56 protein-coding genes, 1 pseudogene and 1 riboswitch (1 of these 58 cut by a window edge) are annotated in these 54,955 nt (G+C 71.8%); of the genes and pseudogenes, 20 read left to right on the plus strand and 37 right to left on the minus strand.

Annotated elements, in window-relative coordinates; translation table 11 throughout:
• The 14 genes from AB0C16_RS24180 to pyrR form a co-directional block, all read right to left on the minus strand.
• Positions 1–399: S-adenosylmethionine synthetase N-terminal domain-containing protein (locus AB0C16_RS24180; protein ID WP_357686170.1), on the minus strand; the 399-nt coding region annotated here is incomplete at its 3' end.
• A gap of 125 nt (positions 400–524) precedes the next feature.
• Complete coding sequence (locus AB0C16_RS24185; protein ID WP_357686171.1) at positions 525–893, minus strand: hypothetical protein; 369 nt, start codon at positions 891–893, stop codon at positions 525–527.
• Between the two features lie 80 nt (positions 894–973).
• The gene (gene coaBC / locus AB0C16_RS24190; protein ID WP_357686172.1) at positions 974–2,179 is read right to left on the minus strand and encodes a bifunctional phosphopantothenoylcysteine decarboxylase/phosphopantothenate--cysteine ligase CoaBC; all 1,206 of its coding nucleotides are present in this window, start codon (positions 2,177–2,179) and stop codon (positions 974–976) included.
• 8 nt (positions 2,180–2,187) lie between these two features.
• Positions 2,188–2,457 (minus strand): DNA-directed RNA polymerase subunit omega, encoded by a 270-nt coding sequence (gene rpoZ / locus AB0C16_RS24195; RefSeq protein WP_101783051.1) that lies wholly within the window; start codon positions 2,455–2,457, stop codon positions 2,188–2,190.
• 5 nt (positions 2,458–2,462) lie between these two features.
• Positions 2,463–3,035 (minus strand): guanylate kinase, encoded by a 573-nt coding sequence (gene gmk, locus AB0C16_RS24200; RefSeq protein WP_357686386.1) that lies wholly within the window; start codon positions 3,033–3,035, stop codon positions 2,463–2,465.
• A 139-nt stretch (positions 3,036–3,174) separates the two neighbouring features.
• Positions 3,175–3,498 carry an integration host factor, actinobacterial type gene (gene mihF / locus AB0C16_RS24205; RefSeq protein WP_020541698.1) on the minus strand — a complete coding sequence of 108 codons (324 nt, stop codon included), beginning with the start codon at positions 3,496–3,498 and terminating at the stop codon, positions 3,175–3,177.
• 348 nt (positions 3,499–3,846) lie between these two features.
• Positions 3,847–4,548, minus strand: a complete 702-nt coding sequence (gene pyrF, locus AB0C16_RS24210) for an orotidine-5'-phosphate decarboxylase (protein ID WP_357686173.1) — start codon at positions 4,546–4,548, stop codon at positions 3,847–3,849.
• On the minus strand, positions 4,545–5,522 hold the full coding sequence (locus tag AB0C16_RS24215; protein WP_357686174.1) for a dihydroorotate dehydrogenase: 978 nt from the start codon (positions 5,520–5,522) through the stop codon (positions 4,545–4,547). Before AB0C16_RS24215 ends, pyrF begins: the two co-directional genes overlap by 4 nt.
• A gap of 13 nt (positions 5,523–5,535) precedes the next feature.
• Complete coding sequence (locus tag AB0C16_RS24220; RefSeq protein ID WP_357686175.1) at positions 5,536–6,387, minus strand: dihydroorotate dehydrogenase electron transfer subunit; 852 nt, start codon at positions 6,385–6,387, stop codon at positions 5,536–5,538.
• 37 nt (positions 6,388–6,424) lie between these two features.
• Positions 6,425–9,712 carry a carbamoyl-phosphate synthase large subunit gene (gene carB / locus AB0C16_RS24225; RefSeq protein ID WP_357686176.1) on the minus strand — a complete coding sequence of 1,096 codons (3,288 nt, stop codon included), beginning with the start codon at positions 9,710–9,712 and terminating at the stop codon, positions 6,425–6,427.
• On the minus strand, positions 9,699–10,805 hold the full coding sequence (gene carA / locus AB0C16_RS24230) for a glutamine-hydrolyzing carbamoyl-phosphate synthase small subunit (protein WP_357686177.1): 1,107 nt from the start codon (positions 10,803–10,805) through the stop codon (positions 9,699–9,701). The genes carB and carA overlap by 14 nt, the downstream gene beginning before the upstream one ends.
• Positions 10,802–12,130 (minus strand): dihydroorotase, encoded by a 1,329-nt coding sequence (locus tag AB0C16_RS24235; protein ID WP_357686178.1) that lies wholly within the window; start codon positions 12,128–12,130, stop codon positions 10,802–10,804. The genes carA and AB0C16_RS24235 overlap by 4 nt, the downstream gene beginning before the upstream one ends.
• A complete protein-coding gene (locus AB0C16_RS24240) occupies positions 12,127–13,047 on the minus strand; it encodes an aspartate carbamoyltransferase catalytic subunit (protein ID WP_357686179.1) in 921 nt (306 codons plus the stop codon). The genes AB0C16_RS24235 and AB0C16_RS24240 overlap by 4 nt, the downstream gene beginning before the upstream one ends.
• A complete protein-coding gene (gene pyrR / locus AB0C16_RS24245; RefSeq protein WP_357686180.1) occupies positions 13,044–13,589 on the minus strand; it encodes a bifunctional pyr operon transcriptional regulator/uracil phosphoribosyltransferase PyrR in 546 nt (181 codons plus the stop codon). Before pyrR ends, AB0C16_RS24240 begins: the two co-directional genes overlap by 4 nt.
• A gap of 199 nt (positions 13,590–13,788) precedes the next feature.
• On the opposite strand from pyrR, the gene AB0C16_RS24250 reads away from it, so the two are divergent.
• The 6 genes from AB0C16_RS24250 to AB0C16_RS24275 all read left to right on the plus strand — a co-directional run bounded on the left by AB0C16_RS24250 (position 13,789) and on the right by AB0C16_RS24275 (position 19,534).
• Entirely contained in the window at positions 13,789–14,037 is a 249-nt protein-coding gene (locus AB0C16_RS24250; protein WP_357686181.1) for a DUF3040 domain-containing protein, read from the plus strand.
• Between the two features lie 183 nt (positions 14,038–14,220).
• Positions 14,221–15,465: an arginine deiminase gene (locus AB0C16_RS24255; RefSeq protein WP_357686182.1), complete on the plus strand. Its 1,245-nt coding sequence runs from the start codon at positions 14,221–14,223 to the stop codon at positions 15,463–15,465.
• Positions 15,466–15,494: 29 nt separating this feature from the next.
• Positions 15,495–16,430: a carbamate kinase gene (arcC, locus tag AB0C16_RS24260; protein ID WP_357686183.1), complete on the plus strand. Its 936-nt coding sequence runs from the start codon at positions 15,495–15,497 to the stop codon at positions 16,428–16,430.
• Positions 16,431–16,432: 2 nt separating this feature from the next.
• The gene (locus AB0C16_RS24265; protein WP_357686184.1) at positions 16,433–17,872 is read left to right on the plus strand and encodes an amino acid permease; all 1,440 of its coding nucleotides are present in this window, start codon (positions 16,433–16,435) and stop codon (positions 17,870–17,872) included.
• Entirely contained in the window at positions 17,869–18,735 is an 867-nt protein-coding gene (locus AB0C16_RS24270) for a universal stress protein (protein WP_357686185.1), read from the plus strand. Before AB0C16_RS24265 ends, AB0C16_RS24270 begins: the two co-directional genes overlap by 4 nt.
• Before the next feature lie 304 nt (positions 18,736–19,039).
• Positions 19,040–19,534: a transcriptional regulator gene (locus AB0C16_RS24275; RefSeq protein ID WP_049574916.1), complete on the plus strand. Its 495-nt coding sequence runs from the start codon at positions 19,040–19,042 to the stop codon at positions 19,532–19,534.
• 137 nt (positions 19,535–19,671) lie between these two features.
• Here AB0C16_RS24275 and AB0C16_RS24280 read toward each other — a convergent pair whose 3' ends face one another.
• From AB0C16_RS24280 to AB0C16_RS24290, 3 genes are all read right to left on the minus strand, one after another.
• Positions 19,672–20,118 carry an SAV_6107 family HEPN domain-containing protein gene (locus AB0C16_RS24280; protein WP_357686186.1) on the minus strand — a complete coding sequence of 149 codons (447 nt, stop codon included), beginning with the start codon at positions 20,116–20,118 and terminating at the stop codon, positions 19,672–19,674.
• 429 nt (positions 20,119–20,547) lie between these two features.
• A complete protein-coding gene (locus AB0C16_RS24285; RefSeq protein ID WP_357686187.1) occupies positions 20,548–20,742 on the minus strand; it encodes a (4Fe-4S)-binding protein in 195 nt (64 codons plus the stop codon).
• A 6-nt stretch (positions 20,743–20,748) separates the two neighbouring features.
• Entirely contained in the window at positions 20,749–21,948 is a 1,200-nt protein-coding gene (locus AB0C16_RS24290) for a cytochrome P450 (RefSeq protein WP_357686188.1), read from the minus strand.
• A 95-nt stretch (positions 21,949–22,043) separates the two neighbouring features.
• On the opposite strand from AB0C16_RS24290, the gene AB0C16_RS24295 reads away from it, so the two are divergent.
• A complete protein-coding gene (locus AB0C16_RS24295; RefSeq protein ID WP_357686189.1) occupies positions 22,044–22,664 on the plus strand; it encodes a helix-turn-helix domain-containing protein in 621 nt (206 codons plus the stop codon).
• On the opposite strand, the gene AB0C16_RS24300 is transcribed toward AB0C16_RS24295, so the two are convergent.
• Complete coding sequence (locus AB0C16_RS24300) at positions 22,665–23,534, minus strand: peptidoglycan-binding protein (protein WP_357686190.1); 870 nt, start codon at positions 23,532–23,534, stop codon at positions 22,665–22,667.
• A gap of 120 nt (positions 23,535–23,654) precedes the next feature.
• Between AB0C16_RS24300 and AB0C16_RS24305 the strand changes: the two genes are divergently transcribed.
• Entirely contained in the window at positions 23,655–24,131 is a 477-nt protein-coding gene (locus AB0C16_RS24305; RefSeq protein ID WP_357686191.1) for a YbaK/EbsC family protein, read from the plus strand.
• A 10-nt stretch (positions 24,132–24,141) separates the two neighbouring features.
• The gene (locus AB0C16_RS24310; protein WP_357686192.1) at positions 24,142–24,768 is read left to right on the plus strand and encodes a GNAT family N-acetyltransferase; all 627 of its coding nucleotides are present in this window, start codon (positions 24,142–24,144) and stop codon (positions 24,766–24,768) included.
• 224 nt (positions 24,769–24,992) lie between these two features.
• On the opposite strand, the gene metF is transcribed toward AB0C16_RS24310, so the two are convergent.
• The gene (gene metF, locus AB0C16_RS24315) at positions 24,993–25,916 is read right to left on the minus strand and encodes a methylenetetrahydrofolate reductase [NAD(P)H] (RefSeq protein ID WP_357686193.1); all 924 of its coding nucleotides are present in this window, start codon (positions 25,914–25,916) and stop codon (positions 24,993–24,995) included.
• 91 nt (positions 25,917–26,007) lie between these two features.
• Here metF and AB0C16_RS24320 point away from each other — a divergent pair, with 91 nt between their 5' ends.
• Complete coding sequence (locus AB0C16_RS24320; protein ID WP_357686194.1) at positions 26,008–27,075, plus strand: polyprenyl synthetase family protein; 1,068 nt, start codon at positions 26,008–26,010, stop codon at positions 27,073–27,075.
• 22 nt (positions 27,076–27,097) lie between these two features.
• On the opposite strand, the gene thiE is transcribed toward AB0C16_RS24320, so the two are convergent.
• From thiE to AB0C16_RS24335, 3 genes are read right to left on the minus strand one after another with little or no spacing between them, the layout of a single operon-like run.
• Entirely contained in the window at positions 27,098–27,733 is a 636-nt protein-coding gene (gene thiE, locus AB0C16_RS24325; RefSeq protein WP_357686195.1) for a thiamine phosphate synthase, read from the minus strand.
• Entirely contained in the window at positions 27,711–28,085 is a 375-nt protein-coding gene (locus AB0C16_RS24330) for an Rv2175c family DNA-binding protein (RefSeq protein ID WP_357686196.1), read from the minus strand. The genes thiE and AB0C16_RS24330 overlap by 23 nt, the downstream gene beginning before the upstream one ends.
• A gap of 30 nt (positions 28,086–28,115) precedes the next feature.
• Positions 28,116–29,285: an FAD-dependent oxidoreductase gene (locus tag AB0C16_RS24335; protein ID WP_357686197.1), complete on the minus strand. Its 1,170-nt coding sequence runs from the start codon at positions 29,283–29,285 to the stop codon at positions 28,116–28,118.
• A 52-nt stretch (positions 29,286–29,337) separates the two neighbouring features.
• A riboswitch (TPP riboswitch) is annotated at positions 29,338–29,454 on the plus strand.
• On the opposite strand from AB0C16_RS24335, the gene thiO reads away from it, so the two are divergent.
• The 4 genes from thiO to pknB all read left to right on the plus strand — a co-directional run bounded on the left by thiO (position 29,444) and on the right by pknB (position 33,576).
• Complete coding sequence (gene thiO / locus AB0C16_RS24340) at positions 29,444–30,628, plus strand: glycine oxidase ThiO (RefSeq protein WP_357686198.1); 1,185 nt, start codon at positions 29,444–29,446, stop codon at positions 30,626–30,628. It overlaps the preceding riboswitch by 11 nt.
• On the plus strand, positions 30,625–30,825 hold the full coding sequence (gene thiS / locus AB0C16_RS24345) for a sulfur carrier protein ThiS (protein ID WP_357686199.1): 201 nt from the start codon (positions 30,625–30,627) through the stop codon (positions 30,823–30,825). The genes thiO and thiS overlap by 4 nt, the downstream gene beginning before the upstream one ends.
• 40 nt (positions 30,826–30,865) lie before the next feature.
• Positions 30,866–31,573 carry a thiazole synthase gene (locus AB0C16_RS24350; protein ID WP_357686387.1) on the plus strand — a complete coding sequence of 236 codons (708 nt, stop codon included), beginning with the start codon at positions 30,866–30,868 and terminating at the stop codon, positions 31,571–31,573.
• A gap of 86 nt (positions 31,574–31,659) precedes the next feature.
• Complete coding sequence (pknB, locus tag AB0C16_RS24355; protein WP_357686200.1) at positions 31,660–33,576, plus strand: Stk1 family PASTA domain-containing Ser/Thr kinase; 1,917 nt, start codon at positions 31,660–31,662, stop codon at positions 33,574–33,576.
• Between the two features lie 20 nt (positions 33,577–33,596).
• Here the strand turns inward: pknB and alc are convergent, their stop codons facing one another.
• From alc to uraD, 9 genes and pseudogenes are all read right to left on the minus strand, one after another.
• Entirely contained in the window at positions 33,597–34,541 is a 945-nt protein-coding gene (gene alc, locus AB0C16_RS24360) for an allantoicase (RefSeq protein ID WP_357686201.1), read from the minus strand.
• Positions 34,542–35,852, minus strand: coding sequence for an allantoinase AllB (allB, locus tag AB0C16_RS24365; protein ID WP_357686202.1), 1,311 nt, complete (start codon positions 35,850–35,852; stop codon positions 34,542–34,544).
• Positions 35,849–37,069 (minus strand): glycerate kinase, encoded by a 1,221-nt coding sequence (locus tag AB0C16_RS24370; RefSeq protein ID WP_357686203.1) that lies wholly within the window; start codon positions 37,067–37,069, stop codon positions 35,849–35,851. The genes allB and AB0C16_RS24370 overlap by 4 nt, the downstream gene beginning before the upstream one ends.
• 82 nt (positions 37,070–37,151) lie before the next feature.
• Complete coding sequence (locus AB0C16_RS24375; protein ID WP_357686204.1) at positions 37,152–38,711, minus strand: 8-oxoguanine deaminase; 1,560 nt, start codon at positions 38,709–38,711, stop codon at positions 37,152–37,154.
• Positions 38,708–39,171, minus strand: a pseudogene (locus AB0C16_RS24380) ((2Fe-2S)-binding protein). Before AB0C16_RS24380 ends, AB0C16_RS24375 begins: the two are co-directional and overlap by 4 nt.
• On the minus strand, positions 39,171–40,031 hold the full coding sequence (locus AB0C16_RS24385; protein ID WP_357686205.1) for an FAD binding domain-containing protein: 861 nt from the start codon (positions 40,029–40,031) through the stop codon (positions 39,171–39,173). Before AB0C16_RS24385 ends, AB0C16_RS24380 begins: the two are co-directional and overlap by 1 nt.
• Before the next feature lie 2 nt (positions 40,032–40,033).
• Positions 40,034–40,900, minus strand: a complete 867-nt coding sequence (pucL, locus tag AB0C16_RS24390) for a factor-independent urate hydroxylase (protein ID WP_357686206.1) — start codon at positions 40,898–40,900, stop codon at positions 40,034–40,036.
• Positions 40,901–41,200, minus strand: coding sequence for a hydroxyisourate hydrolase (uraH, locus tag AB0C16_RS24395; protein WP_357686207.1), 300 nt, complete (start codon positions 41,198–41,200; stop codon positions 40,901–40,903).
• Positions 41,197–41,706 (minus strand): 2-oxo-4-hydroxy-4-carboxy-5-ureidoimidazoline decarboxylase, encoded by a 510-nt coding sequence (gene uraD, locus AB0C16_RS24400; protein ID WP_357686208.1) that lies wholly within the window; start codon positions 41,704–41,706, stop codon positions 41,197–41,199. Before uraD ends, uraH begins: the two co-directional genes overlap by 4 nt.
• Positions 41,707–41,871: 165 nt before the next feature.
• On the opposite strand from uraD, the gene AB0C16_RS24405 reads away from it, so the two are divergent.
• On the plus strand, positions 41,872–42,711 hold the full coding sequence (locus AB0C16_RS24405; RefSeq protein WP_357686209.1) for a deoxyribonuclease IV: 840 nt from the start codon (positions 41,872–41,874) through the stop codon (positions 42,709–42,711).
• A gap of 544 nt (positions 42,712–43,255) precedes the next feature.
• Here the strand turns inward: AB0C16_RS24405 and AB0C16_RS24410 are convergent.
• The 3 genes from AB0C16_RS24410 to AB0C16_RS24420 form a co-directional block, all read right to left on the minus strand.
• A complete protein-coding gene (locus AB0C16_RS24410; RefSeq protein ID WP_357686210.1) occupies positions 43,256–43,996 on the minus strand; it encodes a LytTR family DNA-binding domain-containing protein in 741 nt (246 codons plus the stop codon).
• A gap of 66 nt (positions 43,997–44,062) precedes the next feature.
• Positions 44,063–45,217, minus strand: coding sequence for a histidine kinase (locus AB0C16_RS24415; protein ID WP_357686211.1), 1,155 nt, complete (start codon positions 45,215–45,217; stop codon positions 44,063–44,065).
• A gap of 44 nt (positions 45,218–45,261) precedes the next feature.
• A complete protein-coding gene (locus tag AB0C16_RS24420; protein ID WP_357686212.1) occupies positions 45,262–45,858 on the minus strand; it encodes a molybdopterin-dependent oxidoreductase in 597 nt (198 codons plus the stop codon).
• Positions 45,859–46,097: 239 nt separating this feature from the next.
• Between AB0C16_RS24420 and aroF the strand changes: the two genes are divergently transcribed.
• Positions 46,098–47,129 carry a 3-deoxy-7-phosphoheptulonate synthase gene (gene aroF / locus AB0C16_RS24425; protein ID WP_357686213.1) on the plus strand — a complete coding sequence of 344 codons (1,032 nt, stop codon included), beginning with the start codon at positions 46,098–46,100 and terminating at the stop codon, positions 47,127–47,129.
• Positions 47,130–47,176: 47 nt separating this feature from the next.
• On the opposite strand, the gene thiI is transcribed toward aroF, so the two are convergent.
• Entirely contained in the window at positions 47,177–48,376 is a 1,200-nt protein-coding gene (thiI, locus tag AB0C16_RS24430) for a tRNA uracil 4-sulfurtransferase ThiI (RefSeq protein ID WP_357686214.1), read from the minus strand.
• Between the two features lie 229 nt (positions 48,377–48,605).
• Here thiI and AB0C16_RS24435 point away from each other — a divergent pair, with 229 nt between their 5' ends.
• The gene (locus tag AB0C16_RS24435) at positions 48,606–49,538 is read left to right on the plus strand and encodes an MHYT domain-containing protein (RefSeq protein ID WP_357686215.1); all 933 of its coding nucleotides are present in this window, start codon (positions 48,606–48,608) and stop codon (positions 49,536–49,538) included.
• Positions 49,539–49,591: 53 nt separating this feature from the next.
• Entirely contained in the window at positions 49,592–50,413 is an 822-nt protein-coding gene (locus AB0C16_RS24440; RefSeq protein ID WP_357686216.1) for an MHYT domain-containing protein, read from the plus strand.
• 136 nt (positions 50,414–50,549) lie between these two features.
• Here the strand turns inward: AB0C16_RS24440 and AB0C16_RS24445 are convergent, their stop codons facing one another.
• Complete coding sequence (locus AB0C16_RS24445) at positions 50,550–51,575, minus strand: 6-phosphofructokinase (RefSeq protein WP_357686217.1); 1,026 nt, start codon at positions 51,573–51,575, stop codon at positions 50,550–50,552.
• A 116-nt stretch (positions 51,576–51,691) separates the two neighbouring features.
• On the opposite strand from AB0C16_RS24445, the gene AB0C16_RS24450 reads away from it, so the two are divergent.
• Positions 51,692–53,152, plus strand: coding sequence for a glycerol kinase (locus AB0C16_RS24450; RefSeq protein ID WP_357686218.1), 1,461 nt, complete (start codon positions 51,692–51,694; stop codon positions 53,150–53,152).
• A gap of 55 nt (positions 53,153–53,207) precedes the next feature.
• The gene (locus AB0C16_RS24455) at positions 53,208–53,939 is read left to right on the plus strand and encodes a Clp protease N-terminal domain-containing protein (protein WP_357686219.1); all 732 of its coding nucleotides are present in this window, start codon (positions 53,208–53,210) and stop codon (positions 53,937–53,939) included.
• Between the two features lie 7 nt (positions 53,940–53,946).
• Here the strand turns inward: AB0C16_RS24455 and AB0C16_RS24460 are convergent, their stop codons facing one another.
• Positions 53,947–54,955, minus strand: the 3' portion of a protein-coding gene (locus tag AB0C16_RS24460) for a N,N-dimethylformamidase beta subunit family domain-containing protein (protein ID WP_357686220.1). 365 nt of this gene lie beyond the right edge of the window; only the last 1,009 of its 1,374 coding nucleotides appear in the window; its start codon lies off the right edge, out of view — the gene reads right to left on this strand; its stop codon occupies positions 53,947–53,949.

Raw genomic sequence — 54,955 nt, forward strand, 5'->3', positions numbered from 1 at the left:
CATCAGCCCCTGGTCACCGGCGCCCTGCCGGTCCAGCTCGTCGCCGTCGCCGTCGACGCGGTGCTCGTAGGCGTCGTCGACCCCCTGGGCGATGTCGGGCGACTGCGCCCCGATGGACACCGACACGCCACACGAGGCGCCGTCGAAACCCTTGTGGGAGGCGTCGTAACCGATCTCCAGGATCTTCTCCCGGATGACACCCGGAATGTCGACGTAGGTCTCGGTCGTCACCTCGCCTGCGACGTGGACCTGGCCGGTAGTGATCATCGTCTCGACGGCGACCCGGCTCTTGGGATCGTCTTTGAGCATGGTGTCGAGAATCGCGTCACTGATCTGGTCGGCAATCTTGTCCGGGTGGCCCTCGGTGACCGACTCGGAGGTGAACAGGCGACGTGACAACTCAGTGGCTCCTCATGCAGCGGCTGCTGACGGATTGCGGCTCCGGCGGTCGGACAGGCCAGGGCCTCCCGAAGTCTAGCCCTACCCGGCGCCCTGTCGCGAAACTGGCCGAATCACGGCGTGCCTCACAGGTCGGGCAGCGGATCGGGCGGCAACGTCTCAGGTGCGAAGATCTCGGCGTCGGCCGCGGCGACCACCGCGGCGTACTCCTCGTCGAACTCGAACGCCAGCGATCCCAGCTCGATGACCGGCCCCGGCGCCTGCAGGATCGGCCCGAGGCGGGTATGGCGCGGGAAGATCGCGTAGATCGCGACCGGACGGTCTCTCTGGAGCATCTTGGTGGCCAGCACCGAGATGGACCGGCCGGTGACGACGATCAGGAAGTCGGCGGCTCCCCGAGGCCCCACCGACAACGCCGGAAAGACGTAGCTGATCTCTTCGTGATCGCCCAGCAGTGTCTTGCAACGGTCTCTGACAGCGGAACTCACCGGCATTCCGTCCCCCTTCGCGCCAAGTATCCGCAGGCGTACGGGGGCGTTGCAACACGTGATGTGGTAACGGACGTGTACGAACGTCAGGCGAGGCGGGCGGCCACCAGGTCCCAGACGGCGTCGGCCACATCGTCCTTGGGGCCGCGCTTCACCTGAACCGCGTCGCCGTCGGCGGCGAGCACGGTGGCGGCGTTGTCGGGGGTGCCGAACGCGAGGCCGGGGCCCACCTGGTTGACGACGAGCAGGTCGCAGCCCTTGCGGGCGAGTTTGGCCCGGCCGTTGGCCAGCACGTCGTCGGTCTCGGCGGCGAATCCGACGATCACCCGCGGGTGCCCGGCGCCCTCGGCCCGGGCGGCCCTGCGCTGCTCGCCCAGCTCGGCCAGAATGTCGGGGTTCTTCGTCAGCCGGATGGCCTCGGGCTCGCCGTCGGTCTTCTTGATCTTCGAGTCGTGCCGCGTGGCGGGCCGGAAGTCGGCGACGGCGGCGGCCATGACCACCACGTCGGCGCCGGCGGCGGCGGCCAGCACCGCCTCCCGCAGCTCGGCCGTGGACTCGGCCCGGACCACGGTGGCTCCGGCGGGGTCGGGCAGCGTGACGTTGGCGGCGACCAGGGTGACCTCGGCTCCGCGCGCGACGGCGGTGCGGGCCAGGGAGTAGCCCTGCAGCCCGGAGGAGCGGTTGCCGATGTAGCGGACGGGGTCGATGGCCTCGCGGGTGCCGCCCGCGGAGACGACGATCTTGCGGCCGGTCAGGTCGTGTGGGGCCCCGCGCAGCACGCGCAGGCAGACCTGGAAGATCTCGGCGGGGTCGGGCAGCCGGCCCGGACCGGTGTCGGCGCCGGTGAGCCGGCCGACGGCGGGGTCGATCACCAGGGCGCCGCGTTCGCGCAGCGTCGCGACGTTGGCGCGGGTCGCGGGGTGCTGCCACATCTCGGTGTGCATCGCGGGGGCGAACACCACCGGGCACCGCGCGGTCAGCAGCGTGTTGGTGAGCAGGTCACCGGCCAGCCCGTGGGCCGCCTTGGCCAGCGTGTCGGCGGTCGCGGGCGCCACCACCACGAGGTCGGCGTTCTGGCCGATCCGCACATGGGGCACCTCGTGCACGTCGTCCCAGACGTCGGTCGCCACCGGATTGCCCGACAGGGCCGCCCAGGTGGGCTCGCCCACGAACCTCAGGGCCGCACGGGTCGGGACGACCCGGACCTGATGCCCCGACTCGGTGAACAGGCGCAGGAGCTCACACGCCTTGTAGGCGGCGATGCCCCCGGTGACGCCAAGGACGACCTTCATCGAAACGGTCAGACCGCGCCTTCGATGGGCTCGGCGTTGAGCAGCCCCTCGGACACCTCGCGCAGCGCGATCGAGAGCGGCTTCTCCTGGGCGTGCGTCTCGACCAGCGGCCCGACGTATTCGAGCAGGCCCTCGCCGAGCTGGGAGTAGTAGGCGTTGATCTGGCGGGCCCGCTTGGCACCCATGATCACCAGGGAGTATTTGCTGTCGACGATGTCGAGCAGCGCGTCGATCGGCGGGTTGGTGATCCCCTCAGCGACCGGGGCAATGCCTGCCACGATTGTCAGACCTCTCGGTTGGTGGTTGTCGTGACCCCCAGAGGGTCAGTCATCAAGGCTATCAGCCGGTGGCACACGTCTTTCACATCCGTGTTGACCAGGGTGAGATCGAACTCCTTCTCGGCCGCCATCTCGATCCGGCCGGCCTCCAGGCGGCGGGCGATGACGTCCTCGGGCTCGGTGCCCCGGCCGCGCAGCCGCTTCTCCAGCTCCTGCCAGCTCGGCGGGGCCAGGAACACCAGCAGGGCCTCGGGCATGCTGCGCCGCACCTGCCGGGCGCCCTCGAGGTCGATCTCCAGCAGCGTGGGCACCCCGGCGGCGAGCCTGTCCAGCACGGCGTGCCGGGGCGTGCCGTACCGGTTGCCGGCGAACTCCGCCCACTCGAGCAGCTCACCCGACTCGACCAGCCGGTCGAACTCCTCACCGTCGACGAAGAAGTAGTGGACCCCGTGCACCTCGCCGGGCCGGGGCCGCCTGGTGGTCACCGAGACCGACAGCCACACCTCGGGGTGTGCCCGCCGGAGCTCGGCGACGACCGTGGACTTGCCTACGCCGGACGGCCCCGACAGGACCGTCAGCCGTCTGTCTCGCGAGGGGAGGAAGTCGCCGACCTGCGCTCCTGATCCGACTGCCTCATGGGCCCTTGCACTGCCGGACCTGGACCTGTCGGTCACTTCCTACCCCCCGTTGAACCCGCGTGTTCGTGTGGAACCGAGATTAGCTCTCGTTGCCACCGAACTCGCGCTCGAGGGAGGCCCTCTGGTTCGCGCCGAGACCCCGCACGCGGCGGGACTCGGCGATGGCGAGCCGCTCCATGAGCTGCTTGGCGCGGACCTTGCCCACGCCGGGGAGCGACTCCAACAAGGCCGACACCTTCATCTTGCCGATGACGTCGTCGGTCTGCCCATCCTTGAGCACCTCAGCCAGAGAAACCGCGCCATGCTTGAGCCGGTTCTTGACCTCGGCACGCTCTTTACGGGCCTTGGCAGCCTTCTCCAGGGCTGCGGCGCGCTGCTCAGGGGTCAGGGGAGGAAGAGCCACGCCGGGTCACCTCGAATTTCTGTCGATGTACTCGGACGGGAAGGGAAACTAGCTGGTCATCGCCCCCTAAGCAACGTCAAGAGCGGTTTCTCTCGCGACAAAATCTACTTCGTCGCTCTCCGTATAGGTAAAACTACGGCCTGCTGATCAAAACGCCCTCACTTCCCGCTTCGCTCCGGGCGATCCGAAGCCGCGCCGAAGTGGACGAAGATCACATGCCGGCCGCGCGTCCCTGTCCGAAACCGCCCGCCGACCTGTGTCCCAAACCCCGGCCCGGCACGCTCGCACGTCGCGTTATCGCCCGGGTTGTGACATCATTCGATCTTGTACGGCGAGCGGGACGCGCCGTCAGGAAGGCGTTCCCGTGCGCCTGAGAGCGGCGGCCATGGCGGCGGCCGCGGCTCCGGGGTCGGGCGAGGCGGTGATGGGGCGGCCGATCACCAGCAGGTCGGCGCCGTCGGCGAGGGCCTGTTCGGGAGTGGCGACCCGGGCCTGGTCCTGAGCGTCGGCGCCGGCGGGACGCACTCCCGGCGTGATGAGGCTGATGCCCGGGCCGACCTCCGAGCGCACCGCCGCGACCTCGTTGGGGCTGCAGACCAGGGCCGTCGCGCCCGCGTCGACCGACATGGCGGCCAGGCGGCGCACCGCGTCGTCGGCGGGGCCGATCAGGCCGATGGCGGCCAGGTCGTCCTCGCTGAGGGAGGTCAGCACCGTGACGGCGGCGATCTGCGTGTGGGGGGCGGCGTCCACGGCCGCCCTGATCATCGCGGGCCCGCCGGTGGCGTGCACGGTGAGGATGGCCGGCCGCAGCCGGGAGACGGCCCGGGCCGCGCCGGCCACCGTGTTGGGGATGTCGTGCAGCTTGAGGTCGAGGAAGACGCTGACGCCGCTGGCTCCCCGCACGGAGGCGATCACGTCGGGGCCGTAGCGCAGATAGAGCTCCAGGCCCACCTTCACGGTGCTGACGTGGGGTGTCACCAGAGCGGCCCACCTGGCGGCGGTCTCCAGGTCGGGAGCGTCGAGGGCGACGGCGATGGGTGCGGGGGTCACGGGGAGCTCTCCTCGGTGTCGACGAGCAGGTGCCGGGGGGCGCCGCCCGGTGGACGGTGGGCCAGGCCGACGGCGTCGGCCAGCCGCTGGAAGCCGCGGGCCCGCAGGAGGTCCTCGAGCTCGCGCTCGATCCGCAGGCACGCGTAGGGGTCGTGGAACAGTGCGGTGCCCACCCCGACCGCGCAGGCGCCCGCCAGGATGAGCTGGAAGGCGTCTCTGCCGGTCAGCACGCCGCCGACGCCGATCAGCGGCACTCCGGGGAGCGCCGCGTGCACCTGCCACACACACCGTACGGCCAGCGGCAGGATGGCCGGGCCGGACAGTCCGCCGGTCACGGCGGCCAGCGACGGCCGCAGCGTCTCGGTGTCGATGGCCATGCCGAGCGGATTGTTGATCATCGACAGGGCGTCGGCGCCCGCGTCGGCGCAGGCGCGGGCGACGGCGACGATGTCGGCCACGTCGGGCGCGAGCTTGGCGACGACCGGCACGTCGTAGCGCATGATGGACCGCACGGCGGCGATGACCTCGGCGGCGGCGCTGCCCTCGCGGGCGAAGACCCGGCCGCGGTCCTCCATGTTGGGGCACGAGAGGTTGACCTCGAGCGCGGTCACCCCGGGCGCGTCGGCGAGCCTGCGGGCCAGCTCCGAGTATTCGGCGACGGTGCCGCCGCCGATCGAGACGATGGTCCGGATGCCGCGCTGTGCCAGCCAGGGCAGCTCGCGTTCGAGGAAGGCGTCGATGCCGGGCCCCTGGAGACCGACGGCGTTGAGCATGCCGGACGGGGTCTCGGCCATGCGCGGCGTCGGGCGCCCGGCGCGCGGGGCCATGGTGATGGACCGGGTGGCCAGCGCCCCCAGCCGGTGGAGGTCGAAGAACTGGGCGAGCTCGCGGCCGGAGGCGGCGCATCCGGCCGCGGTGGTGATCGGGTTCGCCAGCTCCACGTGCGCCAGGAACGTACGCATATCTACTGACATGTCACGTCACCACTCAGCCCGCATGGCGAGCACCGCCCCCGGGAGCGCCGAGGGCGTCGAACGGGATCGTTCCCACGTCCTCGAACCGCACCCGCTCCCCCCGGAACACCGGGCCCTCGGCGCAGGCGCGCAGCATCCTGGTCACCCCGTCGTCTCCGATGACCGGCAGCACGCACGTCATGCACACCCCGATGCCGCACGCCATCGACTCCTCCACCGCCACCTGCACCGGGATGTCGAACTCGATCGCCACGGCGGTGACCGCCCGCAGGGTCTCCATCGGCCCGCACGCGTAGACGACGTCGGCGCGGGTGTCGGCGATCACCGACGGCAGCGCGTCCGTCACCTTGCCGCGCAGCCCCAGCGAGCCGTCCTCGGTGGTGAGCGTGGTGGTGGCGGCCATCCGCCGGGCCCGCATCGCGCCGAACACCCGGTCGGCCCCGGCCCCGCCGAGCACGAAGTCGACCCGGCAACCCCGCTCCATCAGGGCGTCGGCCACCGGGAACAGCACCGCCGAGCCGTACTCGGAGCCGACCAGCACGCAGTGGACCGGATCGCGCGGCAGCGGGAAGGGCCGCCCGAGGGGCCCGACCAGGTCGAGGGTGTCGCGGGCCCGGCGCTCGGCGAGCCAGGCGGTGCCGGGCCCGCGCACGGTGAAGACGAGCTCCACCGTGCCGCCGTAGTCGGACTTGACGTCGTGGACGGTGAGGGCCCGGCGGGTCACCATCGACGTGTGCGCCCCGCCGACCGCGACGGACACGAAGTGACCGGGGCGGTAGCGCTCGGCGATGCCGGGCGCCACCACCGTCAGCGCATGGTAGGCGTCGACCCGGCGCGTCGTCAGCACCGTGCCCGTCACCTGCACCGGTGTGCCGGCCAGTCTCCTTCACCTCCCGTGGGAGCTATCCCCGAAGCGCCTGCGCGTGCTCCTGGAGGGACCGTACGCCGACATCGCCCCGCACGATGGCCTGGATGCCCGCGGCCGCCGCCGCCAGCCCCGCGACCGTGGTGATGCACGGGATGCCGCGCAGCACCGCGGCGGTGCGGATGTCGTAACCGTCGAGCCGCGGGCCGGACTGCCCCGGGCTGCCGAACGGCGTGTTGACGATCAGGTCGACCTCGCCGTCCAGGATGGCTTGCACACTCGTCGGCTCACCTCCGGGTCCGGGTCCCTCGCTGTGCTTGCGCACGATCTTGGCATGGACACCGTTGCGGCGCAGCACCTCGGCCGTGCCCTCGGTGGCCAGGATCTCGAAACCGAGGTCCGCCAGCGCCCGCACCGGGAAGATCATCGCACGCTTGTCGCGGTTGGCCACGGACACGAACGCGCGTCCCTTGGTGGGCAGCTCGCCGTAGGCCGCCGCCTGGGACTTGGCGAAGGCGATGCCGAAGAACTCGTCGATGCCCATGACCTCGCCGGTGGAGCGCATCTCGGGCCCGAGCACGATGTCGACGCCGCGGAACCGGTTGAACGGCAGCACCGCCTCCTTGACCGCGATCGACGCCTCCAGCGGCAGCGTGCCCCCGTCGCCGGACGCGGGCAGCATGCCCTCCTCGCGCAACGAGGCGATCGAGCTGCCCAGCATCACGCGGGCCGCCGCCTTGGCCAGCGGCACGCCGGTCGCCTTGGACACGAACGGCACGGTGCGGCTGGCCCGCGGGTTGGCCTCCAGCACGTAGAGGACGCCGGCCGACATCGCGTACTGGACGTTCAGCAGGCCGCGCACGCCGACGCCGCGGGCGATGGCCTCGGTGGCGGCGCGGATGCGCTTGATGTCGTGGCCGCCGAGCGTGATGGGCGGCAGCGCGCACGCCGAGTCGCCGGAGTGGATGCCGGCCTCCTCGATGTGCTCCATGACGCCGCCCAGGTAGAGCTCGGAGCCGTCGTAGAGGGCGTCGACGTCGATCTCCACGGCCTCGTCGAGGAACTTGTCGACCAGCACCGGATGGCCGCCCTCCTGGGCCGTCATGTAGCGGGTCAGGGTCTCGTCGTCGTAGACGATGGCCATGCCGGCCCCGCCCAGCACGTAGGAGGGGCGCACCAGCACCGGGTAGCCGATCTCCTCGGCCACCTGCAGCGCCTCGGCGACCGTGGTCGCGGTGCCGTGCTTGGGCGCCGGCAGCCCGGCCTCGGCCAGCACGCGGCCGAAGGCGCCGCGCTCCTCGGCCAGGTGGATGGACTCGGGCGAGGTGCCCACCACCGGCACGCCCGCGTCCTTCAGCGCCTGGGCCAGCCCGAGCGGCGTCTGCCCGCCCAGCTGCACGACGACGCCCGCGACGGGCCCCGTCTGCTGCTCGGCGTGCACCACCTCCAGGACGTCCTCCAGCGTGAGCGGCTCGAAGTAGAGCCGGTCGGAGGTGTCGTAGTCGGTGGAGACCGTCTCGGGGTTGCAGTTGACCATGACGGTCTCGAACCCGGCCCTGGACAGCTCGAACGAGGCGTGCACGCACGCGTAGTCGAACTCGATGCCCTGCCCGATCCGGTTGGGCCCGGAGCCGAGGATGATCACCTTCGGCCGGTCGCCGAAGGGGACCTCGCTCTCCTCGTCGTAGGCCGAGTAGAGGTAGGGCGTCTGGGCGGCGAACTCGGCGGCGCAGGTGTCGACGGTGTTGTAGACCGGGCGCAGCCCCAGCGCGTGGCGCAGGTCGCGGACGCGGGCCTCGTCGATGCCGCGGATCTCGCCGATCTGCGCGTCGCTGAAGCCGTGGCGCTTGGCCCGCTGGAGCACCTCGGCGGTCAGCTCGGGGGCCCCGGCCAGCGTCTGGGCCTCCTCGTCGAGCAGGAGGAGCTGGTCGAGGAACCACGGGTCGATGCTGGTGGCCTCGAACAGCTCGCGCGTGGTGGCTCCCGCCCTGATGGCCTGCTGCATCGTGCGCAGCCGCCCGTCGTGAGGGGTGCGGCAGGCGTCCAGCGACTCCTGCCTGCCGGGGACCTCGCCCGCCCAGGTGAACGACGAGTCCTTCTTCTCCAGCGACCGCAGCGCCTTCTGCAGCGCCTCCGTGAAGGAGCGGCCGATGGCCATGGCCTCGCCCACCGACTTCATGTGGGTGGTCAGGGTCTGGTCGGCGCCCTTGAACTTCTCGAACGCGAACCGCGGCACCTTGACCACGATGTAGTCGAGGGTCGGCTCGAAGGACGCTGGCGTCTCGCGGGTGATGTCGTTGGGGATCTCGTCGAGGGTGTAGCCGATGGCCAGCTTGGCGGCGATCTTGGCGATCGGGAAGCCCGTCGCCTTGGACGCCAGGGCCGACGACCGCGACACCCGGGGGTTCATCTCGATGACGATCATGCGGCCGGTCCGCGGGTCGACCGCGAACTGGATGTTGCACCCGCCCGTGTCGACGCCGACCTCGCGGATGACGGCGATCGCGACGTCGCGCATGTTCTGGTATTCGCGGTCGGTCAGGGTCAGCGCGGGGGCGACGGTGACGCTGTCGCCGGTGTGGACGCCCATCGGGTCGATGTTCTCGATGGAGCAGACGATGACCACGTTGTCGACCTTGTCGCGCATGACCTCGAGTTCGTACTCCTTCCAGCCGAGGATGGACTCCTCCAGGAGCACCTCGGTGGTCGGCGAGGCGTCGAGCCCGGCGCCGGCGATGCGCCGCAGGCCGGACTCGTCGTAGGCGAACCCGGAGCCCACGCCGCCCATCGTGAACGAGGGCCGCACGACCAGCGGGTAGCCCAGCTCGCCGGCGGCGGCCAGGCACTCGGCCATGGTGTGGCAGACGACCGAGCGGGCCGACTCGGCGTTGAGCCCGTGCTCGCGGGCGACCTTGGCGACGATCTCCTTGAACCGCTCGCGGTTCTCGCCCGCCTGGATGGCGTCGAAGTCGGCGCCGATCAGCTCGACCTCGTAGCGCTCCAGCACGCCCGACTCGTGCAGCGCGACCGCGGTGTTGAGCGCGGTCTGGCCGCCCAGCGTCGGCAGCAGCGCGTGGGGCCGCTCCCTGGCGATGATCTTCTCGACGAACTCGGGGGTGATCGGCTCGACGTAGGTGGCGTCGGCGAACTCGGGATCGGTCATGATCGTCGCCGGGTTGCTGTTGACCAGGATCACCCGGAAGCCCTCGTCGCGCAGCACGCGGCAGGCCTGGGTGCCGGAGTAGTCGAACTCGCACGCCTGCCCGATCACGATCGGCCCGGAGCCGATCACCAGGACGGACCTGATGTCCTCACGCTTGGGCACGGGCCATGACCTCACAGAACTCGTCGAAGAGGTGAGCCGCGTCGTGGGGGCCCGCGGCGGCCTCAGGGTGATACTGAACACTGAACGCAGGCTGCTCCAGCAGCCGCAGGCCCTCCACGCAGCGGTCGTTGAGGTTGACGTGGCTCACCTCGGCCCGGCCGAAGGGCGTGTCGAACGGCCCGCCGAGCGGCGCCTCGACCGCGAACCCGTGGTTGTGCGCCGAGATCTCCACCTTCCCGGTGCGTACGTCCTGGACCGGCTGGTTGACCCCGCGGTGGCCATAGCGCAGCTTGTAGGTGGACAGGCCGAGCGCGCGGCCGAAGAGCTGGTTGCCGAAGCAGATGCCGAAGAACGGCACCCGCGCCTCCAGCACGCCCCGCAGCGCCGAGACGTCGGCCGTGGCCGGGTCACCCGGCCCGTTGGAGAAGAACACGCCGTCGGGCCCGACCGCCATGATCTCGTCGTGGATCGCGGTGGCGGGCAGCACGTGCACCTCGCAGCCGCGCTCGGCCATCCGGTGCGGCGTCATGCCCTTGATGCCGAGGTCGACGGCCGCCACCGTGAACCGCTTGGCGCCGATGGCCGGCACCACGTAGGGCTCGGTGGTGGCCACCTCGGCGGCCAGGTCGGAACCCTCCATGCGGGGCGCCCGGCGGACGCGCTCGACCAGGTCCTCGACCGGCTCCGAGGGGGCGGTGAAGATGCCCGCGCGCATGGCGCCGCGCTCGCGCAGGTGGCGGGTGAGGGCGCGGGTGCCGGGGATGGCGATGCCGACGACGCCCTGCTCCCTGAGGTGGTCGCCGAGCGAGCCGGTGGCCCGCCAGCTGGAGACCACGCGGGACGGCTCGCGCACGACGTATCCGGCGACCCAGACGCGGCCCGACTCGGGGTCCTCGTCGTTGACGCCGGTGTTGCCGATGTGCGGGGCGGTCATCGCGACGATCTGGCGATGGTAGGACGGGTCGGTGAGGGTCTCCTGGTAGCCGGTCATGCCGGTGTTGAAGACCATCTCGCCGAATGTCTCGCCCTCCGCGCCGTAAGGGGTCCCGCGGAAGACCCGCCCGTCTTCCAGCACGAGCAGCGCGTGGGTCACGTGAGCTTCCCTTCGAGAACGGTGGCCCTGCCGCGCAGGAACGTCGCCAGCACGCGGCCCGGCAGCGTCATCCCCTCGAAGGGGGTGTTGCGGCTCTTGGAGGCGAAGGCCGCCGGGTCCACCAGGGTGCGGGCGCCCGGATCGTAGAGGGTGAGGTTGGCCGGTGCGCCGACCTCGATCGGCCGGCCGTGGCCCGCCAGGCGGCCGATCCGCGCGGGCACGACCGACATGCGCTGGGCGACGCCCGCCCAGTCGAGCAGCCCGGTGTCCACCATGGCCTCCTGCACCACGCTGAGCGCGGTCTCCAGGCCCACCATGCCCATGGCGGCGGCCGACCACTCGGTCTCCTTGTCCTCGACCGGGTGGGGCGCGTGGTCGGTGGCGACGATGTCGATCGTGCCGTCGGCCAGGGCCGCGCGCACCGCCTCGACGTCGGCGCGGGTGCGCAGCGGCGGGTTGACCTTGTAGATCGGGTTGTAGGCGCCGACCGGCGAGTGCTCGACGAGGTCGTCGGTGAGCAGCAGGTGGTGCGGGGTGACCTCGGCGGTGATGTTCCAGCCCTTGGACTTGGCCCAGCGGATGATCTCCACCGAGCCGGCCGTGGAGACGTGGCAGATGTGCAGCCGGGAGCCGACGTGCGCGGCGAGCAGGCAGTCGCGGGCGATGATCGCCTCCTCGGCGACCGCGGGCCAGCCGGTCAGGCCGAGCCTGCCGGAGACGACGCCTTCGTTCATCTGCGCGCCCTCGGTGAGCCGGGGCTCCTGGGCGTGCTGGGCGACGACGCCGTCGAACGCCTTGACGTACTCCAGGGCGCGGCGCATGAGCACCGCGTCGTCGACGCACCTGCCGTCGTCGGAGAAGACCCGGACCCGGGCGGCGGAGTCGGCCATCGCGCCGAGCTCGGCGAGCTGCCTGCCCTCCAGGCCGACGGTGACCGCGCCGACCGGCTGCACGTCGCAGTGGCCGAACTCGAGGCCGAGCCGCCAGACCTGCTCGACCACGCCGGCGGTGTCGGCGACGGGCGAGGTGTTGGCCATGGCGTGCACGGCGGTGTAGCCGCCGCGGGCGGCGGACTGGGTGCCGGTCTGCACGGTCTCGGCGTCCTCGCGGCCCGGCTCGCGCAGGTGGGTGTGGAGGTCGACGAGGCCGGGCAGGGCGATCGCGCCGCCGCCGGCGACCGCCTGGCCGCCGGGCGGCTGCGGGCCGATCTCCGCGATCACGCCGTTCTCGACACGCAGGTCGGTGGGCTCCCCGCCGAGGATCCTGACGTCACGGATGATCAACGTGGCTCCTTCGCCGCCGGTGCGTTCGGTGTGCTCGCTCACTGTGCGATCTCTCCCCCGAGGAGCAGGTACAGGACGGCCATGCGGATGGTCACGCCGTTGGCGACCTGCTCGACGATGGTCGAGCGCGAGGAGTCGGCCACCTCGGCGGCGATCTCCATGCCGCGGTTCATCGGGCCGGGGTGCATCACGATGGCGTCGTCGGGCATCCGCGCGAAGCGGTCGCGGTCGAGGCCGTAGCGGCGCGAGTATTCGCGCTCGCTCGGGAAGAAGGCGGCGTTCATCCGCTCCTTCTGCACCCGCAGCATCATCACCACGTCGGACTTGGGCAGCACCGCGTCGAGGTCGTAGGACACCTCGCACGGCCAGCTGCCGACCGTGACGGGCAGCAGCGTGGGCGGCGCCACCAGCGTGACCTCGGCGCCGAGCGTGTGCAGCAGCAGCACGTTGGAGCGGGCGACCCGGCTGTGCAGCACGTCGCCGACGATCGTGACCTTGCGCCCGTCGAGCCCGCCCAGGCGGCGGCGCATCGAGAAGGCGTCGAGCAGCGCCTGGGTGGGGTGCTCGTGGGTGCCGTCTCCGGCGTTGACGACGCTGCCGTGCACCCAGTTGGCGAGCCGGTAGGGGGCGCCGGAGGCGCTGTGGCGGATGACGACCGCGTCGGCGCCCATGGCCTCCAGCGTCAGCGCGGTGTCTTTGAGCGACTCTCCTTTGGAGACGCTGGAGCCTTTGGCGGAGAAGTTGATCACGTCGGCGGAGAGCCGTTTGGCCGCCGCCTCGAAGGAGATGCGGGTGCGGGTGGAGTCCTCGAAGAACAGGTTGACCACCGTGCGGCCGCGCAGCGTGGGCAGCTTCTTGATGGAACGTTCCGAGACCCTCGCCAGCTCCTCGGCGGTGTCGAGGATGAGCAGGGCGTCGTCTCTGGTGAGATCTCCCGCGGAGATGAGGTGGCGGTTCACTTGGCGCCCTCCTTCATCAGCAGCACGGCGTCGCGCCCGTCGATCTCCTCGAGGTAGACCTTGACCTTCTCGCTCTTGGCGGTCGGGAGGTTCTTGCCGACGTAGTCGGCGCGGATGGGCAGCTCGCGGTGGCCCCGGTCGACCAGCGTGGCGAGCTGCACCGCGGTCGGGCGGCCGAGGTCGTTGAGCGCGTCGAGCGCGGCGCGCACGGTGCGGCCGGAGTAGAGGACGTCGTCGACCAGCACCACGGTCCTGTCGTCGATGCCGTCGGACGGCAGCTCGGTGCGGCCGAGCGGGCGGGCGGGCCGGAGCCGGAGATCGTCACGGTACATCGTGATGTCGATCGAGCCGACGGGGATCTTGACCCCTTCGAAGCGCTCTATGCGGTCGCCGAGCCGGCGGGCCAGCGTGACGCCGCGGGTGGGGATGCCGAGGAGGACGACTCCGTCGGCGCCCTTCGTGCGCTCGAGGATCTCGTGCGCGATGCGGGTCAGTGCCCGATGGATGTCCGGGCCTTCGAGAACGGCCCTGGATTCGGACATGGGGAAGCTCACCACCTTTCCCGCCTCACAGGACGGGTCTTAAAGGATTTGGTCGGGACACACAGTACCAGGGGCTACCAGCCAGAACGGGACAGGCACCCACGCGGTCCCGGCGCCCCGGCCGGCGGTGTACCACATTTGGCAAAGGGTGATTAAAAGGTATAAAACCTCTCACAAGGCTCGTTAGGGAGGTTCAACCATGGCGCTGTCGGCACGCGAGCAGCAGGCCCTGGACGCCATCGCGCGCCGGCTCAGGGCCGAGGAGCCGGCACTGGCCGAGAGCCTGACCGAGCTGGCCACGGGCCGGACGTCCGTGGAGCGCGGCCCGTCGAAGCCGGAGGGCTGGCCCATCGCGCTGATCGCGATCAGCCTGGCGGTGCTCTCGCTGGCCCTGCTGTACGCGCTCTCGGGCTCTCCCGAACCCATGGCCATGCCCGCGATCAGGTAATTTCCCGGCGGATCTCGTGTCAGCCCCGCGCCCCTAGGGCAGGTCACCGGCAGCCCCACGAAGCGTGCGGCTCGAGCGGGCGGATCGCGCCGGAGGCATGCATGGGGGATCCACGACCAGCCGAGGGCACCGCCATCCCCTGCACGGCGTGACATTTGCCGGTTCTGAGGGGATATACGAGTGATGACATTCCATGTCGCCTCCGAGGTGGGCACCCTTCGCCGGGTGCTCCTGCACGAGCCAGACCTCGCGCTCAAGCGGCTCACCCCGACCAACACCGACACATTCCTCTTCGACGACGTGCTGTGGGTGCAGCGGGCGATCGAGGAGCACGAGGAGTTCCAGCAGGTGCTGCGCGCGCGCGGCGTCGAGGTCCACCTGCTGGCCGACCTCCTGCGCGAGACCGTCGACATCCCCGAGGCGCGCAAACACATCCTGGACGCGAGCATCGACGAGCGCTTCATGGGGCCGCTGGCCGTCGACGACATCCGCAACACGCTCGACGCGATGGACTCGGCCACCCTGCAGATGTACCTGACCGGCGGCATCACCAAGCGCGAGCTGATCGCCGCCGGCTGCGATCCCAAGTCGGTCGCCTACCACACGCTCGACGACGACGACTTCGTGCTGCCGCCGCTGCCCAACCACCTGTTCACCCGCGACACCTCCTGCTGGGTGTACGACGGCGTGTCGATCAACGCGATGCGGAAGAAGGCCCGGATGCGCGAGACGGTCAACATGGAGGCCGTCTACGAGTTCCACCCCACCTTCGCGGGCGGCTTCGACCGGCCCCTGACGGGCGGCTTCCGGGTCTGGCTGCCCGGCCAGGCGATCGCGCCGGCCACGCTGGAGGGCGGCGACGTGCTGGTCATCGGCCGCGGCGCGGTGCTCATCGGGATGAGCGAGCGCACCCAGCCGCAGACGGTCGAGATGCTCGCCCAGCGGTTGTTCCAGGCCGGCTCGGCCCGGCGGATCGTCGCGCTGCACATGCCGCAGGCCCGCGCCTTCATGCACCTCGACACCGTGATGACGATGGTGGACGTGGGCGTGTTCACCAAGTACGCCGGGCTCGGCATGCTGCCCTCCTACACCATCGAACCGGGCGACACCGAAAAGGAGCTCAAGGTCACCGACCATCCCCCCGAGGACATGCACCGGGCCATCGGCCGCGCCCTGGACATGGACGAGATCACGGTGCTCACCCCCACCCAGGACGTCTACGCCGCCGAGCGCGAGCAGTGGGACGACGGCTGCAACGTGCTGGCCGTCGAGCCGGGCGTGGTCGTCGCCTACGAGCGCAACACCACCACCAACAACCACCTGCGCGACAACGGCATCGAAGTGATCACGATCCGGGGCAGCGAGCTGGGCCGGGGCCGCGGCGGTCCACGCTGCATGAGCTGCCCTCTCGAGCGGGACGGCATCTGATGGCACACCACGCACCCCTGGGAGCCTGAATGCGGGTCATCGTCGCACTCGGCGGGAACGCGGTGCTCGAGCGCGGGCAGCGACCGGACGCCGACACCCAGATCGCCCGCGTTGCCCTCTCCGCCAGGGCGCTCGCCAAGCTGGCGGACAAGCACGAGCTGATCATCACCCACGGCAACGGCCCGCAGGTCGGCATGCTGGCCCTGCAGAGCGCCGCCGACCCCGGCCTGACCAGGCCGTACCCCTTCGACACGCTCGGCGCCGCGACCCAGGGGATGATCGGCTACTGGATGCTGCAGGCCCTGCAGAACGCGCTGCCCGGCCGGCAGGTCATGGCCATGGTCACCCAGACCCTCGTCTCCGCGGTCGACCCGGCCTTCGAGCATCCCACCAAGTTCGTCGGCCACGTCTACGACCAGGCGGAGGCCGAGAAGCTGGCCCGGGAGCACGGCTGGACCGTCAAGCCCGACGGCCCGTACTGGCGGCGCGTCGTCCCCTCCCCCACGCCGCAGCGCGTGGTCGAGACCCGGCTGATCCGCAGGATGCTCCGCGAGCAGGTCGTGGTGATCTGCGCGGGCGGCGGGGGCGTCCCCGTGATCCGCGACGAGCACGGCCGCCTGTCGGGCGTGGAGGCGGTCATCGACAAGGACCTGACCGCGTCGATGCTGGCCGAGGCGCTCGACTGCGACGCGTTCCTGATCCTGACCGACGTGCCGCGGGTGGTGCGCGGCTTCGGCACGCCCCAGCAGAGCGAGATCGGCCACACCACGCCGCACGAGCTGCGCGGCCTGGACTTCCCGGCCGGCTCGATGGGGCCGAAGGTGGAGGCGGTCTGCCGGTTCGTGGAGACCACCGGCGACATGGCCGCCATCGGCAGCCTCGACGACGCGGAGCGGATCCTGGAGGGCACGGCGGGCACGATCGTGACGCCCAACGCCCGGTGGCCGTTGACCAGCACGCTCTAGGCGTGAAGGGGGTTCCCGTGGCACTGCCGCAGCGGCTCTTCCGCACCAAGCCCACCGAGCAGATCGTCGCGGAGGGCGGCCACGGCGAGGGCGGTGAGCTGCGCCGCACGATGTCGCTGTGGCAGCTCACCCTGTTCAGCGTCGGCGCCACGCTCGGCACCGGCATCTTCGTCATCCTCGGCCAGGCGGTGCCGAAGGCCGGGCCGGCGGTGGTGGTGTCCTTCGTGCTGGCCGCGATCACGGCGCTGTTCTCGGCGCTGTCCTACGCGGAGCTGGCCGGCACGATCCCGGTGTCCGGCTCGTCCTACTCCTACGCCTACGCGACGCTGGGCGAGCTCGTCGCCTGGGTCTGCGGGTGGTGCCTGATGCTGGAGTACGCCGTGTCGGTCGCCGCGGTGGCCGTCGGCTGGGGGCAGTACCTCAACTCCTTCCTGCGCAGCCTGTTCGGCTGGACGCTGCCCGCGGCGATCGTCGGCTCCCCCGGCCAGGACGGCGGCGTGATCAATCTCACCGCGATCCTCATCGTGGCCATGGCGACCTGGCTGCTGCTGCGCGGCGCCTCCGAGAGCGCGACGGCCAACGCCGTCTTCGTGCTCATCAAGATCGTCGTGCTGGCGTTCTTCTGCGTGGTGGCCTTCACGGCCTTCCAGTCGCGCAACTTCACGCCGTTCGCCCCCCTGGGCATCGCCGGCATCACCGCGGCCGCCTCGCAGGTGTTCTTCTCCTACATCGGCTTCGACGCCGCCTCCACGGCCGGCGAGGAGGCCAAGAACCCCAGGCGCGACCTGCCGCTGGCGATCCTCCTGTCGCTGGCCATCGTCACCGTCATCTACGTCCTCGTGGCCATGGCCGCAGTCGGCGCCATGCCGTGGACCGCCTTCAACCCGGAGAGCACCGAGGGCGGCCTCTCCCAGATCGTGGACGCCGCCACCGGCTCGACCTGGGCGGGCCTCATCGTCTCGTTCGGCGCGGTCATCGCGATCGCCAGCGTGGTGCTGACCGTCATCTACGGCCAGACCCGCATCCTGTTCGCGATGTCCCGCGACGGGCTCATCCCGCACGTCTTCCAGAAGGTGAACCCGCGCCACCAGGTGCCGGTCGCCAACACGCTCATCGTCGCGGTGTTCATCTCCGTGCTCGCCGGCCTGGTGCCGCTCGGCCAGTTGGCCGAGGCCACCAGCATCGGCACGTTGTTCGCGTTCGCCATCGTGAACGTCGGCGTCCTCATCCTCCGCTACCGCAGCCCCGACCTGCCGCGCAGCTTCCGCACGCCGCTGTTCCCCGCCACTCCGGTGCTCGGCACGATCTTCTGCTTCATCGTGATGGCCGGGCTGGCCGGCGTCACCTGGCTGGCGTTCGGGCTCTGGATGCTGCTCGGTCTCGTCTGCTACTTCCTGTACGGCTACCGCTTCTCGCGGCTGAACACCGAGGTCCGCCGATGATCTTCGAGAACGTGCTGAGCGGGTTCATCCCCGAGCCTCGCGGACGTGACGGGCTCACCCTGGCCATGCTGCTGGCCCGTCAGGCCGGAGCGCGTCTGGCGGTGGCGATCGTGCAACCGCCCGCGTGGTCGGCGCCCGGGCCGGCCAAGGCCGAGGAGAGCATGTGGCGCGCCTACCTCAAGGAGCAGGCCGACGCCGCGCTCGCGCAGGCGCGGAAGCTGGCCGGCGACGGCGCCGACTACGTCGTGCACACCCACAAGGGCAGCGGCCGCGGGCTGGTGGAGCTGGCACGCAGGCGCGGGGCCGACGTCGTCGTGATCGGCTCGGCGCCGCGGGGCGGCCGCGGCCGGATCTCGCTCGGCAGCACCGCCGACCAGTTGCTGCACTCCTCGTCCGTGCCGGTGCTGCTGGCGCCGCGCGGCTACGCCGACGACCCGCCCGCCGGCTTCGAACGCATCACCGTCGCCTACCGCCGGTGCCCGGGCTCCGACGCGGCGGTCCTCGGGGCCGCCAAGGTGGCCGTCTCGCTGAACGTGCCGCTCCGGCTGGTGACGATGGTGATCAGGAGCGGCCGGCGGGCCAGGATCGAGGAGGAGATGCTGGCGAGGCTGCGCGTCCAGGCGGCGGCCGACCTCAAGGCGGCGGCCCGGGGCCAGCGGCGGCGCACCCAGGTGGAGGTGGAGGTGCTGGAGGGGCGGACCGTGGCCCAGGCCCTCGCCGAGACGTCCTGGCTGCCCGGAGAGCTGCTCATCTGCGCGTCGAGTGAGAGCGGGCCACTTCGGCGGGTCTTCCTGGGCGACACCTCGCTCAAAATCGTCCGCGCCGCGACCCACCCGGTGATGATGCTCACCCGCCAGCCGTGAAGTAGCCGGTTCGCCCGGTAAACGGGGACGAAGTACTGTTACCTTCACGGGACAAGGGGGGCGTTTAACGCGAATCCTGCCGGACCGGATTCGACATCTTTTTTCCAATCAGCTTGACCTTCGGCGTCCACCCCTTTACCGTCACTGTGCGTAACCACACTGCGCGGCGTTCTGGGCCAAACCCCAGGGCCATGGCTACCGATGGTGCCGAGCCTGGCACCAGACCCCCCGGTGGCTCCGGCAAACGCCGCGGAGGAGCACAATCTACTGAGAGCGATACATACGAGAGCCGGGGGGCCACACGATGCCGTCTGAGTACGCAAAGTCGCTGGGTGCACGACTCCGCGCCATCCGCACCCAGCAGGGCCTGTCCCTGCACGGAGTCGAGGAAAAGTCGCGTGGCAGGTGGAAAGCCGTGGTCGTGGGCTCGTACGAGCGTGGCGACCGCGCGGTCACGGTGCAGAAACTTGCCGAACTTGCCGACTTCTATGGGGTGCCCGTCTCCGAGCTGCTGCCCGGTGGCGCCGCCCCCAGCCCGCTCGGCCCGACGCCCAAGCTTGTGATCGACCTGGAGCGGCTGGCCACGCTGCCGAAGGAGAAGGCGGGTGCGCTCGCCCGCTATGCCGCCACGATCCAGAGCCAGCGTGGCGACTACAACGGCAAGGTGCTGTCGATCCGCCAGGAGGATCTGCGTTCGCTGGCCGTGATCTATGACAAGTCACCCACCGAGTTGACCGAGGAACTCATCAGCTGGGGAGTGCTCGACGCCGAGGCCCGCCGGGCCGTCGAGTCCTTCTGACGAGTGCGGACGAGGGGCGCGCCGTGGTGACGGCGCGCCCTTCGCGCCGTACTGGCCCACTCTCCGGACTCGCGCCGTCTCAGGCGTGTCACCGCCCGGGCTCGCCCACGAGCAGCCGGGTCTACCGCTGGTCCGGGTCAGCCGGCCAGGGGGATGTCGACGGGAAGTTGGGGCTGGGCGGGAACGCCCAGAATGCCCTCCACTGTGCAGACGAACGTCTCCGCCTCGGCCAGCAACTCGTCGGCGTCGGCGGCCGACACGCCACGGACCATGCCCGCCTCGGCGGCCGCGCGCTTGGCGGCGCTCACCGAGAAGTAGGCGGCCCACTCGGCCAGCTGCGGCTCCGCCTCGGGAAGCAGCTCCCAGGCGCTGCGCAGCCGGCGCCTGCGGCCCTCCATGGGCCGGGGCCGGGCGGCCAGGATCGCGGCGGCCGCGCGCAGGGCCGCCAGATGCGCCGCCACATATCGGGATGCCGGGGTGCGAGCGGCCGCCGCCTCCGCCAGGCAGGAACGTGAATCCGTCAGGTGCGCCCGGACCGCGGACGACAGCCGGGGACCCTGCGGGTCTCTAGACCGTGGTGCCATGTGCACGCCTCCTTGGGGTCGTGACGGCGCCCGGCGTTGCCGCCGGTGAAGCCCACGATCGCAGACGCCACCGACATTTCCGCCGGGCCGGCCGGACGAGGAGCTTCCCCTCTCCCCGTCCGGCCAGGACGTGCCCACTCGTCTCCGCCGACGACGAGGACACGCCCTTCGCCCTCGGAGCCTGACCGCGGGCCTCGCTTGGGGGAAGCGTGACCCGCGACCAGGTCCTTCGACGTGAGCCGCGAGCCTCACGTCACTAGGTCGAACATAATTTCGATCACGCTCTGTGTCAACCTGTTCCACGAACACAGGTTCGATGAACATGTTCCCGCGTGCGGAAATCCGAAACGGCACACCCTTGTCATCTGCCGGGGACCGGCCCCCGGCGGTCCCGCGCCCGGCCCGCGCGCCGGTCCCGAGACCTCCCGGCTAGGGAACGACGGAGAGCGCGCCCGAAGGGCACAGGCCGACCGCGCGGCGGGCGGCGTCCTGCTGGTCGGCCGGCGGCGACGGCCGCAACAGCACGACCGTGCCGTCGTCCTCGCTCTGGTCGAACACCTCCGGGGCTGTCAGCACGCACATGCCCGCTCCGATGCACACCGTCGTGTCCGCTTTGATCTTCATGACGACCTACCAGGTGACGGGGAGGCGGTGCACGCCGTAGATGCTCATGTCGGAGCGCATCGGCACCTCCTCCGGTGATACGGCCAAGCGTAGATCGGGGAAGCGGCGCAACAGCGCCGGGTAGCCGATGCGCATCTCGGTCCGGGCCAGCTGCTGGCCGAGGCACTGGTGGATGCCGTGGCCGAACGTCAGGTGCCCGGCGGCCGGCCGGGTGACGTCGAGCCGGTCGGCGCCGGGGAAGCGCGACGGGTCACGGTTGGCCACGGGCAGGCTGAGCGTGACCGCCTCGCCCTCCCTGATCAGGACGCCCTCGATCTCGACGTCCTCCAGGGCGGCCCTGACCGGGCCGAGGTGGATGATCGTGAGGTAGCGCAGCAACTCCTCGACGCCGTTGTCGACCAGCTCGGGATCGTCGCGCATGGCCGCGAGCTGGCCCGGGTTGGCGAGCAGCGCGTAGGTGCCGAGGCCCAGCATGTTGGCGGTGGTCTCGTGGCCCGCCACCAGCAGCAGGAACGCGACGCCGGTGAGCTCCTCGTCGTTCAGCTCGCCGCCCGTGACGAGCCCGCTGAGCAGGTCGTCGGCCGGCTCGGCGCGCTTGCGCCGGATCAGGCCGTCGAGGTAGGCGGAGATCCTGGTCATCGCGCCGATGACGTCCTCGGCCTTGCTGTCGAGCCCGAAGAGCACCTTGGAGTCCGCCTGGAACTGCCCGCGGTCGTCGTACGGCACCCCGAGCAGCTCGCAGATCACCAGCGACGGGATGGGCAGCGCGAAGTGCTCGACCAGATCGGCCGGCCTGCCCGCGGCCTCCATCCGGTCCAGGCACGCCCCGGCGATCTCCTCGACCCTGGACTCCAGCAGCTTCATCCTGCGCACGGTGAACTGGCCGGTCAGCAGCTTGCGGTAGCGCGTGTGCTCGGGCGCGTCCATGCGCAGGAAAAACCCCGGCGGGACCCGGAACTCGTGCTCGCGTATCTCCTTGTTGAGCTCCATCCGGGCCGGGATCGGCGGGTGCATGAGCTCGGGCCGGTTGCTGAAGCGCGGGTCGGCGAGCACCGCGCGGGCGGCGGCGTAGCCGGTCACCAGCCAGCCCCGGTGGCCGTCGGCGTAGGCCATGCGGTGGATCGGACCCTGTTTTCGCAGGTCCGTGAGCTCATCCGGCGGATCGAACGGGCGCTGGCGAGCGGTGGTCAGGGTCACGTCGGTCATCTGATGACTCCCTTCGGGTCACCATCCACAAGACAACATCCACTGCAAAATTTCAATGAATGTAAATCATTATTTAGTGCAGTACAGTTCACGACATGGTGGGAATTCGGGAGCGCAAGAAGCAGCGCACGCGCCGGGCGCTCATCCAGGCCGCGCTCCGGCTGTTCGACGAGAAGGGTTACGAGGAGACCACCCTGGCGGAGATCGCCGCCGCGGCCGACGTGTCGACCCGCACGTTCTTCAGCTACTTCGCCAGCAAGGAGGACGTGCTCTTCTTCGACGCGGCCGCCCGCATCGAAACCACGCTCGCCCTGGTGGCGACCAGGCGACCGGACGAGGCGCCGCCGGAGCTGCTCATGCGGATCGTGCGCGCCGGTCTCGCCTGGACGGTCGAGGACCAGGACTTCCGGCCGGAGGACGTACGGCTGCGGATGCGGCTCGTCATGACCGTCCCCGCGCTGCAGGCCCGCGCCCTGCACCTGCTGTTCGACAACCAGCTGCGGCTCACGCGGGCGCTGCGCGAGGCCTATCCGGGCGAGCTCGGCCCGGTGGAGGCCGCCGCGGCGGTGGGCGCGCTGGCGGGCGCCACGAAGCTGGCCGTCGTGGCCAGCCTCAACCGCGACGGCTCCTTGGAGCAGGCCGCCGAGGCTGCTCTGCAGGCCGCCGAGATCACCGTCCGCGGCCTCGCCTCCCTCGGCCGGCCCGCCGCCCGCTAGCTACCCCCTGCGGAAGGCGCCCCGCACGTGCACCGGCACGCCCTTGCCGAGCATCCCGGGCAGCACCTCGGCCACGTTCATCGGCATCCGGACACAGCCATGCGAAGCCGGATAGAGCGGCACCGAGAGCGCCCCGTGGAAGGCGATGCCGCCGTTGAAGAAGATCGGGTTGTAGAGCCGGCCCAGGTAGGACTTGTGCCATCCCGAGGCGCGCCAGGTCGTCCGGTAGTCGCCCGTGGGGGTGCGGGCCGAGCCGCAGAAGCGCTGGCTCTTGCCCTGCCAGACGGCGGTCTCGCAGTAGGGGACGCCGCTGCCCGAGGAGATGTGGGTGATCAGCCGGGGCCGGCCGTCCACGTACAGGACCATGATCTGCTTGGACAGGTTGACCTCGGCGCGGGTCGGCCGGCCGTTCGCGACCAGCACCTTCGGGGCCTTGGGCCGCTCCAGCGCGGCCCACGTGCGCTTGCCCACGGTGCTGCTCGGCGTGATGCCGTTGACCTTCTGGAACGCCCAGACGGCCGCCAGGGTGGTGCCGCCGTAGCGCCCGTCAGCCCTGCCCGGGCGGTAGCCCAGCCCGGCGAGGCGCTTCTGCAGCCAGACGACCGCCTCGCCCTTGGCGCCGAGCCTCAGCCTCTTGCCGGGCGCGGTGACGGGCTCGGCGACGGGCGTGGTCACCGGCACCGTGATGGGCGCGGTGATGGGCGCGGTGATGGGCGCCGTGATGGGCGCCGTGATGGGCGCCGTGATGGGCGCCGTGATGGGCGCGGTGGCGGCGGGAGTCGTGACGGAGGCGGCGAGCGGCCGGGCGTGCGCGCCGTGCGCGCCGAGTCCCGCCAGGACGAGGGTGCTCGCCGTTACGAGAGCAGCCATTCCGGGCAGGCGTCGTGCCACCACCAGTACCACCTCTCATTCCGTACTATTCAAAGCAAAGGACACTACACCACCGCCATGAGGCGGTAATGCCGTCGTCACTCGCTTTAGAGTGTCCGCATGTCTGAGAAGTTGCCTGCCAACAGCGTTCTGGTCCAGTCCGCCCTCCGGGAGCGCGGGGCGATGGGCGAGATCGTGGTGCTGCCCGAGAAGGCGCCCACCGCCGCCACCGCCGCGGCCCAGCTCGGTTGCGAGATCGGGGCGATCGCCAACAGCCTCATCTTCGAGGCCGACGGCGCGCCGCTGCTCGTGTTGACGAGCGGCGCGCACCGCGTCGACGTCGAGCTGATCGCCCGCACCGCCGGCGTCCAGCGCGTACGGCGGGCGACCCCCGAGTTCGTCCGCGAGGCGACGGGCCAGCCGATCGGCGGCGTGGCCCCCGTCGGCCATCCGGCGCCCGTGCGGACCCTGGTGGACAACTGGCTGACCAAGCACGAGGTGGTGTGGGCCGCGGGCGGACATCCGCTGACGGTCTTCCCCACCACGTTCGACGAGCTCCTGCGCATCACCGGCGGGAGCCCCGTCGAGGTCGAGTAGTGTGCGACGCGTGATCGAGTTTCGCGGCGCAGGGCCCGACGAGTTCGGCGAACGGCTGGACACGGTGATCGACATCTACACCGCCGCCATGCGCCCGCCCGCGGACCAGATCTCCGGCCGCGCCACCATCATGCGAAACCACGGGACATATCCGTATTTTCAGTGTTATTTCGCAGAATTGCGAGCGCCAGACTACGAGATCTCCGCAAGCGCCCCGGAAAGCCCTCGAGGAGCCTTCCGGGGCCGCACGACAGGAGGCGGCCCCCCCGTGCTCACCGTCGGGTTCGCGTACGGATTCCGCGGCGCACCCGGACAGTGGTGGCACGACGTGGTGTTCCGGGAGCTGGAGCAGCGGGCCGGCCCCGAGGTGGCCGACGCCTGGCTGGGCAACGCGTTCGAGCTGGCCGAGATCCACGTCCACCCCGACTACCAGGGCAAGGGCATCGGCCGGGCGATGGTCACGACCCTCTGCGCGGGCCGCAGGGAGCGCTCGGCCGTGCTCTCCACCCACGACCGGCCCACCATGGCCCGTCACCTCTACAGGAGCATGGGATTCGTCGACCTGCTGACCGGGTTCGTCTTCCCGGGCGGTCACGAAGAGTACGCGATCGCGGGCGCCCCTCTCCCCCTCCGCTGACGTCGCCGCTGGTAAAGCCTTGACCCGGGAGTTTGGCCGCCATTACTCCGGGCAATATCAGCTACGCAAGGTAATGGACGCTTTACCCTGCGTCTACCCACCCCCTACCGCCACCCGCCCGGTCCCCCTGCGGGCGGGTGGCGGCCCCCCTTTCGAAACCCGCCCACCCGAGTCGAAGCGCCCGCCCCCGGTCACGGGAGCGGGCGCTTCACCTCGCCGGGCCGTCAGGCCGACAGCGCCTCGGCGGGCGAGAGCCGCCGGAAGACCTCACGAGACGCGCTCGACCGGTTGAACGTGATGAAGTGGATGCCCGGCGCGCCCTCGTCGAGCAGCCGCTGGCACAGCTCGGCCCCGTGGTCGATGCCGAGGCGGCGCACGGCGGCCGGGTCGTCGGCCACGGCCTCGAAGCGGGCCGCCACGTCGGCCGGGAACGGCGCCCCTGACAACTGCTCCGACCGCGCGATCGTGCTCATCTGCGTCACCGGCATGATGCACGGGATGATCGGCGTGTCACACCCCTGGGCCGCCACCCGGTCGCGCAGCCGCAGGTAGTCGTCGGCCTGGAAGAACATCTGCGTGATCGCGTAGTCGGCCCCGGCCCCGCACTTGCGGACGAAGTATTCGGTGTCGGACTCGATCGACGGCGAACGCGGGTGCTTGAACGGGAACGCCGCCACCCCCACGCAGAAGTCGCCCGACTGCCGGATCAGCCGCACCAGGTCCTCGGCGTAGAGCACGCCCTCGGGGTGGCGCACCCACTCGCCCGTGGGGTCGCCGGGCGGGTCGCCGCGCACCGCCAGGATGTTGCGGACCCCGGCGTCGGCGAACCGGCCCACCAGGTGGCGCAGCTCCCGGATCGAGTGGTTGACCGCGGTGAAGTGGGCCACAGGGGTCAGCGTGGTGGAGTGGGCGAGCCGCTCCACGATGTCGACCGTGCGGTCGCGGTTGGAGCCGCCGGCGCCGTAGGTCACGGAGACGAACGTCGGCCGGAGCGACTCGAGCTCCCGGATCGCGCGCCACAGCTGACGCTCGCCCTCGTCGGTCTTCGGGGGGAAGAACTCGAACGAGAACGACCTGCCACCGGCGGCGAGCAGCTCGCGGACGGTGGGAACCCGGTCGGGCAGGACGGACGGTCGGCCAAGTGCCATGGGCTCAGGTTACCGTGACAACCCTGGGACGGGCGGTCATACCTGTCCCTGGAGATCCGTGCCGAGCCGCCCGGCCACTAGTCTCAAGGGCATGAGCACCGAGGTCGCGAGCATGGACGTCCTGCGCGAGCAGGTAGACCGTTCCCTGCGCGAATTCGTCGGACGGCGGATTCCCGCCACCGGCGCCCCTGAGTTCGAGCCCCTGCGACTGGCCGCCGAGGAGCTGCTGTCGGGGGGCAAGCGGCTGCGTCCCGCGTTCTGCTACTGGGGCTGGCGGGGCGCGGGCGGCGCCGAGCTGCCCGAGATCTTCACCGCGGCGGCGTCGCTGGAGCTGTTGCAGGCCAGCGCGCTGGTGCACGACGACGTGATGGACAAGAGCGACCTGCGCAGGGGCATGCCGTCCGCCCACCGCCGCTTCGGGTCGATGCACGAGAAGTCCGGCTGGCACGGCTCGGCGGAGCAGTTCGGCGAGGGCGCGGCGATCCTGCTGGGCAACCTGCTGCTGATCTGGTCGGGCGAGATGTGGCGCACCAGCGGCCTGCCGCCCGAGTCGCTGGCCGCGGCCCAGCCGGTCCACGACCACATGCGCACCGAGCTGATGTGCGGTCAATACCTCGACCTGCTGGAGCAGGCGGGAGGCGAGAACACCTTCGAGTCGGCCCTGCGGGTCGCCCTCTACAAGAGCGGCAAATACTCCGTCGAGCAGCCGCTCCGGCTCGGCCTGGTGCTCGCCGCGGGCGGGCCCGCGGCCTGGATGGACGAGCTGTGCACGACGTTCGGCACCCGGGTGGGCATCGCCTTCCAGCTGCGTGACGACGTCCTGGGGGTGTTCGGCGACCCGGCGCGCACCGGCAAGCCGGCCGGCGACGACCTGCGCGAGGGCAAGCGGACGATGCTGGTCGCCCGCACCCTGGCCGCCGCCTCCCCCGGGCAGGCGGAGACGGTGCGCCGCCTGCTGGGCGACCCCGACCTCGACGCGCGGGGCGTTTCGACGCTGCGCGGCATCATCGAGGACACAGGCGCGCTGCGGGAGTGCGAGGACCTGATCGGCGACTACCTCTCCGAGGCGCTCGCCTCCCTGGACAAGGCGCCGATCACGGCGGAGGCGCGGGCGGCCCTCGCGGCGCTGGCCGTCGCCGCCACCTCCCGCCGCACCTGAGCGCGCCGCCCGGCGACGGCGGTCAGGGCGCCAGGCGCTTGGCGAACTCGGCCGCCGCCGCGCCCGGGTCGTCGGCCTCGGTGATGGCCCGCACCACGACGACCCGGGTGACGCCGTGGGACATGACCTCGTCGAGGTTGGCCAGGTCGATGCCGCCGATGCCGAACCACGGCCGGTCGGTGCCGAGCGCGGCCGCGTGCCTGAGCAGCGGCGGGCCCGGCGCGTGGCGTCCGGGCTTGGTCGGCGTGGGCCAGATCGGGCCGCAGCAGAAGTAGTCGACGCCCTCCTCCACCGCGGCGGCGGACGCCTCGGCGGTGGAGTGGGTGGACCTTCCGATGAGGACGTCGTCGCCGAGTATCTCTCGCGCGACCCTCACCGGCAGGTCGTCCTGCCCCAGGTGGAGCACGTCGGAACGGGCGGCGTAGGCGACGTCCGCCCGGTCGTTGACCGCCAGCAGCCTGCCGTGCCGGTCGCAGGCGTCGCGGAAGACCTCGAGCAGTGCGAGCTCCTCGCGCGCCTCCAGCCCCTTCTCCCGCAGCTGGACGATGTCCACGCCGCCCGCGAGCACGGCGTCGAGGAAGTCCGCCAGGTCACCGCGGTCGCGGCGGCCGTCGGTGCAGAGGTAGAGGCGGGCGTCAGAAACCGAGGGCCTGGGCACGCCGCTTGACCTCCGTGTGGCGACCGGCCCTGATCGCCTGGACGGGCGAGCCTGGCAGGGAGTCGTCGGGTGTGAAGAGCCAGCGCAGTGCCTCGACGTCGTCGTAGCCGGCGTCGCGCAGCACGGTCAGGGTGCCTGGCAGGCCCTTCATCACGTCCTTTCCGTCGAGGAACACCGCGGGCACCTGCGGCCCGCCTCCTCCCCGGCGTACGCCGAGCAGTTTGTGGTCCTTGAGGAGTTGTTTGGCCCGGCCGATCGAAAGGTCGAGGCGCTCGGCCACTTGGGGGAGAGTGAGCCACTCGTCAACGAGCTGGTCGGTCTCCCGGTCGATCTGTGCAACAGAAAGCGTCACGAAACCACAACTACCACATGCCGTGCTTGCTCAAACAACACAATCCCGTAGAGAGACATCGGGATCTACCAGGCGTTCCGTGTCAAGCCGGCGGCCGTCGGCGATGATCCGGCGCCCCTGGACGAGGTCGCGGGGCCGGTCGACGGCGAGCACCGCGGCCAGGGCGCCGTCGGCGGTGAGCCAGCAGGCCGACCACTTTCCCGCAGGTCCGCCCCGGTAGAGCAGGCGGGTCCCGGCCTGGTGGTGACCGGCGTACTGCAGCATGTGGCCGAACTGCTCGGACCAGAAGTAGGGCACCGGGTCGTACACCGCCTCCTCCCCCAGCAGGGTCGCCGCGGCGACGTCGGGGGCGCTGAGCGCGGTGTCCCAGTGCTCGACCCGGAGCCGGACGCCGAAGCGGCGCGACCACCAGGCGGCGCAGTCGCCGACCGCCACCACGCCGGGCAGCGAGGTGCGCAGGCGCTCGTCGGTGACGACGCCGTTGTGCAGGTCGATGTCGGCGTCGGCGAGCCACTCGACGGCCGGGCGGACGCCGATGCCGGTGACGACCACGTCCGCCCGGACGAACTCGCCGCCGGCCAGCCGCACCCCGCCCTCGTCCACCGAGCCCACCATGGTGTTCAGCCGCAGGTCGATGCCGTCGTACCAGTGCAGGGTGCGGGCGCCGATCTCGGCGCCGACGGCCTGCGCGAGCGGGGCGGGACCCGCTTCGATCACGGTGACCGCGCATCCGGCCCGGCGCGCGGCGCTGGCCACCTCGGCGCCGATCCAGCCGGCCCCGATGACGGCCACGCGGGCGCCCCGCACCAGCAGGGCGCGCAGCTCCAGCGCGTCGTCGAGGGTGCGCAGCACGTGTTGCGGGCCGTCTCCGGGGAGCATGACAGGCTCGGCCCCGGTGGCGATGACCAGGCCGTCGTAGCCGAGCTCGCCCTCGCTGGTCACCACGGCGCCCGGCCGCAGCGAGGTGGCCGTCACGCCGGGCCGGAAGTCGACCTCCAGCGCGGCGAGGTCGGAGTCGACGAAGCTGGAGTCGGCGTCGCCGAGCAGCACCGCCTTGGACAGCGGCGGCCGGTCGTACGGCCGGTGCCGCTCCTGACCGACGAGCGTGATCGCGCCGCCGAAACCTCGCCCGCGCAGGGCCTCGACGCTGCGCACGCCGGCCAGGCCCGCTCCCACCACCACGACATGCCTCACGTTCATGACCATAACGGGGGCGGTGCCGGGCCGGCGCACCGAGGCCTTAGGGTGGAGGCGCATGACGCGCGGGAGTCCGGCCGTGACCGGGCTGAGAGGAAGGCTTCACCGGGCCTTCGACCGCAAGACACCTGATCCGGATCATGCCGGCGAAGGGAGCGCGAATGGACGTGATCGTGGGTGGCGGCGTCGTCGGGTTGTCGGCCGCCTGGCGGCTGAGCCGCGCCGGCCGGGCCGTGACCGTGGTCGATCCGGCCCCGGCGATGGGAGCCTCACACGCCGCGGCGGGCATGCTGGCGCCGGTCAGCGAGGTCGCCTACACCGAGCGGCCGCTGCTCCGGCTGGGCGCGGCCTCGCTGCGCAGGTGGCCGTCGTTCGCCGCCGAGCTGGCCGCCGACGCCGGTCTCGCCCCGGCCGGCGACCCGGCCGAGGCCGCCCGGGCCGGGCTCGACCTGCGCGCCGACGGCACACTCGACGTGGCGTTCGGGGCCGACGACCTGGCCGCGCTGGACGAGCTCGCCGCGTACATGGAGAAGCTGGCGCTGCCGGTCGAGCGGCTGACCGGGCGCGAGTGCCGCCGCCTGGAGCCGATGCTCGCGCCGTCGGTGCGCGGCGGGCTGCTCGCGCCGGGCGACGCCTGGGTGGATCCGCGCCGCGTCACCGCGGCGCTGCTCGCCGCCCTGGAGCGGCGTGGCGTGCCGCTGGTGCGGGCCCGGGCCGGCGAGCTGCTGCGCGACGGCGGCACGGTCGTGGGCGTACGACTGGAGCCGCCCGGCGGGCCTCCGGAGATCCGGGCCGAACGGGTCGTCCTGGCGGCCGGGGCGTGGAGCGCCGGGCTGGCCGACGTCCCGGTGCGCCCGGTCAAGGGCCAGATCATGCGGCTGCGGTCCGCCGAGCCGCTGCTGGGCCGGTGCGTGCGGGGCACGGTGCACGGGGCGCCCGTCTACCTGGTGCCGCGGGGCGACGGCGAGCTGGTGGTCGGCGCCACCCAGGAGGAGCTCGGGTTCGACACCCGGGTGACCGCGGGCGGGCTCTACGAGCTGCTGCGCGACGCCAGGGAGCTGGTGCCGGGGGTGACGGAGCTGGAGGTGGCCGACGTGGTGGCCGGGCTGCGGCCGGGCACCCCGGACAACGTCCCGATCATCGGCCCGAGCGCCACCCCCGGCCTCGTGCTGGCCACCGGTCACCACCGGGGCGGGGTGCTGCTGGCGCCGCTGACGGCGGCCATCCTGCTGGGCGAGGAGACCGAGCTGGCCGGGCTGTGCTCGCCGGCGCGATTCGACGACACAGGGGCCCCGCGGCCGGTGACCCCCGGCCGGGCCGCGACCGCACACATGGAGGAACCATGAAGGTGACGATCAACGGCAGCGCTCGCGAGGTGCCCCACGGCACCACGGTCGCGCAGGCCGTACGAACCCTGACGAGCGCCACCACCGGCGTGGCGGTGGCCGTCAACGACGAGGTGGTGACGCGCGGCACGTGGGAGACCACGGCGCTGAGCGACAGCGACCGCGTCGAGGTGCTGACGGCGGTGCAAGGTGGATGACCTCGTCATCGCCGGGGAGAAGTTCTCCTCGCGGCTCATCATGGGCACCGGCGGCGCCCCCTCGCTCGAGGTGCTCGACCAGGCGCTCGTCGCCTCCGGCACGGGCCTGACGACGGTCGCGATGCGGCGGCTCGACCCGGCCGCGCGCGGCTCGGTGCTCGACGTGCTGCGCCGGCGCGACATCAAGGTGCTGCCCAACACGGCGGGCTGCTTCACCGCGGGCGACGCGGTGCTGACCGCCCGGCTGGCCCGGGAGGCGCTCGGCACCGACTGGGTCAAGCTGGAGGTCATCGCCGACGAGCGGACCCTGCTGCCCGACCCGATCGAGACGTTCGACGCGGCGGAGCGGCTGGTGGCCGACGGGTTCACGGTGCTGCCGTACATCGGCGACGATCCCGCGCTGGCGCGGCGGCTGGAGCAGGCGGGCTGCGCGGCGGTGATGCCGCTCGGCGCGCCCATCGGCTCGGGCCTGGGCATCCGCAACCCGCACAGCATCGAGCTCATCGTGGAGGCGGCAGGGGTGCCGGTGATCCTCGACGCGGGCATCGGCACGGCGAGCGACGCCGCGCTGGCGATGGAGCTCGGCTGCGACGCCGTGCTGCTCGCCACGGCGGTCACCCGGGCGCAGCGGCCCGACCTGATGGCGGCGGCGATGAAGGGCGCCGTCGAGGCGGGCCGGCTCGCCCGCCAGGCGGGCCGCATCCCGCGCCGCCGCTACGCGGAGGCGTCGTCGCCGGTGGGCCCGTGAACGGGCGGTAACGGAGGGGCACGTCTCGGCATCGGTTTCGGGTGGTCAGGCCCTACGGGTGGCAAATCGCCCGTAAACTCAGCGGGGTGGACACGACGACTGCGGACCCCCTGGTCGGGCGGCTGCTCGATGGGCGCTATCGGATCGAGTCCCGCATCGCGCGGGGCGGCATGGCCACCGTCTACCTGGCGCTGGACGTCCGGCTGGACCGTACGGTCGCGCTGAAGGTCATGCACCGCTCGCTCGCCGAGGATCCGGCGTTCGTGCGGCGGTTCATCGGCGAGGCCAAGTCCGTGGCCAGCCTCTCGCACCCCAATGTGGTGCACGTCTTCGACCAGGGCACCGACGGTGACGTGGTCTACCTCTCGATGGAGTACGTCCCGGGCAGGACACTCCGCGACACCCTGCGCGACCGGGGCCGGTTACCCGCGCGGGAGGCGCTGGAGATCATGATCCCGGTGCTCGCGGCGCTGGGGGCGGCCCATCAGGCCGGGATGGTCCACCGCGACGTGAAGCCCGAGAACGTCCTGCTGACCGACGACGGCCGGATCAAGGTCGTGGACTTCGGGCTGGCCCGGGCGATCGAGGCGACCAACCAGACCCGCACCGGCGTGATGATCGGCACGATCGGCTACATGTCGCCGGAGCAGGTGATGACCGGCGGCGCCGACGTGCGCAGCGACGTCTACGCGGCGGGCATCATGCTGTTCGAGCTGGTGACCGGGCAGCAGCCCTATGACGGCGAGACGCCGATGTCGGTGGCCTACCGGCACGTTCACGACAGGGTCCCGGCGCCGTCGTCGCTGGTGCCCGACGTGCCGCCGCTGATCGACACGCTGGTGGCGCACGCCACGGCGCGCGAGCCGGCCGACCGCCCGGCCGACGCCACCGCCATGCTGGTGGCGGCCGTCGACGCGCACCGGATGCTGCCCCGGCTGACCAACCCGCCGGTGCCGCAGCCGGGGGCGCACTCGCAGGCCCATTCGCAGGCCCACTCGATGCCGCAGGCCGCGCCCGCCCACACACTCATCCAGCCGCGCGTCGAGGTGCCGCCGGAGCAGCCGCCGTCCGGCCACCGGCGAGCCGGGTTCCGGCCCAACTGGTTCCTGGTCACGCTGGCCGCCGTCATGGTGGTGGCGATCGCGCTGACCGGCTGGTACGTCTCGCAGACCAAGCTCGTCACCGTGCCCGGCAACCTGGTGGGCAAGAACATCTCGGTGGCCGAGAGCAACCTCATCGCGCGCGGTTTCAAGGTGCGGAGGGCGCCGGGCCAGCATGACGAGAAGATGGCCGAGGGCCTGGTGCTGAGCACCGACCCGGCCTCCAATCAGGAGGTCGAGGGCGGCGCGACGATCACGCTGGTGCCCTCGCTCGGTCCCAAGCGGGTGCTGGTGCCCAAGGTCGCGGGCATGACCGAGGGCGACGCCCGCACCGCCATCGCCAGCGCCGGGCTCGAGGTCGGCACGGTCAGGCGACTGCCCAGCCATCAGGTCGAGCGCGACAAGGTGATCCGCACCTCGCCGCAGGTGGGCGAGAAGGTCAAGGAGGGCTCGAAGGTCGCCGTCTACGTGAGCGCGGGCTTGGTGATGCCCGACGTGGGCGGCATGCCCAAGGACCAGGCCGCCGCCTACCTGCAGCAGCAGGGCTTCCAGGTGCAGGTCAACGAGGTCGACGACGACGCCGAGCCGTGCACCGTCATCGCGCAGTCGCCCAAGGTCAACGCGGAGGTCGACCCGGGCTCGCCGGCGATGATCACCGTGGCGCGCTGCCAGACCGACTTCTGGGACTGGTTCCGGGGCGACAACGAGGCGAGGGACGACCAGGAGTTCCGGATCGTCCCCCAGGTGATGGGCAAGAACGTCCGCGACGCCAAGTCCGAGCTGGAGCAGCTCGGCTTCAAGGTCAAGGTGCGCCGGCTCGGCAACGGCGGTGTCGTGCAGTACCAGCGGCCGCTCCCCAACAGCGAGCGGCCGCCGGGCTCTCTGGTCTACCTCTGGCAGTGACCGCGCCGGGTGGGCGAGGCTCACATGAGGTGGCCGTGCAGCCGCACCCGGGCCAGGCCGCCGTCGGGGTGGATGTCGACGCGCACATGGGTGACCGGGGCGGTGTGGTCGATCCGGAAGCGGTGCGGGGTGTCGGGTTGCAGCCGGGTCCTGGGCAGCAGCCCGATCTCGCGGTCGCCGTCGAGCCCGGTCAGTGACACCGCGCCGGGGGCGTTGAACAGCAGGTTGGTGGTGTCGATCTCGGCCAGCCGGATGACGCCCCGCCCGGCCAGCCTGATGACCAGCCAGTCGTTGCCGCCGTCGCGGCGGCGGGCGGTCTCCCAGCCCTCGGCCTGGTGGCGGGCCAGGCCGGGGGCGATGGCGTTGTTCGGCGAGGAGTAGAACTCATCGGAGCAGGCGGTGACCAGGGCGCCGTTCTGGAGCGCGGCCAGGTCGAGGCCGAGGCCGTCGTAGACGGACAGGTCGGGGCGGGCCTCGCCGTGCACGCGCAGCCGGGCGATGCCGCCGTCGGGGTACATGTTCAGCCGCACATGCGTGTAGCGGCGCTCGTCAGCCACCTCGAAGGGGTGCTCGGCATCGCCCTTGAGCCCGGACCTGGGCACCAGCTCCGTCCAGCGGGCGGCCTGGAGCTCGGCGGGTGACGGGTGGCCGCCGGCCTCCGTGCCCTCCACGGAGGCGTACGGCGGGTAGTTGCCCTTGAACCAGGCGGTGTCGATCACCACGCCGCGGATCACGCCGGGCAGGCCGAGCCGGACGATCGCCCAGTCGTGGCCCGGCTCGCGGCGGCGGCGGGTCTCCCAGCCGTCGTAGATCTGGCCCTTGCCACCGAACGTGGCCGGCTGGAAGCCGGGCCGCCCGGGGCGGATCAGGCTCTCCTTCTCGGCGAACGACTCGTCGCTGGCGGCCACGACCGAGCCGCCGAGCGTGCGCAGGGCCAGGTCGGGGAGTGCGGTGAAGCCGGCCATCTATCGCTCTCCCAGGAGCAGCGTTCCGTACGGCTCTCCGTCGACGGGCCTGCCGCGGAGCCAGGTGGTCAGGACGGCGCCCTTGAGGGTGCGGCCGTGGTAGGGCGTGACGGGGTTGCGGTGGTGCAGCCGGTGGGCGTCCACGGGGGTGGTGCCCCTGGGGTCGAAGGCGACCAGGTCCGCATCATTGCCAGGCTTTATCCCGCCTTTTCCCGAAATTTCGGCTATTGCGGCGGGATTGGCGGACATCCAGCGGACCACGTCGTCCAGCCCGTGGCCCCGCCGGGACGCCTCGGTCCAGACGGCGGGCAGGCCCACCTGCAGGGAGGCGACGCCGCCCCACGCGGCGGCGAAGTCGGGCACCTTCAGGTCGGCGGTCGAGGGCGAGTGGTCGGACACGACGCAGCTCAGCACGCCCCTCACCAGGCCGTCCCAGAGCCGGTCGCGGTTGGCCGCCGGGCGGATCGGCGGGCAGCACTTGAAGCTGGTGTCGCCCTCGGGCACCTGCTCGGCGGTCAGCGTCAGGTAGTGGGGGCAGGTCTCGGCGGTGATCGCCACCCCCGCGGCCTGGGCGGCCTCCAGGGGTTCCAGGCAGTCGGCGCTGGATACGTGCAGGATGTGCACCCGCGCGCCGGTCTGCCCGGCCAGGCGGATCACCCGTTCGACGGCGCTGCGCTCGGACGCGCCGGGCCGCGAGTCGAGGAACTCCCGGTAGGTCGGGCCGCCGGGGTCGGCCAGCAGCGCCGGGTCCTCGGCGTGCACCACCATGAGCCCGCCGAACCCGGCGATCTCCTCCAGCGCCCGCCGCAGCCCCGCCTGGTCCAGCGGCGGGAACTCCTCCACCCCGGACGGCGACAGGAAGCACTTGAAGCCGCGGACCCCGCGGTCGTGCAGCGGCCGGAGGTCCTTGAGGTTGCCGGGGACCGCGCCGCCCCAGAAGGCGGTGTCGACGTGGCACTGGCCCTCGGCGGCGCGCAGCTTGGCCTCCAGGGCCGCGACGTCCACGGTGGGCGGAAGCGAGTTGAGCGGCATGTCGACGATCGTGGTGACGCCGCCGGCGGCCGCCGCCCTGGTGGCCGACGCGAACCCCTCCCAGTGGGTACGGCCCGGCTCGTTCACGTGCACGTGGGTGTCGACCAGCCCGGGGAGCAGGGCGACACCGCGCAGGTCGATGTCCTCGCCCGCCTCCAGCTCCGCGCCGTACTCGTGCAGGGCGGCGATCCGCCCATCCCGTACGCCCACCGCCGCGGCCCGTTCTCCCCTGGGCACCACGGCCCGCCGGGATCGTACGACCAGGTCGTAGCGGGTCATCGCACCGCCTCCGTCGACAGGCGGTCGGCGGCCAGCCGGGCGGCGAGCCGTTCGAGGAGCTCGCCCGCCTCGGCCATGCTGCGGGCCGGGTCGGGCTCCAGGTCGCTGAGCGCGTAGACGGCCTCGATGCCCGCCGCCCGGAGCTCGGCGGCGGGCAGGGTGCACCGGCCGCAGACGGCGACCACGGGGACACCCGCCTTGGCGGCGGCCTGGGCGACCCCGACGGGGGCCTTGCCGCGCAGGGACTGCTCGTCCAGGGATCCCTCGCCGGTGATCACCAGCCGGGCTCCCTGGACGAGCTCGCCGAAGCCCAGCAGGTCGAGGAGGTACTCGATGCCGGGGCGGATGTCGGCGCGCAGGAAGGCCAGGGCGGCGAAGCCGACGCCGCCGGCCGCCCCCGCGCCCGGGGCGCCGGCCACGCCCATGGGCCGGGGCCGGTCGTCGTGCTCGACGGCGCCCACCAGGCCGTGGGTCCGGGTGGCGACGGCGGCCAGCCTGCCGAGCGCGGCCTCCAGGGTCGCGACGTCGCCGGGGGTCGCCCCCTTCTGGGGGCCGTAGACGGCCGCCGCGCCGTGGGGCCCCAGGAGCGGGTTGTCCACGTCGCCGGCCACCACGAACTCGATCCCGTCGATGTCGGCGAAGTTCGTCAGGTCGATGCGGTCCAGCCTGGCGAGCGCCGCCCCTCCGTGGGGGAGCTCGGCGCCGTCGGAGTCGAGCAGGCGGGCTCCGAGGGCCCGCACCATGCCCGCGCCCCCGTCGGTGCAGGCGCTGCCGCCGAGGCCGAGCACGATGCGCCGGGCGCCCCGGGCGATGGCGTCGGCGATCAGCTCGCCGGTGCCGTAGCTGGTGGCGGTGAGCGGCTCCCGGTCTCCCGGCAACCGGCGCAGGCCGGACGCCTCCGCGAGCTCGACCACGGCGGTCGGCCGGGCCTCGCGCGGGGCCGGCGCCGTGGAGCCGGCGGCCGGGACGCGGACGGGGGCGCCGGTGGGGTGCCAGGCGTAGTCGGCCTGGACCGGCAGGCCGGTGGGGCCCGTCACCTCGCGTGTGATCCGGGTGAATCCGCAGGCCACGACCGCGTCCACGGTGCCGTCGCCGCCGTCGGCGACCGGTAGCTCGATCGCCGGGACGCCGAGCCCGGCCGACACCCTGGCGGCCACCTCGGCCGCCGTCAGCGACCCCTTGAACTTGTCCGGGGCGACAAGCACATGATCAACCACTACGTACTCCCACGCGTTGGGCGGACAGCGGGCCGGCGCTCCCCGGTGCGAACGGGCAGGGCGTGCCGGTGCTGACTCATCATCACATTCCGGCCTCCGCCGCCTCCGGCCGGTCGGACGTGGGCTCCGCCGCGGCGCCGAGCCCCCGCTCCCCCGCCAGGCGCATCAGGCGGCGGTGCGCCCGGGCGCCCGCGCGTCCGACGGTGTCCTGGGCGACGGTCCTCAGCTCGTCGTCCTCGACGAGCGTCTCGCCGCCGACCAGCAGGCGGGCCAGGGGCGGCTGCCTCGTCGCGAACACCAGCGCGCAGACGGGATCGGTCACCGCGCTCGCGAACGGCTCGTCGACCCGCCACAGCGCGATGTCGGCCAGCTTGCCCGGTTCGAGCGAGCCGAGCTCGTCCTGGCGGCCGAGGTTGCGCGCCCCGCCGAGCGTGGCCAGCTCCAGCGCCTGCCGGGCGTTGAGCGCGGTGGGACCGTAGCTGGCCCGCTGGAACAGCAGCGCCTGCCGCATCTCGCCGGACAGCGTGGTCAGCTCGGAGGAGGCGGCGCCGTCGACGCCGAGGCCGACGTTCGCGCCGCGGCGCAGCATCTCCGACACCCTGGCGATGCCCGCGCCGAGCCGCCCGTTGGAGCTCGGGCAGTGCGCCGAACCGGTGCCGGTGGCGGCGAACCGGTCGATGTCGGAGTCGCTCAGGTGCACCGTGTGCGCGAACCACACGTCAGGACCGAGCCAGCCGAGCTTCTCCATGTAGTCCACCGGCCGCATCCCCTCCTGCTCCAGGCAGAGCTCCTCCTCGTCCATGGTCTCGGCCAGGTGCGTGTGCAGGCGTACGCCCTTGTCCCTGGCCAGCTCGGCGGCCTTGGTCATCAGGCCCGCGCTGACCGAGAACGGTGAGCAGGGCGCGACCGCCACCCGCAGCTTCGAGGAGAACGACGGGTCGTGGTAGGCGTCGATCGCCTCGGCGGTGGCGTCGAGGATCTCGTCCAGGCGCTCGACCACGACGTCGGGCGGCAGCCCGCCCCGCGACGTGCCCCGGTCCATCGAGCCGCGCGCCGGCTGGAAGCGGACGCCCAGCTCGCGGGCGGCCTCGATGCCGGCCGCGAACAGGTCGCCCCGGCCCTTGGGGAAGAGGTAGTGATGGTCGCTGGAGGTCGTGCAGCCGGACAACACCAGGTGGCCGAGGCCCGCGCTCGCGGCGTCCCTGACGACTTCGGCGTCCATGGCGGCCCACACCTCGTAGGACGCCACCAGCCATTCGAACAGGGTCGCGTTCTGGGCCAGGCCCTGCGAGGCCCACTGGTAGAGGTGGTGGTGGGTGTTGACCAGGCCGGGCGTGGCCAGGCAGCCGGTGCCGTCGATCCGCACCACTCCGCCCGGACCAGCCGCTCCGCCCGCGCCGGGCCGGGCCGCCCGATCCGACTGGTCCGACGGGTCCGACGGGTCCGACCGTTTCTGACCGAGCGCGCCCGTCGGGTCCCTCCGGTCCGTCCGGTCTGCCAGGTCCGTCATCGGGCCGACGGCGGTGATTCGGTCACCCTGGATCCGGATGTATCCGGACTCGATCTCGGGGCCCACGACCGGCGCGACGTACACGTTCTCGATCAGGACGCCCCCGCCGGGCACGGCGGTCACCGCGTTCACCTGGCCGCCGCCTTCCGCGCCGCCGCCAGCCGTACCGCGTCGAGGATCTTCTCGTAGCCCGTGCAGCGGCACAGGTTGCCCGCCAGGGCCTCGCGGATGTCGGCGTCGGAGGGCAGCCCGACCCGTTCGATGAGGTCATGCGCCTGCACGATGAGGCCGGGCGTGCAGAAGCCGCACTGCACGGCCCCGCACTCCGCGAACGCCTCCTGCACCGGGTCGAGCCGGTCGCCCTCGGCGAGCCCCTCGACGGTGCGCACCCGGCGGCCCTCGGCCTGCCCGGCGGCGACCAGGCAGGCGTGCCGTCCAGGTAGACCGTGCAGGATCCGCACTCGCCCTGCTCGCAGGCGTTCTTCGAGCCGGGGAGCCCGAGGCGCTCGCGGAGCACGTACAGCAGGCTCTCGCCCTCCCAGACGTCGTCGGCGCTCAGCTCGCGGCCGTTGACGGTGAACGTGACGCGCATCAGGCGGCCCTCCTTCCTCGGTGGTCGTTCCAGGCCCAGGTGAGCGTGCGGCGGGCGAGCACGGCGATGGCGTGCCTGCGGTAGGCGGCGGTGCCGCGCACGTCGTCGATCGGCGAGGCGGCCCGCGCGCACAGCTCGCCGAACCTGCCGAGCAGCGTGGGGTCGAGGCGGGAGTCCCAGTCGAGCTCCCGGCTCAGGAAGTCCTCGGCCTCCAGCGCCCTGCGCGGGGTGGGCGCGGCCGAGCCGAGGCCGGTGCCGACCCGCCGCTCCTCCGGGTGCAGCGCGAGGGCGAACGAGCACACCGCGATGACCATGGCGTTGCGGGTGCCGACCTTGGAGAAGTACTGGGGGCCGGTGGCGGGCTTCAGGTGGAAGGCCCGGATCAGCTCGTCGGGCCGCAGCGCCGACCGTTTGACGCCCAGGTAGAACTCGTCCGCGGGGATCATCCTGACGCCCCCGTCGCGCGACTCCACCTCGACGACGGCGCCGGCGGCCAGCAGCGGCGGGTGGCTGTCGCCCGCGGGCGAGGCGGCGCCGAGGTTGCCGCCGACCGAGCCGCGGTTGCGGATCTGCGGCGAGCCCACCGTCCGCGACGCCTGCGCGAGCCCCGGCAACGCCTCGCCGAGCTCCTCGATGATCCTGGTGTACGGCACTGCGGCGCCCACCCGGCAGGTGCCGTCCTCCATGGTCCAGGTCCGCAGCTCGGCCACGGTGCCGAGGTCCAGCAGCGCCACGGGCCGGCGCACGTCGAAGTTGATCTCGACCATCACGTCGGTGCCGCCCTGGATGGGCACCGCCTCGGGCTGGTCCGCCTTGGCGGCCAGCGCCTCCTGCCACGTCGTGGGGCGCAAGAAGTCCATCGCTACTCCCAGGCGAATCCGGCGTCGGGAGCGTCCTCGCGCAGCACGCCGCCCTCGATCAGGCCATAGGGGCGGTCGGCCGCGTAGAACACCTCGTTCTCGTTGTCCAGGCCGAACGGCGACAGGTCGACCGCGAAGTGGTGCCTGTTGGGCATCGTCAGCCGGACCTCGCAGACCCCCTCACAGGTGTCCAGTACCCGCTTGCCCATGGCGTACAGCGTCTGCTGGAGCGAAAGGCTGTGCGTCCCGGCGAACGCCTCCAGCAGGCACCGCCGCACCTCGTCGTAGGACTCACCGAAGGAGGGCGGGTCGCTCGCGTGCCGCCACCGGGCGGTCACGGCGGTGGCCAGGACGCGGTCGGTGGCCGGCTGGAGGGTGGTGTACTCGTCGACGGCGAAGCCGTGGAACTCCGACCCGGTCGAGTTGAGCAGCACGAGATCCTTGAGCCCGGACACCACGCTGGTGCGGCCGTCGCCGTCGTGGTGGACGACGCAGGTGCGCACCTCGGCGCCGTTGCGCACGAACGAGTGCCCCGAGACGGGCACACGGTCCCAGGCGTACTCGTCGATCTCCACCCGGGCGTGCCGGATCGACGGCTGCGAGTCCACGAAGTGCCCGGCCAGCAGGCGCGCGAAGTCCTCGATCTGGTCCACGCCGTGCTTCCTGGCGAAGGCGTACGCGGTGTTCTTCTGCGTGTCGGTCGGCAGCACGGCGGTGTTGTCGCCGGTCAGGTGGACGGCCTCCATGTCGCCGGAGAGCGACGAGCTGATGTTGACGTCCTTGAGGTGGTGCACCGCCCCGTCCCTGACGACGCGGACGAGCCTGGTCTCCGCCTTGCCGTAGCGGTTGGGCCCCAGGATGATCGGCATCTAGCTCCCTCGGTAGGTGGAGTAGGCGTACGGGCTGAGCAGCAACGGCACGTGATAGTGCTGGTCGGGGTCGGTCACGGTGAAGGTGACGACCACCTCGGGGTAGAAGGTGTCGTCGAGGTAGGCCCCGGTGTCGAAGACGACACGGTGGACACCGGCTTCCGGGTTCCAGCCCTTGAGGCGGCCGTCCGCGTCGGTGCGGCCCTCGGCCACGACCTGCCCGCCCCGCTCCAGCCGTACGGGCACACCGGCGGCGGGGCGGCCGGTGACGGCGTTCAGCACGTGGGTCGAGAAGCTCACCGGGCCTCCCCGAGCAGCTTGGCCAGCCGCAGCGCGGTGATCGCGGCGAGCTCGTCGCGGACCGTGCGGCGCTCGGTCTCCTCGTCGTGGCCGAGGCGCTCGCGGAGCCGGTCCAGCATCTGGCCGCCGGTCAGCCCGGTGGCGCAGATCAGGTAGACGTGGCCGAAGCGGTCCTCGTAGGCGCGGTTGCCCTCGGCGAGCGCCTCCCGCAGCCCGTCCTCCACGCCCGACTGCTCCTGGCGCGACCAGGCCGACTCCCGGCCGGCGCCGGCCGGGCGCTCCCCGATCCGCGGGTGCGCGGCGAGCGCCTCCAGCACGTCGGGCCAGGCCAGGTCGTGCACGGCGGTGCCGGCGGCGGCCAGCAGGCCATCCGGGTCGCGGTAGGGGCGGCCGGCCGCGACGGTCCGGGCGAAGGCGCGGGAGGCGCAGCAGGTCAGCAGCTCCTCCTCCGCGCCGGCCGGTTCGCGGGCGTTGAGGGCGGCCAGGCCGGTGAGCGTGTTGGGCATGCCAGCAGTACACACATGCCCGCCGTCCCCGGTCCATCCGCAAGAGCTCTGAAGTGCGCAACCGGTCGGCCAGGACTTTTCGTGTCATGCTCCAACCGCCGCGCCGCCGGCGGCGGCCGTGTCAGGCCGGACCGGGCCTGTGACCGGCCTAAACTATGAGGCATCATGATCCCAAGCTCTCTCATCGGCGGGCATGTCCTCGTCACCGGCGGCCTGGCGACGGGCGGCCTGAGATACATGGCCGACATCGGCGCCGAGATGATCCAGGTGTTCGTCACCAACCCGCGCGCCTGGGCGCTCACCGAGGGGCGGCCCGACGAGGACGCGAAGCTGATCGAGTCGGGCGTCGACACCTTCATCCACGTCCCCTATCTCGCCAACTTCGGCTCGCCGAGCCCCGCGACCCTGGCCGGCTCGATCGCGCTCGTCCGCCACACGCTGCGGCGCGGCGTCGAGACCGGGGCCAAGGGGGTGGTGGTCCACACGGGCTCGGCGGTCACGCAGCCGCGCGACGACGCGATGCGCCAGGTGCGCGAGCACCTGCTGCCGCTGCTCGACGAGATCCCAGGCAACGGGCCCGACCTGCTGCTGGAGCCGATGGCGGGGCAGGGCGCGATGCTCTGCGCCACGATCCAGGACCTCGAGCCCTACCTCGCGACGCTCGACTGGCATCCGCGGGTGGGCGTCTGCCTCGACACCTGCCACGCCTTCGCCGCGGGTCACGACCTGGCGGCCGAGAACGGCGTGCGAAAGACGTTCGACGCCCTGCACGAGATCGCGCCGGGGCGGCTGAAGCTGATCCACGCCAACGACTCCAAGGACGTGTGCGGGTCGAGGAAGGACCGCCACGAGAACATCGGCGCCGGCCACATCGGCAGCGCGCCGTTCGCCGCGCTGATGCGCCATCCGGCCGTGGCGGGGGTGCCGATCTGCATCGAGACGCCGGGCAAGGCCGAGATGCATCGTGCCGACATCGCGTTGCTCAAGTCGCTGCGCGACGGCTGATCCGCCGTCGTGTTGGGACGCCCGCGCTGGCGATCCGACCGCCCCCGGAAGGCCGGATCGCCGCCGAGTCTCCGCGGCCGCTGCGGGCGCCCCTTCACGTACCCGGCAGGCGGGCCCTACCCCCCGGTCAAGGGCCCGACAACCGTGGTGACCCGCGTGGTCACCAGTGGAACCGGAGCATCAGGTCGGTGGCGGGCCTCGCGGCCCTGTCCCCGATGCGCCGGGTGGCTTCCGATGCCGAAACACTACGGTTGCGATCTTGAAGGCGAAACCCCGTTGGGTGACAGCTCGCTGAACGGTCTGTAGTCATCGGCATACGGAGCGTGCATGCACGATGAGCGGTCACTCCGCTTCGACGAGCGGTCGATTACGGGGCTCGCGAGCGCCTCGCGCACGGGCGTCCAGGCGGTTACCCGATTCATCACATGAAGGGTCCGCCCCGACGTGACCAGGGAAATCACAACCATCACGGCAAAGGCCACGGGCTCGGCGACAGAGACACCGCGCCACCCGGTTCACGCCCGCCCGGGCGCCGGCCGGGCCTCTAGGAGATCACGCTCCGGTGCTGGCGGACCAGCAGCTCGCGCACCTCGCGGCTGTGTCTCCGGCTGACCTGAAGCGTCTCGGTGCCCACGGTCAGCGTCACCCTGCCGCCCTCGAACCTGAGCTCGTTGACGTGCCGGACGGAGACCAGGGTGCTCCGGTGGACCCTGATGAAGCCAGCCTCGGCCCAGCGCCGCTCCAGGGCCGCCAGCGACATGCGCAGGAGATAGCTGCCGTCGACCGTGTGCAGCCGCACGTAGTCGCCCTTGGCCTCGACGAACAGGACGGACTGCTGCGGCACGAACCTGGTGCGCCCGCCCAGCTCGACCGGGATCACGTCGTCCTGGCCGGGCTCGGCCGACGGCGCGGCGGCCGCCTCCAGCCTGCGCACGGCCTCGGCCAGACGTTCGGCCCGGACCGGTTTGAGGAGGTAGTCGACCGCCTCCAGCTCGAACGCCTGCACCGCGCACTCCTCGTGCGCCGTGACGAACACCAGCCGCGGCGGGCTGGGGAAACCGCCGACGAGCCTGGCCAGGTCGAGCCCGTCGAGCCCGGGCATCCGGATGTCGAGGAACACCCCGTCGAGCCGCTCGCCGGTGCCGATCATCTGGACCATGTCCTGCAACGCCCGGACACCGTCGGACGCGGTCGCGACGTGCTCGACCCGGCCGTCCTGACGCAGGAGGTATGCCAACTCCTCCAGTGCGGGCACTTCATCGTCAACGGCCAGCAGACGCAGCATGACTCCTACGCTGCCGCATGAACCCCAAGGTCACAAGAGACATGCCAACGTCGCGTAAAGATTTGGCTACAAAGAGCTAAATTGAGTCTTGGGAACGCGCAGCCGCACCTTCGTGCCCGCGCCCAGCGCCGTCTCCACGACGAGGCCGTAGCCCTCGCCGTAGATCTGCCGCATCCGCACGTCCACGTTGGCCAGCCCGATGCCGTTGCCCTCGCGCCTGGGGTCGTCGTCGAGCACCCGCCGGGCGTGCTCGGGGTCCATGCCGGCGCCGTCGTCCTCGACCGAGATGTGTGCCTCCGGGCCCGCGTCCCGCGCCACGACCCGCACCTCGCCGCTGCCGCCCCGGCTGCCCATGCCGTGCTTGATGGCGTTCTCCACCAGCGGCTGCAGGCACAGGAACGGCACCGGCACCGGCAGCACCTCCGGCGCCACCTGCAGGCTGAACCGCAGCCGGTCGCCGAACCTGGCACGTTCCAACAGCAGGTAGCGGTCGACGCAGGTGAGCTCGTCGGCCAGGGTGGTGAAGTCGTGGGCCCTGCGCAACGCGTAGCGGGCGAAGTCGGCGAAGTCGAGCAGCAGCGCGCGGGCGCGCACCGGGTCCGTGCGGACGAACGAGGCGATCGTGGTCAGCGCGTTGTAGACGAAGTGCGGCGAGATCTGGGCCCGCAGCGCCCGCATCTCCGCCTCCAGCGCGCGGCGGCGCGAGGAGTCGAGCTCGGCCAGCTCCAGTTGCCCCGACACCCAGCGGGCCACCTCGGTGACGGTGCGGACCAGGCCCGCGCTCAGCTCGTCGTCGAACGCCGCCAGCGCCCCGACGATCTTGCCGTCCACGGTCAGCGGCACCACGACGGCTCCGTACGGCTCCCCGGCGAACACCTGCGCCCGGCCGGCCGCCAGCGCCGTGCGGGCGTAGGTGAGCACCTCGTCGGTGCACGGCCCGTCCCACGCGAGCGCGGCGTCGGTGGAGGTGATCGCGACGGCGTAGGTGCCGAGCAGGGCGTGCAGGTGGCGTACGGCCTTACGGGCCGAGTCGCGGTGCAGCCCCGTGCGCAGCGCCGGGGCCGCCATCGCGGCGATGTGCAGCGTGGTGAACGTCGCCTCGTCCTTGCATCGGCGCTCGGGCACCCGGGGGCCGCGCCGCGGCGCGCGGGCGAGACGGGCAAGGCCGTAGCCGAGGACGAAGGTCAGGGAGGAGAGCACCACGCATGCGGTGGTCAGCATGCGGGCAACCGTAGCGGGCCACGGACTGTGTTCGGGCGGAAACCCTACGGAGGGCCCTCACCGGGTTCCTCCTGGTAGGAGTAGCGCTGCTCTCGCCACGGGTCGGCCACGTTGTGGTAGCCGCGCTCCTCCCAGAAACCCCTGCGATCCTCCAGCAGGTATTCGATGCCGCGCACCCATTTGACGCTCTTCCAGGCGTAGAGGTGGGGCACCACGACGCGCAGCGGGAAACCGCGGTCGAGGCTGATCGGCTTGTCGTCGACCTCCATGGCGAACAGTGTGCCAGGTGCGGTGAAGTCGGACATCCTGAGGTTGGCGCTGTAGCCGTACTCGGCCCAGATCATCACGTGCCGGACCCCCGCGTCGGGCGGCGCGGCCGCGAGGATGGTGGCCGGGGTCACACCGCGCCACTCGATGCCCATGAGCGAGAACTTGGTGACGCAGTGGAAGTCGGCCACCACGTTCGTGCGGGGCAACCGCTCGAAGTCGTGCCAGGTGAAGCGGTGTTCGTCGCCGGAGGCGGTGGCCCCGAAGACGCGGAAGTCCCAGCTGTCGGGCCTGAACTGGGGCACTCTGCCGTAGTGGATCACCGGACGGCCGCGCGGGACGTACTGGCCTGGGGGCAGGCGCGGCTCCTGCACGATCACTCCTATCGCACGCTCTCGTGGTCGTGAGCCATCCTGCCACCGGACCGCCTCCGGCTCGCGGGCGGGTTGGGTGCGCTATTGTTGGCCTCTATGCGCAAGGCGTTCCTGTTTTGGTATGGCGACGGACCCGAGTCCGTTCGCCATCTGACGCTGCGCTAGCAGACAGGCGAACAGAAGGCCCCGGGTCCAGAGGACCCGGGGCCTTCTCGTGTTTCCGGAGGAGAAAAGAACAGATGGTTATCGTGATGGGCCCGGAGGCCACCCAGGGCGACGTCGAGTCGATCGTCACGGTCGTCCAGGCGGCCGGCGTGGAGGCGTTCGTGAGCAGGGGCGTGCGGCGCACGATCGTGGGGCTGGTGGGCGACGTCACCCAGCTGGACGCGGCCGGCCTGCGGGGCATGCGCGGGGTGCGCGACGTGATGCGCGTGTCGACGCCGTACAAACTGGTGAGCCGCGAGAACCATCCCGAGCGTTCGACCGTCCACGTGGGCGGGGTGCCGATCGGTCCCGACACCGTGACACTGATCGCGGGACCGTGCGCGGTGGAGACGCCGGGGCAGACGCTGGACGCGGCCCTGATGGCCAAGGCGGCGGGCGCGACGCTGCTGCGCGGCGGGGCGTTCAAGCCGCGCACGTCGCCCTACGCCTTCCAGGGGCTGGGCGAGCGGGGGCTGCGCATCCTGGCCGACGTGCGCGAGGAGACCGGCCTGCCGATCGTCACCGAGGTGGTCGACGCGCAGGACGTCGAGCTGGTCGCCTCCTACGCCGACATGCTCCAGGTCGGCACCCGCAACGCGCAGAACTTCGCGCTGCTGCAGGCGGTCGGCGCCGCGGGCAGGCCGGTCATGCTCAAGCGCGGCATGAACGCCACCATCGAGGAGTGGCTGATGGCGGCCGAGTACATCGCGCAGCGCGGCAACCTCGACATCGTGCTCTGCGAGCGGGGCATCCGCACGTTCGAGACCGCCACCCGCAACACCCTCGACGTCTCGGCGGTGCCGGTCGCCCAGCGCCTGTCGCACCTGCCGGTGATCGTGGACCCGTCGCACTCGGGCGGCCGGCGCGACCTGGTGCTGCCGCTGACCCGGGCGGCCATCGCCGTCGGGGCCGACGGCGTGATCATCGACGTGCACCCGCAGCCCGAGCTGGCCCTGTGCGACGGCCCGCAGGCGCTGATCGACGGCGACCTCGAGGAGCTGGCCGTGGTCATGCGCGACCTGCCCGCGCTGCTCGGCAAGTCGGCCGCGGTCGCGCAGCCCGCCTGACCCGTGGGCAAGCCTGACGCCCGGCGCCGGGTCAGCCCGGCGCCGGGTCAGAGGGTGTATTCCTGGATCGAGTCGGCCAGCTGGACGGCCAGCTCCTCGGCGTCGAGCCGCTTCTCGATCTGCTTCAGGTCTTCGATCTTGGCCCGGGTCTCGGCCCGCTTGGGAGCCAGGAGGCTGCAGCAGTCCTCGTCGGGCAGCTCGGAGATCTCCAGGGTGCCGATGCGCCGCGCCTCGGCCATGATCTCGGTCTTGTCCCAGCCGACCAGGGGCCGCAGGATCGGCAGCTCCACCGCGTGGTCCTGGGCCGTGATGTTGGCCAGGGTCTGCGAGGAGACCTGGCCGAGCGCGTCGCCCGTGATCAGCGCCGCGGCGCGGATGCGGTGGGCGACCTCCTCGGCCGTCTTGAGCATGAGCCGCCGCTGGGCGATCACCGCGAGACGGTCCTGGCCCGAGCTGCGGATCGACTGCTGCGCCTTGCCGAACGGCACCACCCAGAGCCGCGACCTGCCCTGGAACCGGTCGAGCTTCCTGACCAGCGCGTAGGCCTTGTAGATCGACTCGGACGTGGTGAAGGGGATGCCCGAGAAGTGCAGGAAGTCGACGTGCAGGCCGCGCCGCATCATGCGGTAGGCCGCCACCGGCGAGTCGATGCCGCCCGACATGAGCACCAGGGCCCGGCCGCTGCTGCCGACCGGCAGCCCGCCCTGCCCGGGGATGCCGCCGGTGAAGACGAACACCTCGTCGCGGTCGACCTCGATGAACAGGGTCAGCTCGGGGTTTCGCAGGTTGACCGGCAGGCCGTACTCGTCGTTGATGGCGCCGCCGACGAACCGGTCGAGCTCGTTGGAGCGCAGCGGGAAGCGCTTGTCACGGCGGCGCGAGCGGACCGCGAACGCCGCGCCGCGCTTGACCTCCTCGCGGTCGCGGAAGAGCTCGATCCCGGCCTTGAGCACCGAGTCGGGGTCCTTGGCGACCCGCCAGGCGGGGTGGATCCAGACCAGCCCCGGCACGTCGGCGACCCGCCGGGCCACGGCCTCGGACTGCTCGGGGGTGGCGCCCTGGGGCAGGAAGATCGCGATGACTCCGTGGCGCCCGCGGACGTCGGCCTTGAAGCCGAGATCCTTGAGCGCGTCGCGGATGTTGCCGATCAGGCGGCGCTCGAACAGCTCGCGGTTCTTGCCTTTGAGGACGATCTCGCCCAGCTTGAGCAGAACGCACGGCTCGCCCAGGGCGGACATCGTCGTCATGGCTGAACCTCCGGAGAAGACGGGGATACGGGCGCGTAGGAGCAACGCCGCGACCCACCGAGTTTAGTCCGCATTCAGTCCGCCCCCGAGCCCTCACTCGCCCGGTCACCCGCGAACATTCCTCGCGTTTCCGACAGAGCAAGTTGACAGATAGTCGAGATATCCATGCGAATCGGACAGGACGGCTGACAGAATTCCGGAGACCTCTACGGCAAGGAACCTTTGACGAATGTCCGTTGTGAATCACTTCACCCATGGCCTGCTCACGCCGGCACTCGCCTACGTGATGTCGTGCATGGGGTCCATGCTCGGACTGCGGCTCACCGCCCAGGCCCACGCCTCGCGGGGTGGTTCGCGGGTGCGCTGGCTGCTCGGCGCCGCCATCTCGATCGGCGGCACGGGCATCTGGACGATGCACTTCGTCGCCATGATGGGCTTCGCGGTCGAGGGCACCCAGATCAGATACGACGTGCCGCTGACCGCCGCCTCCGTGGTCGTCGCGGTCGTGGTCGTCGGCACCGGCCTGTTCCTGGTCTCCTACGGCGGGGGCCGGCCGCTCGCCCTGCTCGGCGGCGGCGTGCTCACCGGCCTGGGCGTGGCCAGCATGCACTACCTGGGCATGTACGCGATGAACCTGTCGGCGCACGTCTCCTACGACCGCGGGATCGTGGCCGCCTCCGTGGCGATCGCCGTGGTGGCCGCGACCGTCGCGCTCTGGTTCGCCGTGCGGGTCAAGAAGCCCATCTGGATCACCGGGGCGGCGCTCGTCATGGGCGTGGCCGTGTCCGGGATGCACTACACGGGGATGCACGCGATGGTCGTCACACCCCACGCGGAGCCGGGGGTCGTGCCGGGCGCCGACGCGCTCGACTTCCTCGTGCCCCTGATGACCGTGATCTCCCTCATCACGCTGACCATGCTGCTCATGGTCATCCTGGCGCCGTCGGCGAAGGAGCTGCACGAGGACGCCGAGCTGGCGGCCCGGCTGGAGCTGCGCAGGCGCGTCGCCCGGCAGTCGTCGCTCGCCGTCGAGCCCGTCCGGCGGCCACCGGCGCTCGCCGCGCCGGTGCCGGAGCACGCCCGCGACAGCGGGCACTCCGCGCATCCCGCCTCCTCCCGCGACGTCCCATCTACCTCTAGGTCACGATCCCGACACAGGTAGTTGTATTTTCACCGACTTGACGCTCATACTCCGTTAATTGCCGAGGGGGGCTCATGTCGCCGATCGATCATTTCTCCTACGGGCTCGTGACGCCCGTCCTGGCCTACGTCATGTCCAGCGTGGGCTCCATGCTCGGCCTGCTGCTGACCTCGCGGGCCCGCCTCGTCACCGGCAAGGAGCGAGGGTTCTGGCTGGTCGGAGCGGCCATCGCGATCGGCGGCACGGGCATCTGGACGATGCACTTCATCGCCATGATGGGCTTCGGGGTGCGGGGCACGATGATCCGCTACGACGTGCCGCTGACCGCCGCCTCCGCGTTCATCGCGGTCGTGGTCGTGGGCGCCGGGCTGTTCCTCGTCTCCTTCCAGGGGGAGCGACTGTCCTACCTGCTCGGCGGCGGCCTGCTGACGGGAGTCGGCGTGGCGGGCATGCACTACCTGGGCATGATCGCGATGAACATGTCCGGCCACATCAGCTACGACCCGCTGATCGTCACGCTCTCCGTGGTCATCGCGATCGCCGCCTCGACCGTGGCGCTCTGGTTCACGCTGCGGGTCACGGGCGCCCTCAAGCGGGCCGGCGCGGCGCTGATCATGGGCTTCGCGGTGACGGGCATGCACTACACCGGCATGTTCGCGATGGCCGTCGAGGTGCACGGGTCGACGGCGCCGCTCACCGGGTCCAGGGGGATCGACTTCCTGCTGCCGCTGATCGTCGGCATCAGCCTGGTCACCTTGGGCCTGCTGCTGGCCGTCATGCTGTCGCCGTCGGAACGCGAGCTGCGCGGCGAGGAGGAGTTTCTGGCCCGCCTGGAGAAGAGGCGAAACGACGAGGGCGCGCCGCAGGTTAATCTCTTCGGCACGCCCCGCGGTTGAGCTATCTCCTAGGTACGGCTTGCGACGCGTAGTGGGCCGCCGACTCGCCGCGGCGCAAGCCGTACCCTGAGGGGGGTTGTAGCGGTAACCCCGCTGACTCAGAAGGTACGGCCCGCCGCTTGCAAGCCGCTTACAGTCAGCCGAAGAAGACCTCGGCCTCCGCGTAGCGCGACACGGGCACCGTCTTGAGCTCGGCCGTCGCCTCGTCGAGGCCGACGCGCACGATGTCGGTGCCGCGCAGCGCGACCATCTTCCCGAAGTCGCCCTCGTGGGCCGCGTCGATCGCCTGCAGGCCGAACCTGGTGGCCAGCACCCGGTCGAACGCGGTCGGGGTGCCGCCGCGCTGGATGTGGCCGAGCACGGTGGTGCGGGCCTCCTTGCCGGTGCGCTTCTCGATCTCCCTGGCCAGTACCTCGCCGATGCCGCCGAGCCGCACGTGGCCGAACGCGTCGAGCTCGCCGGCCTGCAGCTCCATCTGGCCCTCGATCGGGTGCGCGCCCTCGGCGACCACGAGTATCGGCGAGTAGCGGGTGCGGAAGCGGGACTCGACGTACTCGCAGACCCGGTCGATGTCGAACGGCTTCTCCGGGATGAGGATGACGTTGGCGCCGCCCGCCATCCCGGCGTGCAGCGCTATCCAGCCCGCGTGCCGGCCCATCACCTCGCAGATCAGCGCCCGGTGGTGCGACTCGGCCGTGGTGTGCAGCCGGTCGATGGCCTCCGTCGCGATGTTGACGGCGGTGTCGAAGCCGAAGGTGTAGTCGGTGCCGGACAGGTCGTTGTCGATCGTCTTGGGCACGCCGACGACCCTGACGTCGCGGTCGTAGAGCTGTTTGGCCACCCCGAGGGTGTCCTCGCCGCCGATGGCGATGAGCGCGTCGACGCCCGTCGCCGCCAGGTTGTCCTTGATCCGGTCGACACCCCCCTCGATCTTCATGGGGTTGGTGCGCGACGAGCCCAGGATCGTGCCCCCACGGGGCAGGATCCCGCGCACGGCCTGGATGTCCAGCGGCATGGTCTCGCCCTCGAGGGGGCCGCGCCAGCCGTCGCGGAAGCCGACGAACTCGTGACCGTAGGCGCTCACTCCCTTCCTGACGACAGCCCTGATCACCGCGTTGAGACCGGGGCAGTCGCCACCCCCGGTGAGCACTCCAATACGCATAGCGGGTTCCTCCCGATGAGCTTCACGACCAGAATCGCATTGTGCCCGCCTGCGCGGGCATTGGTCTAGACCAAATGTGAGCGTACCGAGCAAAACGTCTTCCGGGAGGAGAATCCGTGAGCGTGTTGGCCATAGACGCGGGCACGACGGGGGTCACGGCGCTGGTGGTGACCGAAGACGGCCGAATCGAGTCAAAGGGTTACCAGGAGTTCGCCCAGCATTTCCCCCGTCCCGGTTGGGTGGAGCACAACCCCGAGGAGATCTGGCAGGCCGCGCTGGCCGCCTGCGCCGCCGCGCTGCGCGGGGCCGCCGGCACGCCGGCCTGCGTCGGCATCACCAACCAGCGGGAGACCGCGGTGCTGTGGGACCGGCGCACCCTGGCCGCGCCGCGCCGGGCGATCGTCTGGCAGGACCGCCGCACCGCGGACATCTGCGCGCGGATGCGGGAGCAGGGGCACGAGCCGCGCGTCTCGGAGCTGACCGGGCTGCGGCTCGACCCTTACTTCACCGGCTCCAAGCTGGCCTGGCTGGCCGAGCACGATCCGCGCGCCTGGGCGGGCGTCACCGCCGGGAACGTGGTGGCCGGCACCGTCGACTCCTACCTCATCGCCCGGCTCACCGCCGGCGCGCGGCACGTGACCGATCCGTCCAACGCCTCCCGCACCCTGCTGTACGGCCTGGCCTCGGGCGGATGGGAGCCGGAGCTGTGCGAGCTGTTCGGGGTGCCCGAGGCGGCCCTGCCGGAGATCGTGCCCAACTACGGCGACCTCGGCCGCACCGACCCGGAGGCCTTCCTCGGGCTCGACCTGCCCATCTCGGGCGTCGCGGGCGACCAGCAGGCGGCGCTGTTCGGGCAGACCTGCTTCGCCGTCGGCGACGTCAAGTGCACCTACGGCACGGGGTCGTTCGTCCTGACCAACACGGGCGGCGAGATCGTCCGCTCGGCGGCCGGGCTGCTCACCACGGTCGCCTGGCAGACGCCCTCGGGCGAGCTGACGTACGCGCTGGAGGGGTCGATCTTCGTGACCGGGGCCGCCATCCAGTGGCTGCGCGACGGGCTGGGCCTGATCGGCAGCGCCCCGGAGTCGGAGGCCCTGGCACGCACGGTGCCCGACAGCGGGGGCGTGGTGTTCGTGCCGGCGCTGACCGGGCTCGGCGCGCCGCACTGGGACCCGGAGGCGCGCGGCCTGATCACCGGCGTCACCCGCGGCACGACCAGGGCCCACCTGGTCAGGGCGACGCTGGAGGCGATCGCCTTCGAGGTGCGCGACGTGGTCGAGGTGATGACCGGCGGCTCGGCGCCGGTGCTCAAGGCCGACGGCGGGGCCAGCGCCAACGACCTGCTCATGCAACTGCAGGCCGACCAGCTCGGCGCGGTCGTCGAACGGCCGGTGATCCAGGAGACCACCGCGCTCGGGGCCGCCTTCCTGGCCGGGCTCGGCGCCGGCGTGTGGGGCTCCGCCGACGAGCTGCGCAAGACGTGGCAGCTCGACCGCCGGTTCGAGCCCGGCGAGCGCGACGACGCCGGCTACCGGCGCTGGCTGGCGGCCGTCCGGCTGGCCTCCACGCACGACTGAGACGATCGTCAACGTAAGGTTGACGACCTGGGCATCGTCAACCTATGGTTGACGCATGGAGCAGACCGTTCGCCTCGACGACCTCATCAACGCGATCAAGAGCCGTCACCCCGACGGCGATCCCCTGAGCGAGCTGTCCGACGCGGTGACGCTGGGCGAGCACCTCGGCGAGGTGGCCGATCACCTGATCGGCCATTTCGTGGACCGGGCCAGGCACTCCGGAGCCTCCTGGACCGACATCGGCCGCAGCATGGGCGTCAGCAAGCAGGCGGCGCAGAAGCGGTTCGTGCCCAGGGAGGGCACCTCGCTGGCCGAGGAGCTGGGCGCCTACACCCGCTTCACCGGCCGGGCCCGCAGCGTCATCGTGCAGGCGCAGGAGGAGGCCCGCGGGGCCGGCCACGACCACATCGACGTCGGCCACATCATCCTCGGCCTGCTGCACGAGCCCGAGGCGATCGCCGCCGGGGCCATGGAGGCGCTCGGCGTCACACTCGGCGCGGTCAGGGAGGCGGTGGAACCCACGCTCGGTCCCGCCGCCGAGTCGCCGGCCGGCCCGCCGGCGTTCAGCGCTCAGGGCAGGAAGGTGCTGGAGCTGACGGTCCGCGAGGCGCTGCGGCTCGGCCACAACTACGTGGGCACCGAGCACCTGCTGCTCGCCGCCCTCACGATGGACGACAACCCGGCGGTCACGGCCCTCGCCGGGCTCGGCGTGACCAAGGAGCCGGCCGAGCGGGAGATCGGGCGGATGCTCGACGCCATCACGCGGCCCAGAGGCGAGCAGTCGTGACCAGCCCTCACGAAGCCCGGCGCGGGACACCGGCCGGCCCGGCCGGTCCCTTGGCGAACCTGGTCAGCAGGTTGAGTGTGGCGCGGCGGGTGAAGGCGGAGGCCGCCCGCGTCACGCCGTGGCCGCACGCCTCACCCTTCAGGCCGCACACCCAGCGCATCGTGCCGGAGGCGAACACCCCGGCGCCGCTGGGGGCGACGTAGTAGGTGCTGTTGCTGACGGTGGCCCGGCCGCCGCAGTCGACCGGCGACTCGGCCAGCACCTGGATGTTGTCCGGCGAGCCGGACGACACCTTGTCGGTCTCGACCCCGGCGAGCCCGGGGAAGCTCGTGCCCCGGGTCCCCTCGAAGATCCAGTGGCCCGGCCTGGTCACCCGGTAGGTCGCCTCGGCCGGGAAGCAGTCGTACATCTGCCCGACCAGCCCGCTCTCCGGCTTCGACTGCCGCCAGAGCGGGCACTGGGTCTCCTTGTCACACATGATCATCCTGCCGTACAGCCCGATCCGCCAGTAGACGGCGTTGGCCCCGAGGAAGGCCAGGTTCACGCCCCGGTCGCGGGCCCGGGTGACGGCCTCCCGCATCGCCGGCGACCAGTACTCGTCGTGCCCCAGCGACACCACGGCGCGGGCGCCGCGCAACGCGCCGGGCCGCAGGTCGAGGCTCGTCAGGTAGGCCAGCGGCACCCCGCTCCGCTCGGCCACCTGGATGGCGTTCCGCTCGAAGTCGAGGAAGTGCCGGGCGCCCGAATCGTCGTAGGGACGGTCGAAGGTGACCTTGCGTGACCGGTCGTCATAGCCGCCGGGCCCGGTGTACAGGCTGCGGCCGCCCCACAGGTTGTACGCCTGCCAGGTGGTGACCGCGTTGACGATCACCACCCGGCCCTCCGCCGAGGCCGAGCGCACGGTGATCGGGACGTAGCGCTGGCCGCCGGTGGAGGCGTCCAGCCGCACCAGGTAGGCGCCCTCGGCCCAGCCGGTGGTGTCGACGGTGAGCGAGGGCTTCCAGTGGGCGGCGGTC

This window comes from Nonomuraea sp. NPDC048916 (assembly GCF_040649575.1).
Classification (GTDB): Bacteria; Actinomycetota; Actinomycetes; order Streptosporangiales; family Streptosporangiaceae; genus Nonomuraea.

What these genes read in the sequence shown, in the direction of transcription:
- AB0C16_RS24185 (WP_357686171.1), bottom strand. Translation starts at nt 893, where the DNA reads ATGCCGGTGAGTTCCGCTGTCAGAGACCGTTGCAAGACACTGCTGGGC.
- coaBC (WP_357686172.1), bottom strand. Translation starts at nt 2,179, where the DNA reads ATGAAGGTCGTCCTTGGCGTCACCGGGGGCATCGCCGCCTACAAGGCG.
- AB0C16_RS24215 (WP_357686174.1), bottom strand. Translation starts at nt 5,522, where the DNA reads ATGTCAGTAGATATGCGTACGTTCCTGGCGCACGTGGAGCTGGCGAAC.
- pyrR (WP_357686180.1), bottom strand. Translation starts at nt 13,589, where the DNA reads ATGTCCGAATCCAGGGCCGTTCTCGAAGGCCCGGACATCCATCGGGCA.
- AB0C16_RS24250 (WP_357686181.1), top strand. Translation starts at nt 13,789, where the DNA reads ATGGCGCTGTCGGCACGCGAGCAGCAGGCCCTGGACGCCATCGCGCGC.
- AB0C16_RS24255 (WP_357686182.1), top strand. Translation starts at nt 14,221, where the DNA reads ATGACATTCCATGTCGCCTCCGAGGTGGGCACCCTTCGCCGGGTGCTC.
- arcC (WP_357686183.1), top strand. Translation starts at nt 15,495, where the DNA reads ATGCGGGTCATCGTCGCACTCGGCGGGAACGCGGTGCTCGAGCGCGGG.
- AB0C16_RS24270 (WP_357686185.1), top strand. Translation starts at nt 17,869, where the DNA reads ATGATCTTCGAGAACGTGCTGAGCGGGTTCATCCCCGAGCCTCGCGGA.
- AB0C16_RS24275 (WP_049574916.1), top strand. Translation starts at nt 19,040, where the DNA reads ATGCCGTCTGAGTACGCAAAGTCGCTGGGTGCACGACTCCGCGCCATC.
- AB0C16_RS24280 (WP_357686186.1), bottom strand. Translation starts at nt 20,118, where the DNA reads ATGGCACCACGGTCTAGAGACCCGCAGGGTCCCCGGCTGTCGTCCGCG.
- AB0C16_RS24285 (WP_357686187.1), bottom strand. Translation starts at nt 20,742, where the DNA reads ATGAAGATCAAAGCGGACACGACGGTGTGCATCGGAGCGGGCATGTGC.
- AB0C16_RS24290 (WP_357686188.1), bottom strand. Translation starts at nt 21,948, where the DNA reads ATGACCGACGTGACCCTGACCACCGCTCGCCAGCGCCCGTTCGATCCG.
- AB0C16_RS24295 (WP_357686189.1), top strand. Translation starts at nt 22,044, where the DNA reads ATGGTGGGAATTCGGGAGCGCAAGAAGCAGCGCACGCGCCGGGCGCTC.
- AB0C16_RS24300 (WP_357686190.1), bottom strand. Translation starts at nt 23,534, where the DNA reads ATGGCTGCTCTCGTAACGGCGAGCACCCTCGTCCTGGCGGGACTCGGC.
- AB0C16_RS24305 (WP_357686191.1), top strand. Translation starts at nt 23,655, where the DNA reads ATGTCTGAGAAGTTGCCTGCCAACAGCGTTCTGGTCCAGTCCGCCCTC.
- metF (WP_357686193.1), bottom strand. Translation starts at nt 25,916, where the DNA reads ATGGCACTTGGCCGACCGTCCGTCCTGCCCGACCGGGTTCCCACCGTC.
- AB0C16_RS24320 (WP_357686194.1), top strand. Translation starts at nt 26,008, where the DNA reads ATGAGCACCGAGGTCGCGAGCATGGACGTCCTGCGCGAGCAGGTAGAC.
- AB0C16_RS24335 (WP_357686197.1), bottom strand. Translation starts at nt 29,285, where the DNA reads ATGAACGTGAGGCATGTCGTGGTGGTGGGAGCGGGCCTGGCCGGCGTG.
- thiO (WP_357686198.1), top strand. Translation starts at nt 29,444, where the DNA reads ATGGACGTGATCGTGGGTGGCGGCGTCGTCGGGTTGTCGGCCGCCTGG.
- thiS (WP_357686199.1), top strand. Translation starts at nt 30,625, where the DNA reads ATGAAGGTGACGATCAACGGCAGCGCTCGCGAGGTGCCCCACGGCACC.
- AB0C16_RS24350 (WP_357686387.1), top strand. Translation starts at nt 30,866, where the DNA reads ATGGGCACCGGCGGCGCCCCCTCGCTCGAGGTGCTCGACCAGGCGCTC.
- alc (WP_357686201.1), bottom strand. Translation starts at nt 34,541, where the DNA reads ATGGCCGGCTTCACCGCACTCCCCGACCTGGCCCTGCGCACGCTCGGC.
- allB (WP_357686202.1), bottom strand. Translation starts at nt 35,852, where the DNA reads ATGACCCGCTACGACCTGGTCGTACGATCCCGGCGGGCCGTGGTGCCC.
- AB0C16_RS24385 (WP_357686205.1), bottom strand. Translation starts at nt 40,031, where the DNA reads ATGGACTTCTTGCGCCCCACGACGTGGCAGGAGGCGCTGGCCGCCAAG.
- pucL (WP_357686206.1), bottom strand. Translation starts at nt 40,900, where the DNA reads ATGCCGATCATCCTGGGGCCCAACCGCTACGGCAAGGCGGAGACCAGG.
- uraD (WP_357686208.1), bottom strand. Translation starts at nt 41,706, where the DNA reads ATGCCCAACACGCTCACCGGCCTGGCCGCCCTCAACGCCCGCGAACCG.
- AB0C16_RS24405 (WP_357686209.1), top strand. Translation starts at nt 41,872, where the DNA reads ATGATCCCAAGCTCTCTCATCGGCGGGCATGTCCTCGTCACCGGCGGC.
- AB0C16_RS24410 (WP_357686210.1), bottom strand. Translation starts at nt 43,996, where the DNA reads ATGCTGCGTCTGCTGGCCGTTGACGATGAAGTGCCCGCACTGGAGGAG.
- AB0C16_RS24415 (WP_357686211.1), bottom strand. Translation starts at nt 45,217, where the DNA reads ATGCTGACCACCGCATGCGTGGTGCTCTCCTCCCTGACCTTCGTCCTC.
- aroF (WP_357686213.1), top strand. Translation starts at nt 46,098, where the DNA reads ATGGTTATCGTGATGGGCCCGGAGGCCACCCAGGGCGACGTCGAGTCG.
- thiI (WP_357686214.1), bottom strand. Translation starts at nt 48,376, where the DNA reads ATGACGACGATGTCCGCCCTGGGCGAGCCGTGCGTTCTGCTCAAGCTG.
- AB0C16_RS24435 (WP_357686215.1), top strand. Translation starts at nt 48,606, where the DNA reads ATGTCCGTTGTGAATCACTTCACCCATGGCCTGCTCACGCCGGCACTC.
- AB0C16_RS24440 (WP_357686216.1), top strand. Translation starts at nt 49,592, where the DNA reads ATGTCGCCGATCGATCATTTCTCCTACGGGCTCGTGACGCCCGTCCTG.
- AB0C16_RS24445 (WP_357686217.1), bottom strand. Translation starts at nt 51,575, where the DNA reads ATGCGTATTGGAGTGCTCACCGGGGGTGGCGACTGCCCCGGTCTCAAC.
- AB0C16_RS24455 (WP_357686219.1), top strand. Translation starts at nt 53,208, where the DNA reads ATGGAGCAGACCGTTCGCCTCGACGACCTCATCAACGCGATCAAGAGC.